Below are 45661 nucleotides of genomic sequence, written 5' to 3'. Positions count from 1 at the left end.
AGCAGAGGTCTGTTACAGGTTCTAGATCGTAAGTCTGGATCGCAGCATAGTTCACCTCTGCTTTTAAGGTTTCCTTTGTCAAATTTAATTCTTTGATAATCTTTCTCAAACCTAAGGGATGGCAGCGGTTTCGATTCTTCATCGAAGGTAGCAAAAAGCGGGAATGTAATTTCCGAAGAACCACTGCAGCACCTTTTCAAAATCAAAAAACAAAAATTAATCATTTAATAATCAATCCATTAAACAATAAATTTTATTTCTAAAAACCAAGTATCTGTAAGCCGTCGTAAATGGAATCAAATAACAGAAACTTAAAAATTAGAAATAATGAAAAATTTAATCTTAACCGTATTTGCTGTAATTACCATGGCATTTACCACACAAGTTTACGCTCAAAAAAATCCAATGGTTGGCGGTGCAGCCATGTACCCGACTAAAGACATTGTAGATAATGCCGTAAACTCAAAAGACCATACCACACTGGTAGCAGCAGTAAAAGCAGCAGGTTTAGTTGAAACTTTAAAAAGTGCTGGTCCGTTTACTGTTTTTGCACCAACAAACGCTGCATTTGATAAACTTCCTGCCGGAACGGTAGACAATCTGGTTAAACCAGAAAACAAAGCAACCTTAACTACGATTTTAACTTACCATGTTGTTGCCGGCAAAATGGACAGCAAAGCCATTGCAAAAGCAATTAAAGCTGGTGGTGGCAAAGCTGAACTTACAACCGTACAAGGCGGCAAACTTTGGGCCTGGATGGAAGGTAAAAAATTAGTTTTAAAAGATGAAAAAGGTGGAATGAGTACCGTAACCATTGCAGATGTTTATCAAAAAAATGGTGTGATCCACGTAGTGGATACCGTTTTAATGCCGAAGTAAAATTGATATATCCTTTTAATCAGTATAAAACGCCCTGGCTTTGGTCTGGGCGTTTTTGCTTTTATAAAAAATCATCTTTTAAAATCCGTCGTTATTTTTTCATCGTACATATATACACAACACTGGAAGATATCCTTATTAAAAACATACGTCACGTCCCGTGTGATTATAAAACTAACGTCCTTTCTTAAACGTAGGGGCGTTTTTTATTTATCACCAATATACTTTCTGACTTTTTTTGATGAATTGTCAGTTTTTTTTCAAGTTTTTCCATTTGTAATGTTTAGTGTTTTTTAACTATTTAATTTTGCTGTATTAATAGTTTTTTAACATGAAATTCAATTTATCTCCGATAGATGTAGTTGAAGACATATCTAAATCAGATTTCGAGCTGAACTACCTTAAACCACGTAAACCTTTGGTTATAAAAAATATGGCCAAAAAGTGGCCGGCATACCAAAAATGGACGATGGAATACATGAAAGAGGTGGTGGGCGATAAAACTGTTCCACTTTACGACAGTGCTAAAGCCGACCCTTCTAAACCTATAAATGCATCTGCTGCCGAAATGAAATTTGGCGATTATATAGACCTGATTAAAGAAACACCGACCGATCTGCGCATCTTTTTGTTCGATCCCATAAAGTTTGCGCCAAAACTACTCGAAGATTATATCGCTCCAAAAGATTTGATGGGTGGTTTTTTAGATAGCTATCCCAATATGTTCTTTGGCGGTAAAGGTTCGGTAACCTTTTTGCACTATGATATCGATTTAGCGCACATTTTTCACACACACTTTAATGGACGAAAACATGTCATCTTATTCGATTACAAATGGAAAGAACGTTTATATCAGATTCCATATGCCACTTATGCCCTGGAGGATTATGATGTAGAAAATCCCGATTTTGATAAATTCCCCGCATTAAAAGGTGTTCAGGGCGTTGAAGCGTTTTTAGAACATGGCGATACCTTATTTATGCCAACCGGTTACTGGCACTGGATGAAATACCTGGACGGATCTTTTTCAATTAGTTTAAGGGCATGGGATAAAAGCTGGGCCGTAAAAGCAAAAAGCTTGTATAACTTAACTTTACAGCGTAAATTTGACGACTTTATGAAAGCAAACTACCGCGAAAAGTACATGCAATGGAAAGAGGAACTTGCCATTAAAAGAGCGAGCAGGGCACTGGAAAAGAATTTGCCAAAATAAGCGAAAGAATAAAGACAACGATTAAATAGGATGATGAGGTTTGGACGCCAAACCCTTAACTCCCAACACAAAACTCAAACATGCATCCTAACATTATAAAAATCCAGGAAAAAATAGAGCCACTTAGGCAGGAAATTATTAACCATAAAGTTTATTCGGCCATTAGTGAAATAGAAGATCTCCGGATTTTTATGGAACACCACATTTTTGCCGTGTGGGATTTTATGTCGCTACTTAAAGCTTTACAAATTAATTTAACCTGCACTACCCTACCTTGGTTCCCGGTGGGCGATCCGGTTACCCGTCAACTGATTAATGAAATAGTTGCAGGTGAAGAATCGGATGTGGATGCCAACGGGGCGATTAAGAGCCATTTTGAACTCTACCTGGATGCCATGGAGCAATGTGGTGCCAATACAAAACCCATCAATATCTTTTTACAGGAACTAAAAAACGGAAAAAGCTTTAATGAGGCTTTCGAAATTGCTGAGGTACCTGCTACAGCAAAAGATTTTGTTAATGCGACATTCGATACCATTAACAGCGGAAAAACACATTTACAGGCAGCAAGTTTTACTTTTGGCCGCGAGGATTTAATTCCAAACATGTTTTTCAGTATGGTAAACGACCTGAACAGTACCCAGGCTGATAAAGTTTCGATCTTTAAATACTATTTAGAGCGCCATATCGAAGTAGATGGCGATCACCATAGCCATTTGGCACTCTCGATGACAGAGAAGCTTTGTGAAAAAGATGAAGCCTTTTGGGCAGAGGCAGAAGAGACCACAAAACAAGCCTTACAGAAAAGGATCGACCTGTGGGACGCTGCCTATGCTGAAATTGTTCAAAATAAAGTTGAGGCGTAATTATTAAATTGTTAAGTATTTACTAATTTTAGATTACGTGATTTTAGTCACATTTACCTGTTAACATCAATTTTGTAAAATAAAATTTACACATTTGTTGTTCGGCACAAATAACCGATTTTAAGCGCATGAGTTTCATTTTAAAACCTGTTGATATCGTTGAGAGCATCACTCCCGAAGATTTTAAGAAAAATTATCTGAAAACTAAACGTCCGTTAGTAATCAGGGGCCTAACTAAAGACTGGCCTGCCAGAGAAAAATGGACGACTGAATATTTAAAAGAAATTGGCGGTGAGCTTGAAGTTCCGCTTTACGACAACTCTAAAGCCGATCCATCAAAACCGATTAATGCGGCTACAGCACACATGAAGTTCGGCGATTACCTTGACCTGATTAAACGTGAGCCAACGGAACTGCGTATATTCTTTTTTAACCTGTTTAAAAAAGTACCTAGTTTAATTAATGATGTAAAAATCCCTAAAGATTTAATGGGTGGTTTTATCGAAAGTATGCCTGCTATGTTTTTTGGTGGTTCTAACTCGGTAACCTTTTTACATTACGACATCGATTTACCACATATTTTCCATACGCATTTTGGCGGCAGAAAACACATTGTTCTTTTCGATAATAAATGGAAAGACAGGTTGTATTGCTTACCAAATGCAACTTATGCATTAGAAGATTACGATGTGGCCAATCCTGATTTCGAAAAATTCCCGGCACTGAATGGTGTAGAAGGTTACGAGGTTTTCTTAGAACATGGTGATACTTTATTTATGCCTACCGGAATGTGGCACTGGATGAAATATCTGGATGGTTCGTTCTCGTTAAGTTTAAGGGCCTGGGATCAATCGATTACCCGAAAAGTGGCGAGCGTTTGGAGTTTATTTACCCATGGCGCCATCGACAGTTTAATCAAAATGACTTTCAAAGAAAAATATGCCCACTGGAGAGAGAAAAAAGCAGTTAAAATTGCTGAAAGAGCTTTAGCCAAAGGCAGACCATAAAAAAGTATTGAAAAAGTAAAATACAGCGGGGCATCGGTTACGATAGCCCCGTTTTTGTTATTATTGCTTTCTGAATGCTTAAGATTAGCATAATTTAAAAAGACCAGATACCAAAATGGATACGAACATACTTAGCGAAAAAGAAAAAATGCTGGCTGGCAAAGCTTATCAGGCTGGCGGCGAAGAACTATCAAAAGAAAGATTAAAAGCACGTGAAATTGTGTTTGAATTTAATAACCTGGCACCGAAATTTATCAAACAACGGAAAGAATTATTAAAAAGGTTATTCGGAAAAACAGAAAGGATGTTTTATGTAGAACCGCCATTTAGATGCGATTATGGCTACAACATCGAAATCGGCGATAACTTTTACGCAAATTTTAACCTGGTGATTCTGGATTGCGCTAAGGTACGCATCGGCAATAGTGTTTTTATTGCGCCAAACGTAGCCATTTATACTGCAGGGCATCCGATACATGCACATTTACGCGATCAGGAATATGAATGGGCGCAGGAAGTTAGCATTGGCAACAGCGTTTGGATTGGTGGAAACGTGGTGATTAATCCGGGTGTTACCATTGGCTCAAACGTAGTCATCGGATCAGGCAGTGTGGTTACCAGAGATATTCCGGATAATGTTTTCGCTGCAGGAAACCCGTGTCGGGTAATCCGCCAGTTAACAGATGCGGATAAGGATTATTATTACAAAGATTTTAAGTTGGGGGAATAAATAATCGTCCCGATTTCCAATCGGGATGTATGAGAAGGGCGATTTTATTGCCATTAAATTTATTCTAGAGGCTGTATTATAAATCTAGTTTCATTAGAATTGTCACGTTGAGCCTGTCGAAACGCCTTATACAGGTTTGGCAGATCCTTCGACAAGCTCAGGATGACAATTCTATAAGCTTATTGTACTATGATTCCCAATCAAGCTAGGAATGAGAACCCGTTTATATTAGCTGCTATGATCAGCAACTACTTTCCACTCGCCTTTAATTTTTTTAATCAGAAGTGTAAAATATCCTTTAAGCTCGTCTTTTTCGCGTTTAACATTCCAGCTGCCTAATACAAAAGCCAAATCAGGTTTTAAAAATTCGACCTTTTTAATGCCAAACACCAAAAATCCCATGGCCGATTTATCCGGATAGCCTTTTTTATAATTATCCAGCGTTTTTTGCCAGCCATAAGTTGGTCCGTTTTTACCTACAAAAAGTAAACTGTCTGATTTTTCATAACCTTGCATAAAGGCTTCAACATCGCCCTTGTTCCAATCTGTACGTTGCTTTTCGAGTAAATTAAGTATGGCCTGTTTATCTTTCGCATTTTGCGCAAAAGCACTAAAAGAAGCTAAAAACAATGCAATTACAAGTATTCTTTTCATGTTATCTGAGTTGAGGTAAAAATTAAAGATATGAAACAAATTATTTTGTTCCATGCGTAAAAATTCTTTATTTACACATCTATAAATCTTCTATGCAAAATAAAGTAATCACAATTGGCGAAATACTCTGGGATGTTTTCCCAGAGGGTAAAAAAGCTGGCGGCTCGAGCATGAATGTTGCCCTTAATTTACATAAACAAAGTATAGAGAGCAGTTTTATTAGTGCGGTTGGCGATGATGAAAATGGCAAGGAATTATTTAATTTTTTAGCCAGCAATCATTTTGCAACTGATTTGATTCAGGTAAATAGCGAATTGCCGACCAGTACGGTTGTGGTACAGCTTGACGAAAACCATCAGGCTACTTATACCATTAAACAACCCGTGGCATGGGATGATATCAAAATTACCGACGAAAATATTGCTGCTGTTAAACAGGCAGATGCTTTAGTATATTGCAGCTTAACTTGTAGATCGGAACAATCTAAAAAAGCCATTCTGAAACTTTTAGAAAATGCCAAAACTAAAATATTCGACATCAACCTCCGCGCTCCGTTTTATACCAGGGAATTAATTGCTGAGCTTCTGACTAAGGCAGATATCTTAAAAATAAATGAAGATGAAATTTTATGGGTGAAAGAATCTTTTGGCTTGAGCGGTAATACAGACGAACAACTTTTAAAGCAGCTTTCCAGTCAGTTTAATATTGAAATCATCTGCCTTACACTTGGTGATAAAGGTGCCTGTGTTTTAAAAGACGGCAAACTGTTTAAACATGCAGGTTACAAAGTACAGGTAGCCGATACAGTGGGTGCAGGCGATGCCTTTTTAGCTACGTTTATTGCTTGCTATTTGCAAGGATACCCAATGGAAACTACATTAGATAATGCCTGCAAAGTTGGCGCCTTTGTAGCCTCGCAAGCTGGCGCTAATCCTGAGTACAATAAAAAGATTTATCATATGGCGTTGGGTTAGCTTTAGTTTTTAGCCACGGAAACACGACTTTTACCTTTCTGCTTGTCTCTAAAAATGACACCGCGCTTAAATTAATGCAAAGCGAAACTTTTATCTTCGATAAATCGTTAATACAAGCACATGAGAGGTTTTCGTTTTTCTGATTATAAGCCGGGCGATGCGCCAAAGGGTGGGTTTGATGAGTTGCTGAAATTATTTAGCGAACTGCTGAATTATACAGCCGGAGATGCCGCAGAGGCTTTAAGCTGGTTGAACGAACTCGACAAGCAATATAAACTCACCAATAACGATTATGGTATTGGCAATTTTATCGACGACCTGAAAGACAAGGGTTATCTGACAGAAGACAATCAATCTGGCGAGTTTAAAATTACGGCTAAAACCGAGCAGACAATCCGCAAGTCGGCACTGGATGAAATTTTCGGGAAACTCAAAAAATCAGGCCGGGGAAATCACAACAGTAATCAATCAGGCGTTGGTGAAGAGAAAAATGCCGATAGACGCGAATATAGTTTTGGGGATAGTTTAGATCAGATTGATATGACGGCTTCTATCCACAATGCACAGATTAACCATGGCATTGGCGATTTCACTTTAACCGACCGTGATCTGGAAGTAGAGGAAAAGGATTTTAAAACTTTAACTTCTACCGTATTGATGATTGATATTTCGCACTCCATGATTTTATATGGCGAAGACAGGATTACGCCTGCCAAAAAAGTAGCCATGGCTTTGGCCGAGCTGATTAAAACGAAATACCCTAAAGATACTTTAGACATTGTGGTTTTCGGAAATGATGCCTGGCCAATTAGCGTGAAAGACCTGCCTTATTTACAGGTTGGCCCTTACCATACCAATACCTATGCAGGCTTAGAACTGGCTGCAGATTTACTCCGCCGCAGGAAAACGCATAATAAACAGATTTTCATGATTACCGACGGAAAACCAACCTGCTTAAAAGAAAATGGCAAATATTATAAAAACAGTATGGGTTTGGATAGGAAGGTAATTAATAAAACCTTAAACATGGCAGCTCAATGTAAGCGCCTGAAGATCCCGATTACGACATTTATGATTGCCAAAGACCCTTATCTGCAACAGTTTGTGCGCCAGTTTACCGAAATTAACGGCGGCAGGGCTTTTTATAGCTCCTTAAATGGTTTGGGCGAATACATTTTTGAAGATTACATTAAAAACAGACGTAAGACAGTTAAATAAGGTAGAGGGCAAAAAGGTGGAAGGTTTAAGGCAAAACCCAATGCCGTAAATACCTACCTAACGAGTCTAAGAAAACATTTTAAACAGGCGAAGATTTAATGGTTGAATGCTGTGCGCTGCAACCCTAAACCCTAAACCTTAAAACCGATTTTAAAAAGATGCAAAACACCACATTAGGCGAATTAAAAACAACAGGATATAAATCGAGATCTGTAAAAGAAGAGCTTAGGGAAAATCTGATTAAAGTGCTCCGCGATAAAAAAACCGAATTTGAAGGCATTATAGGCTATGATGAAACGGTGATTCCTGAATTGCAAACCGCCATTTTATCGCGCCATAATATTTTACTTTTAGGTTTACGTGGGCAGGCAAAAACACGTATTGCCCGTTTAATGGTAAACCTATTAGACGAATATGTACCATATGTTGCCGGAAGTGAGATTTTTGATGATCCATTGAACCCAATTTCATGGTATGCGAAAAACGAAATTGCCATAAAAGGCGATGATACCGAAATTGCCTGGTTGCACCGCAGCGAAAGATATACCGAGAAACTGGCCACACCGGATGTTACTGTTGCCGATTTAATTGGCGATGTTGACCCGATTAAAGCTGCTACATTAAAATTAACTTATAATGATGAACGTGTAATCCACTTTGGTTTAATTCCGCGTGCACACCGCAGCATTTTCGTGATTAATGAACTGCCCGATTTACAGGCGCGTATCCAGGTGGCCTTATTTAACATGCTACAGGAAAAAGATATCCAGATCCGTGGTTTCAAATTGCGTTTACCATTGGATATCCAGTTTGTGTTTACCGCAAACCCTGAAGATTATACCAACCGTGGAAGTATCGTTACCCCTTTGAAAGATAGGATTGAAAGTCAGATTTTAACCCACTACCCTAAAACCATCGAAATTTCTCGTAAAATCACTTTTCAGGAGGCAAAACTAACCGCCGATCAAAAAGCCAATATTGAAGCTGATGGTCTGGTGAAAGACCTGATTGAACAGATTGCTTTCGAGGCGCGTAAAAGCGAATATATCGATCAAAAATCGGGTGTATCGGCAAGATTAACCATTTCGGCTTATGAAAATCTAATCAGCACAGCAGAAAGAAGAATGCTGATTGCTGGTGAGAAAAATACTTTTATCCGCTTATCTGACCTGGCAGGAATTATCCCGGCAATAACCGGTAAAATTGAACTGGTTTACGAAGGTGAACTGGAGGGCCCAGCACATGTTGCCACCACCTTAATTGGCAAAGCAGTTAAAACTTTATTTGCACGTTACTTCCCTGATCCTGAAAAAGCGAAAAAAAGCAAAACGGCCAACCCTTATACCGAAGTAACTGAATGGTTTACCGAAGGTAATAATGTTGATGTTACCGATACTTTAACCAATGCACAGTATAAAAAAGCGTTGATGCTGGTGCCTGGTTTATATGATCTGGTCAAGAAATTTCATCCTAAATTAAGCGAAAACCAGACTTTATTGTTAATGGAATTCGTGTTGCATGGTTTAGCCGAGTACTCACAATTGAGCAAAAACTTTTTAAATGGCGGCTTCGGTTTCGCTGATATGTTTGGCAGTTTATTTAACGCCGAATTTGATGAAGAAGAGGACGAAGACGATTTCAGATAATATTGAATTTCTCTAATTTGATTAGCTTTGACAAATTCTTTCTCTAGGAAGAATCTGTCGAAGCTTTTTATTTACAAACCCTAAACATAATGGGAAGATTACCTTTTATCATTGCCGCCTGCATTTTTATTATTGCATTTGATATTTATTGCTATAAAGCCATTATTGCTGTTTTTAAAAAATGGAAACCGACTACTAAAAAAATATTTGGTATTGTTTACTGGACTTATAGCGCATTATTGATTATTGGTGTTTTCTGTGGCATTTACCTCAACCTTTTCCTTACGTTAAGGGCCATTATTTTGGTGGCTTTCTTTTTAACAGTGGCCTGTAAACTGGCGATGTTGCCTTTTCTGGTACTGGATGATTTACGCAGGTTATTCATTAAAATTTTTAGAAGGAACAGAAAAAGTGAAGTTTCAACTGCACAAAGTGCAGCAACTGTGGCAGAACCCATCTCACGTTCTGAATTTTTAGTTAAAGCCGGATTGGTGGCCGCGGCAGTGCCCTTAACTTCGCTAAGCTGGGGCATTATTTCCGGCGCATACGATTATCAGGTACGACGGGTAAATTTAATCCTCCCTAACTTACCGAAGGCTTTTGACGGGATCACCATGGGACAGATTTCCGACATCCACTCCGGAAGTTTTTACAATAAAACAGCCGTAAAAGGCGGTGTAGAAATGCTGTTGGGCGAGAAACCAGATTTCGTCTTTTTTACCGGCGATTTGGTGAACAACCTGACCAATGAAGTAAGAGATTATCAGGATATATTTTCGAAAGTAAAAGCACCCCTCGGTGTATATTCATCATTAGGCAACCACGACTACGGTGATTATTATTTTGGCAAAGAATCTTCTCCTGCCAAGGTAAAAAACCTGAAAGATATGGTTGACGTACATAAAGTAATGGGTTACGACCTGCTCATGAACGAAAACCGCAGGTTAAAAGTAGACGGAGAAGAAATCGGGATTTTAGGGATCGAAAACTGGGGAATGGGCCGTTTCCCAAAATATGGGAAAATGGAGCAGGCGGTTCAAAATACGGATGATTTACCCATTAAACTATTACTGAGTCACGATCCTTCACACTGGCGCGGAGAGGTTTTGAAAAAATACCCGCAAATAGATGCCATGTTCAGCGGACATACCCACGGCATGCAGTTTGGTGTTCGTTTAAAGGAAGTTCAATGGAGCCCGGTGCAATACATTTACAAAGAATGGGCAGGTTTATACCAGGAGCAAAAGCAACAGCTTTACGTTAATGTAGGCTACGGCTTTTTAGGTTATCCGGGTAGGGTTGGCATTTTACCGGAGATCACGATATTTACCTTAAAGCGGGCATAGATATTAAAATTCGTCATTTCGATTGATTGCAAAGAAATGGAGAAATCTATAAAAGATAAATAAGTGAATCATTCATTAGATTCCTCCACTGTGGTCGAAATGACGACTATTATACAAGTATATAACCGTCAGATGGTAACATCTGACGTCATAATATAATTATCCCGCGTTAAAGCGATACCCTACACCCCTTACTGTCTGTAACAACTGCGGATTATCGGGATTCAATTCTATCTTCTTGCGTAAGCGCACAATATGCATATCGAGCGTACGGGTATTTACATCAGAGTTGTAACCCCACACCACCAGCATTAATTCATCACGGTTGATTACCTTACCAGGATTACGCAGGAAATAAAGCAGGATACGGTTTTCCAATATCGTTAACTCAATTTTCTTTCCATCCCTGAACAACGTGTGGATGTTTGGATGATGTTCCATATTACCAAAACGGTGAATTTCAGCGGTATCTTTATTCACGATAAATTTCACTTTGCTCTCCAACATCGCCACTAAAACATCCATGTTAAATGGTTTGGTGATATAATCAGATGCACCAAAGTTATAAGCGTCGATTTTATCTACATCCTGTGCTTTGGCAGTCATCATAATAATAAGGTTTTCGAAACCCTGCTTGCGCACATTCTCGCAAACTTCGGCGCCCTGTTTGCCCGGCATCATCCAATCTAATAAAACAATATCAGGCTGATCGGCCAAAATCATTCTTTCACCAGCTTCGCCATCATTTGCTTCAAGCACAGTATAACCTTCAGCCTTTAAACGGTGGGCCACAAGAAAGCGAAGATTTTCATCATCTTCTACGATTAATATTTTTACTTCTTTAGACATTTGTATGTGTTTTATACGGTTGTAATGTTGAAACGTTATAATGTTTGAAGATTAAGTCCAACTTTTAACTTTCCAATTTTAACTATTATAAGGCAGTACAATTTTAAATTCGGTACCACTTCCTACTTTACTTTTTACCGAGATTTCTCCCTCCATAAAGTTAACCAGTTCTTTGCAGAATGCCAAACCCAGGCCTACACTGCCCATCTGGTTATATTCATTCTGAATCCTGAAAAACTTCTTAAATATATTGTTTAATTCTGATGCTGCGATACCGATCCCTTTATCGGCAAAGCGGAAAACCAGTACCCCTTTAATCAGCTTTGCGCTAATGTGTAATTTTTTCTGTTCTGGTTTCGAATATTTATAGGCATTCTCTGCCAGATTATCGAATAAACTCCCCAATAACACCGGATCGGTAATAAAGGTTTTAAAGCCCACCACCTCATAGGTCATCTTAAAATCGGGATGCTTCAATGTATGCGATTCGATGGTGCTCTCTATAAAGTCAACAATATTAACCTCTTCCTGGTTCAGCTTAATTGCCTTATTTTCGATCTGCGTAAAGGCCAGTAATTTGTTCATTAAACCATTCAGTTTATCGGCTTCTTCATCCAGTATCTTGCCATAAAGCTGCTGTTCCCTTTGGCTCAGTGCAGTAGCACTTTTAATATTGTTCCCTGCAATCTTGATCACACTGACGGGCGTTTTAAACTCGTGCGTAAGGTTATTCACAAAATCGTACTGCAACTTAAACATTTTACTATTGATGTTCAGGTTACGGTAAATTAAAAAAGCAACCAATAAAAGCACCCCATATACCAGCAAGAGCACCAGGGCAATTGGCATGAAGTAAATAAAAATTTCTTTCTTGATGTAAGATTTTGATGAAATGAGGTACAGCTTAAAATCAGAAAATGCACCAGGCAAGGCTATTTCAGTAGTAATATTTTCATCAGAAGTATCAATCGGATCGTAAGTTAAAGGTTCAATCCTGATGGTTTGGTACAACAAAGGTCTTGTATTAACGATCTTTATTTTATGCGCATCCAATTTAAAAACCATTACATCCTGTGGATAAACGGGAGCCGGGTTAAGCTTGCGCCTGATCATATCCTTATAAATCCTTAAATCCTCGCGACGGGGAATATTAAGGTAGGTGATTTTATTTTCGTTCGAGTTAACGATAGAAAAATTGGTAAACAGCTCTTCTTGTGTAGGTACCGATGCAGTATCAAGATCCTCAACAAAAGTGGCCAGTTTAATGGCAATTGCATTAAAATCGCTCCCTACATTAAAAGACCTGGTATCATCTTCTGAATACAATTTTACCGAATCGGGCTTTACGCCCTTACCAAACTGGAAAATAGATTTCGGCCCAATGCCCAGGTGGTTGGCATTGATCCCATCTTTTACAGGAACATTTTTCACCTCCGTATCGTAAAAAGTAACCTTCGAGATAAAAGGGTATTTTAACATCACGGTATCTACAAACTTCGCTGCTGTAGAAGAATCTAAAAAGCCACTGTAATAAGAAACTTCGGGCATTTTATTCTGAAAGAAATCGTTGTAAGGTTTAATACTTTGCTCGAGCACATTGACTTTTTCAGATACAAAATCGTTCTCAATCGATTTTTTGCTATAGTTAAACGCTAAAAAAAGCGATAGGATAAAAAGAATGGAAATGAGTACAATGAAGGTTACACCGAGGGAGAAATTTTTACGATAACCACTTTTTTTATCTAAGGCCATACCCTATTTCTTACCTAGATTTTCCTGTAAAAATTCTTCCAAAGCTTTATACAAAGCCGTTCTACTCTGCTGGCGGACAATCGGGTTTGGTCCCTCTTCCTTTTCGATATAGGTAACCTGAACATTTCGTTTTTTCAGTTCTTTAATAAACTGAACGCCTTCTGCTACATTAACACGCGGATCTTTAGGATTTTGTGCGATAAAAACAGGAGATTTAAAGCGATCGGCATGAAAAACAGGCGATGCAAACCGCATATAATCGGTATCGGTTACCGGATTGCCAACAATTTCATAATACATCTGCAGATTCGCTTTTAAAAACGGCGGAATGGTTTTCAGGTAACTAAACAAATTGATTACACCTGAATTTGATCCACCACATTTATAAAGATCGGGATTTTTATACAAACAATTTAATGCGATATAACCACCAAAACCATTGCCATAAATGGCGATTTTTTTAGGGTTGGCAATTTTTTTGGCAATTAACCATTTTACGCCATCATTAACATCTTCCTGGATTTTATCGCTCCACTGCTTGAAACCAGCCGCATAAAAAGATTTTCCATAACCGGTAGATCCACGATAGTTTACCTGCAAAACAGCATAACCGCGGTTAGCCAGGAACTGAACTTCTGCATTATAACCCCAGCTGTTTCTTCCTGCAGGGCCATTATGTGGCAAAACCACAACAGGTAAATTAACAGCCTTTTTATTTTTGGGTAAGGTTAAATAGCCGTTAATGGTTAAATGATCAGAACTTTTAAAACAGATGGGTTTCATGGCACTCATATCGCCCTGTTTAATAGATGGGCTAATATCAGTTAGTTTTTTAAGTTTATTCTCGCTAACCGTATATAGATAATAAGAGCCTGGATTTTTATCGGTAAATGTTCTTACTACAAAAACCTTGTCCATTTTATCTTTATCCATAATCTTCCATTCGGTGCCTGGCAAAAGCCGGTCTATTTTCGAATAGGTAATTTTGGTACTATCGTCAAGGTAATATTTTTCCTTTTTCCAGGTTTCGCAGGTTACAAAAAGCATTTTCTTTTGTGGTCGCGAGTATTTGGCATCAACTACGTTTAAGGTATCGTTTGCAAAAAGCACCTGTTTTTCTTTACCACTTTTTAAATCGAGTGCCACAAGTGCATTCTTATCCCTATTTACATTAGAAATAACATAGAGTATATTCGGTTGGTCTTCTGAAAAAGCAATTGGCTGTAAAGTGGTTTCGAAATTATTGGTAATTACCGGAGCAAAGGCTTGATTTTCGTTTTCGCGGTACATTAAGGTTTCATTCACCCCGTCGCTCGCTACTGCAATTTTCAATACCCCTCTGTTATCCGTCATCCATTCGGTAATGTTACCAGGGTTTTTGGCCGCAATATCCATCTTACCATTCCGAACATTTAAGCGATAAACATCGAAAACCGTCGAATCGCGTTTGTTGGATGCAACAATAATATATTTATCATCAATTAACTGATCTTCTATTACCCTCAGCCTATTTTTCTCGTTGGCACTCAGCTGAACCTGCTTACTTCCATCTTTATTGATGACGAAAATATCCGATTTACGCTCTTTAGATTCGTCTTCAGTATAATAAATCAACTCATTATTGCTGGTCCAGAAATGAAAACTGATATTCTTTCCATTCAAATGGGTTAACTGAACACTATTTCCAGTGGCCAGATCTTCCACAAAAAGATCAAGTTTTTTATCATGGAGTTTTAAATAAGAAAGACTTTTCCCGTCCGGAGAAATGCGATAATAGGCTTTATCCTGCGTTTTAAAAAAATCGTCCACAGGAATAGTATCATTGTCCGTGCCTTTACAAGCCCAAATCAATGCAACCATTAACAATAGAAAAATCTTTTTTAGCATAAATAAATCCTTTACGGGATGACAAAAATAAGTATCACAACAACTTAACCGCGATTTACACCAACAATGTTACTTATGCAATCAATAATAAGTCGTGGTTCAATTTAGTATTTATAAAATACCTACAAAATAAAATACAGGTAACATTTAAAATACGTTTAATATCAATTGGCGGTTTAGCTAAAGATGTATTAAAATGTTACATTTAAAACTTATAATTTAGGGTTTATGAACCGCTTGTTTTTCATCATATTCTTATTGCTATCGCTTGGGGCCAATGCACAGATTTTTCGTCCCAACCAACAGATTGCCCCTGATGAAAGTAGTCTGGCTATACAATACTACCAGGATGGAGATTATGAAAAGGCAGTTGTGCTACTGGAAAAACTCTATGCCATTCCCAATAACGAAGCCTATTTCGATATTTACTTTAATACATTGTTAAAACTGAAGCGTTATGATGTGGCAGAAAAAGTGGTTAAACGGGAAATCAAAAAAAATCCGCAGAACGATATTTATCCCATAGCATTAGGCAAACTTTATCAGGAGAAAGGCGATACGCAAAATTCAAATAAAATTTTCAGCGATGTGATCAGCAAACTTCCCAAAGATGAGTTTAAGATCAGAAATTTAGCCAATAGCTTTTACCGTTTTGAAAATTATGAGTTTGCGGTTCAAACCTTTAAACAGGGCCGAAAACTGTTGGGCAACGATCAGCTATTTGCCTTTGAGTTATTAAACATCTACCGTTTTAAAAAGGATAAACCCATGCTCATGCAGGAGTATCTTGATGCGCTTGGAACAATGCCGCAGCTTTTACCGCAGGCTGAAGCGGTACTGGCTTCTATTTTTGAAGATAAAAACGATTACCAAACCTTTCAGGCGGCCATTTTAAGAAAAGTGCAGAAAGAGCCCGACGCCGAAATTTATATCCAGTTACTTACCTGGAACTATATTCAGCAACAGGAATTTGACATGGCCCTGCGCCAGCTTATTGCCTACGATAAACGAACCAAAGCTGATGGCGGCACTTTATTTAATGCCATTTATACCTTTGTGGATAATGGTGCCTACGAAACCGCAATTAAAGCCTACGATTACTTGCTAACCAAAGGAAAGGATAACCAGTATTATCTTCCTTCGAAAATAGAAATGCTGAATACGAAGTATAACCTGCGTACCAACGGGAAATATACGGTAGCTGATCTTGATTTGTTAGCGAAAGATTATCAGGCCTTATTGGGCGAAAATGGCAAAAATAGGAACACCCTGTTCGCGATAAAAAAACTGGCAAATTTGCAGGCTTATTATTTAAATCAACCCGGCAATGCAGAAAAAGAACTGGAAGAAGCGATAAAAATGCCTGGCATTAGCGATCAGGACTTAGGCCAGCTAAAACTCGATTTAGGCGACATTTATATTTTAACCAACCAGCCCTGGGAAGCTTTTTTGGTATACGAACAGGTGAGCAAACAGTTTGAAGGACAACCTGTGGGAAATGAAGCACGTTTCAGGAGTGCTAAACTTTCCTTTTATCAGGGTAATTTTGACTACAGCAATGGCCAATGCCTGGTTTTAAAGGCTGCAACCTCACAACTCATTGCAAACGATGCCCTGAACCTGAGTTTACTGATTAACGATAATATTCAAACCCCTGCAGATAGTAATGCGCTAAAAATGTATGCTGATGCCGAGATGCTTTTATTCAGGAACCTGCCCGAACGCGCCGTTAAAAAAATGGATAGTATTGCGATAGCCTTTCCACAAAATAGTTTGACAGATGCGATAATGATGAGCAAAGCAAAAATTTTCATCAAAGCCAACGATTTCCAAAAAGCCGCCGATATACTGAAAAAAGTAACTGAGGACTTTAAAGATGGTATCTGGACAGACGATGCCCTTTTTACCTTAGGTGATCTTTATGAAAAGAAATTGAACGATATCGCGCAGGCCAAAATTTATTTCCAGAAGTTAATTACCGATTACCCGGGCAGCATGTTCAGTGCCGAAGCCAGAAAAAGGTTTAGGAACTTACGCGGAGATGGTGTTTGATTGGTTCAATGGTTCATTAGTCATTAGTTCATTCGTAATTGTTAATCGGTTAATTGTTTTAATCGGTTAACTGTTTAAACTGGTTAATTGTTACTCACCTAATCTTTCCATTCGTCGTTATGAAACCGATGAGCAGGATGACAAAAGTGGTCGTCATCTCGACTGGAACGCAGTGGAATGGAGAGATCTATCTTGAGATGATAAAATAAACTGCAGTATTGGTTAATCGTATTGCGCTAATTGTTTTATTGTTATGATTGCTACCGGCGAAACGTCAGCCAGCAAGCGATTTACTCCCCTCAATTATTCATTAATAAATGACTCATAAAAATCATTAAAACCTTAATTTTCTTAACTTCTTAATGGTCAATAAAAGATTAATTAACGCCGAACACTAAACCAGATTAAATATACTTCATAAACTGGTACCCAGCAGAAAGTATTAACGCTAAAATACCTATAATCAAAATCCTTTCGCCATGTGCCCGGTCTGCCGGAGCGTAATTAAATACACATTCTCCGTTAGGCAATGTTCTTTTATGCGTTCGTAAATAAGCTCCGATGATGATGGCTATTAATCCTCCAACAACAGCCAAAATATAGCCCGCTACAATCAGCACCTTCGGACTTTCTTCAGGCTCAGCTAACGCTTCTAACCTTTTTTCTTTTAGTGTTTGGATCTGACTAACATCGGCTTCTGCTAGGCCTGGCTCTTTAGATTTTTTTGCTGGCTCTAATCCATCTAAATCCACATATTGTATAGGCATATATTAAAGCCAGGCTCATCAAACTCGAAATGCTGGAAAAGTAAAAAGCCCGGCACAATCGCCAGGCTAAGATTATTTTAAAAGCACAAGTCATCTGGCCCACTAAGACTTGCGCTAGTGAGGTTTTTTATTGGTACGAGTTAAAAACTCGCACCAGCACCATTTGTCTAATTGCAATCCGCTCGGACTAGCAGGGAGGAGGATAAGCCACTATTCGATATTCTCTTTCAGCAATGCTCATTATTTTTTTTACCGAAGTCCTCTCAGAGTTATGATAAAATCCAATGCTACCAGTATGATGAAAATAAAAGAAAAAATCTTCTTCAGTATTAAAAAATAGCGGACTATATGGAGCCTGATGAGTTAAGATACAGGTTAGAACTAATGGTAAGAATTTGTTCCAATCATTACATGTACATATACCAGAATAGTCTTTCTCAATAAAGGAACTTTGCAGCATTTTTAAATAAGCTTTCGATTCATTAGACTTACCTGTTAATTCGTAATTGTAGTCATCATTTTCTATATCCCAAGTATCTAAGCAAAAGTCCCACCAAGAATAGTTATATATTTTAATATTATTGTCTACACTTTGAAATAAAGAACGGAACATCTGCAATAAATCTTCTAAAAGATTATTGTTTTTATTTAGATATATCTCATATCTACTTCCCTTGCTATCTGGGAAAAAATCAAGATTGACCCACTCAAATGGAAAATCTTGATTATTAGTTGAGTTTAGTATTGTCATTTTTATTGAACCGATTTTAATTTGCTCCACGGAATAAATTTCCCAGTCTCTCCCTTGTATTTATCTTGTATAAAATTTCCAAATCCATCAGCATCTTTATACCATTCCAGTCCTTTTGGTGTTTCTGTAAAAACTTCAAATTTACTTCCTCCATGCCCTGTTTTGTCAACAGACCACCAAAGTCCATCAAATTTACTTTTGTACATGCGTCCCCAAGTTGTACTATTTTTAATCTTCGACGACCCTTCTTTCTACTTCTACACCGCGTTCTTTTAATATTTTTTTTGCCAGTAAAAAATCCAGGCTGCCCCATTCATCCTGTTTTTCAATAATTTCTTTCAGTTCTTCGTCACTGAAATCAAAAATATAGTATCCCGGATCGATATCTGCTAAACCTTTCTCCGCCAGTTGAAGCAGCAGAGTGTCGGCCCGTTCAAAATCTGCAGGCTTCAACTTTATTCTAAAATCTTTATTGATTTCATTATTGGCAAACGAGACATCAAAATTTTCAGAAACATCTTCCAACCCGCACTCAATCCTATTTTCTCTAAATGTTTCGGCCAGTGCCAAAGCTGCTGCTTTATCATTAAATCGCTGGAAGGTTAAAAAATCAGGCATATAGCAGATTAATTAGTTCATTTGTCATTGGTTCATTGGTAACTGCAAATTGCTAACTGAGAACTGTATTCTTGGTTAATCGGTTAATGGTATACCCTTCGGCTACGCTCAGGGGGTTAATTGTACCCAACCGCCAAACGCTTGTCGCCTAACGCTCAACGCTAAGCATCCAGTGCAATAATAGTCAGCGTTAATAATAAAATGAAACAGATACCGGCTAAGATCAGAATTCTTGCTCCATGCTGCCGGTCGGTTAACGAATAAGAGAACACTTTTTCACCTGTAATCAGTGTTTTCCGCTTTTTCATTAAATCCCAACCAATAACCAGCCCTAGAATGCCGCCGAAAATTGCAGTTAGGTAACCTGTATAAATGTAATTGCGTGTCGAGTTGTCTATTTTTTGAGAGCTGTTAGTTCGTATCATGCTTAAAAACAATGGGAATTGGCAAATTTAAACGATTCACATCACTTTAAAGAATAAAATCCATCTTCATCAATTTTTTAGCATTTATATATTATCTACCTTTGTGCCATGTTTTTATATAATGTTACGCTCATCTTAGATGATGCAGCAGCTGAAGAATGGTTACAGTGGATGCAGGAAATCCATATCCCACAGGTTATGGCTACGGGAATGTTTGTTTCTAACCGTTTATTAAAGGTGGTAGATTCGCCGAATGAAGGCGTAACCTACTGTGCACAATATGTTGCTGAAACATTAGAGAACTATAATAAATACCAGGAAGTATTTGCACCTGCTTTACAGGCTGAGCTAAACGAAAGATACAAAAACCGCTTTGTGGCGTACAGAACTTTGATGGAGTTTGTACCCCCAACCCCCTAGAGGGGGCTTACAGCCTTAGAAATATAAAGTCCCCTTTAGGGGATTTAGGGGTTAAGCTTCTCGTTATTTTTATGTCTGTCTGCATCGCGGATGCTCTTTTTCTCCAGATTTTTCTCTAAAGCATCGGTAAGATTTATGCCCGTTTGATTAGCCAGACAGATTAAAACAAACATTACATCAGCCATTTCATCGGCGAGGTTTACCTCTTCATCGCTTTTTTTAAACGACTGTTCACCGTATTTACGGGCCATGATACGGGCAACTTCTCCAACTTCTTCCATCAGAATGGCGGTATTGGTCAGTTCGTTAAAATAACGGATGCCTGTAGTTTTAATCCAACGGTCTACGGTTTCCTGTGCTTCGTTAATGGTCATGTTTTTCTTCTTCTATTTCTGAATTGATTCTACTGTTAATATCGATATGGGCATCTTCGAGTAAAAAGACACTTGCGCCTTTTTCTCTGGCATATGGCGTAGTTACTTCACCAATTTTGGTAATCTTCCCAAAAAACGGCTGTTCTTTTTTACGCTGAGGATCTTCTTCACCTAGCTCTCTAATTAAAATTAAATGTTTAATCGGTTTATCCATTTTAAACCAGTACAAATAATCGGCGTTGTAAGCTACAGCGTTGATATTTTTAAACTTCGAGTAGTAATTGATGGCCCCAGCCTCTCCGTAATTATCAGCCCGAACCAGCAAAGCAGATTTATCTTTAACCTTTGCATAGGCTAGATCAGTTAAGGCAGCCATTTCTTTCCAGCCCTGCATATCGGCAAAATCCTGCGGCAAATCGTGCTGTAAACCGTCTTCCCAACGCAACATACCTATTTTACCAAACTTATCGTGTTTGGCTATAATCTGCTCCGGACTTAAAACCGGATAGGCAAACTTCATGGTAATGCTAAATAGTGCAATGGGCAAAACAATCATCAATACTTTCAGATATTTTTTCCAACCCTTATGAAGAACAAGGCTAAAATATGCACATCCTGCTGCAATAATAACAGGGTACAAACCAGCAGCATAATATCCTTTTGCCCTAAACCAGGTAAACAAACCTAGGGAAATTATAAAGCCAAAAATTACCCAACGGAAAGCTGCAAAAGGTTTATAAAACAGCAATGCGATAATCCCAGCCAAAACAATAAAAATAACATTAAAGTAGTAGAGCAACTGATCTTTCAGGAAATCGATCCGGTTAATTTTATCCAACTGTGTTGCGGCCAATTCTTTCATATGGCCAACTACCGGAAAATGATGCGTGTATTGCCAGATGAGGTTAGGCAGCATGATGAACAAGGCCAGCAAGGCCGCAAAATAAAGATGTTTATTCCTGAAAACCGCTCGTTGCTTCGAGATCAGCAAAGCTGGAATTAAACCCGCAGCCAAAAACACAATACTGTATTTGTTTAAAAACCCCAGCCCTAGTGCAATGGCTAGGAAATAAAGAAATCTATTTTCTTTCGTATCAAAAAACCTGATCAGGATGAAATAAACAGCTGTCCAGCTTAAAATATCGAATGCATTCGGTTGAAAAAGTAAGTCTAAGCGCCCAATAGCACAACAGATTAAGGCAATGGCCGACAAGGCTTTAGCGTATAAATTGCCTTTTAAGGCTTCCACAATTTTCCAGGTAAATACCAGGGTTGCCCCGCCGATGCTGGCTGATACCAAACGGACTACCGCCTCGCTACTACCCAATAATTTAATAATCAGCGCAAATATGGAAGTTACCGGTGGTACAGACTGAAAGCCCCAGGCCAAATGATTGGCCTGATCTAAGTGCAAAAACTCATCACGGTGTAAGCTATAAGCCGCATTGACCAATAAGAAAGGTAAAATCAGTTTTAAAATAACGAAAAAAACAAGAATCCCTAAATCTACCAGAGCAGACTTCGACTTTTTATGATTCATCTTATTTTCCATACCTGGGCGAATTTGGCCTATTCTTTATTCTTCGTATCAATCAATATCGTAACCGGACCGTCGTTTAATAAAGCGATTTTCATATCGGCCCCAAAAATCCCTGTTTTTACTTTTTTGTCTAACAATCCGGATAATTTCTCGATCATTTTCTCGTACAGCGGAATGGCGATGTCTGGTCGTGCAGCCCTCGTAAAACCCGGACGGTTCCCTTTCTTTGTTGAGGCGAATAATGTAAACTGACTGATCAACAGGATGTCGCCACCAACATCAGCGAGTGCTTTATTCATCAATCCGTTTTCATCTCCAAAAACACGCATACCGATAATTTTCTGCGCCAGCCAATCCAAATCCTCTAAAGTATCGGCATCTTCTATACCCAACAACACTAAAAATCCGGTTTCAATTGCTCCTGTTACCACTTCATCAACCGTGCAACTTGCCTGTGTAACTCTTTGTAAAACTGCTCGCATTTTATACTACTTTTGCTCAATAAAATTGATATGCGCAAGATAAGTATTTTAGTGGTTTCTGTATTTCTCTTCTTTGGTTGCAGGCAAAAATCAATTGTTCATCCAACTTTTTATTATTGGAAAACTGATTATAAAAACAAAAAAGCAGAAACCGGTTATCTCGATCAATTTAAGTCGAAATCTTTATACGTACGGATTATGGATGTAGATTTTAATCCTGATCTGCAACTCCCAGTGCCTGTTTCGCCGATTAAATTTTCAGATCCTTTACCTAAACAGGTTCATATTATTCCTGTTGTATTTATCGTAAACCAGGTTTTTGACAAGATTGACACCATGCAAACAGCGGTGATGGCCAATCGCATTGCTAAATTTGTGGAGGCTAAGGTAAAACAGTCTGGACAACAAAACTACCAAGAGCTTCAGATAGATTGCGATTGGACCAAAGGCACCAGAAACAGGTATTTTAAATTTTTAGCGCAATTAATGGATAACCCACTTTTAAAGGGCAAAACCATTTCGGTAACCTTGCGATTGCACCAAATCAAAAATATGGTGTCGAGCGGGGTTCCCCCGGTAGAGAAAGGCATGTTAATGTGTTACAACATGGGTAACCTGCGTAAATACGGCGAACAGAATTCGATATTGGATCAGCACGAAATGGATGTTTACCTTAAGGATTATCTGGAGCAATATCCCTTAGCACTTGATGTTGCCTTACCCATTTTCGAATGGGCAGTGGTATTCAGGAACGAACAATACGGAGGTATTTCAAAGCGGATTGGCAAAGTCCAGATCGAGGATAAAAAACTTTTTAAGCAGAGGGGAAATTCCATTCTCTACGACTTGCTGGCTGATTATCCCGCAGCTGGATTAAAACAGGGCGATGTGGTAAGATGGGAACAGATTTCTCCTGAAGATTTACTACATACCTCTAAATTTTTATCACGATATTTAGCCCCCAGAGACCGGAATCTTGTTTTCTACCATTTAGACACCGACCTATTAAAACATTTTACCCATGAAGACCTTCAAAAAGTTATCGCTAATTTTTAGTGTATTCCTGATTACTTTTTTCGGCGAAATTGCCGTAAATCTTGCCTGTGGCGGTGAGATAGATCCCTACGATTATTACATTTCTTATTTCCACAACAATATTGAAGGAGATGAATATTCTCCCTTCGCCTATAACCAGATGGTGTACCTGAACAGTGAAACGGATATAGAAAGCGAGCCTGATATCAACAGCCGTGAATGGGCAAAATACCTCAACGTAAAAAAGGAGGATGTGCTAAAAGTAATGTACAAAACCGACAGTGCCACTGATGTAAAACTGGTGAATTTTGATGGAAATCTTTCTCAATTACCGGATAGCTTACAACAGAACAGTTTTATCCAGGCCTTAAGCAAACGCAAAGAACCTTTAAAGTATTATCAATTCGCCAAAAGCTGCGAACCGCTGGCCAATGTAGATTTTAGTCTTTGGGACCCAAAACCACGCGATACCACAACGATGGGCTCAAAAGCCAAAGAAGCTTTGAAATTAACAGAAGCTGAAAAAGACGATTTCCTGAAACTACGTTATGCTTACCAATCGCAACGTATGTTCCATTTTGCCGGTTATCACAGCGAAAGTAAATCAACTTACGAGAAATATATTAAAACAAGCAAGCTCAACAGTTCGGTTAAGGGCTGGGCATTGGCATTGTATGCCGGATCGACGCGCAGGTTGGGCAATCCTGAAGAATCGGCCTTTTTATTCTCGAAGGTTTTTGCGAGTAATCCCGAACGACGAGTCCAGGCCTATAAAAATTATTATTATACCAGTTCGCCCGTTAATGGGGCATTGAAATATGCCAAAACCAATAACGAGAAAGCCAATATTTGGGCAATAAATGGATTTGGTGATGCTGATTCGGGTATAGAAAGCCTGAATAAAGTTTATCAGTACGAACCGAAAAGCCAGCTTAACGGCACGCTGCTGGTGCGCGAAGTAAACAAATTAGAGCAAGATCTTATCGAGGCAAACGATATTGCCAAAATTGGCTATAATTATTATTTTTCTGATAATGGCAATCCGAAATATAAAGACAGTTTAAAAAATATTAACCTAAAACACCTGAATGAAATCAGGAATTTTGCTGTAAAACTGGCCACGGAGAAGAAATATCCTCAGCCTGAACTGGGTACCTTAACCGCCGCTTATTTATCATGGATGGAGAATAAAGATTTCTTAGCCTCAAATTACCTGGCCATATTAAAACCAGATAAATTACCGGAAAGATTACGCGATCAATATCGAATCACCGATTTATTGATCAAGGCCAAAAACATCAAAAAAGGAAATCCTTTTAATGAGAACGATTTATTGCCGACCTTAAAATGGCTTGATGAAAAACGTTTTGCAGAAAACAGTGAGCAACCAAAAGGGCCATATTATTATGATACTGATCGCGCCAGCAAACGCTTTAGCAGAACGACCAGAAACTTTTATCAGCAGTTATTGGCTCCAGCTTATTTGAGTATGGGCGATACCGCAAAAGCAGCATTAGCCATGGTTAAAGGCGACCTGGAATACAAAACCTTAAAAGAGAATTCGCTTTTCCAGAATATGAGTTATCAAAGCATTGCTTTTTGGCAGAAAAATTTGAGCCCGAAAAGTATGCAGGGGCTGGCCGTTTACAAAACAAAAGCAGCTGGTAATGATGTTACTGCTTTATTGGCCTCAGCCTTAAACCAACTTAAAAATGATGACTTTTATGAATTGTACGGTACTACTTATTTACGTACACATCAATACGATAAGGCTGTTCAAATGTTTGCAAAGGTTTCTCCAAACTATAAATATTTTAATCCAGAAAACTGGTATGGAGATGAATCTAATGCAAAACTTTATGCTAATCCTTTCATCGAAACGATAAACGATTATCCGAAAAAGTATGTAACGGCGAAAGCATCCATTACCAAAAAAGCTTTTGCGGCCGAAATGCTCCGCTTACAGAAATTAAGCATTAGCGATAAAAAGAACGCTGCGCTTTATTATTACAAAATGGCGAATGCTGTTTATCAAACTGGTTATTATGGCAACAGCTGGTTTTTAATCAGCTACGACTGGTCATCATATGACAACAGCAACCCGGCAAAATATGTATATGATGGCGATTATAAAAAAGCGCAAACAGCAAAAGCCTGGTATTTAAAAGCCAGGGCATTAAGTACCAATGCCGATTTTAAGGCAAAATGTACTTTTATGTTGGCTAAATGTTTGCAAAAGCAGATTATCATGAATGCCAATCCGCTATCATTTTATTATTACGATAAAAAAGATGTGAAATGGAGAAATTTTATCAAGGCAAATTATAACAACCCTTATCTTAAAGAATTAAGGTTTAGTTATGCAAAAACGCCTTTTTATGCTGTCGCAGCTGGCGAATGCAGTTATCTGGGAGATTTTATCAGGCCAAAAACGCAATAGTCACGTTTGACCATTAAGAAGTTAAGTTAGTTAATAAAAATGCAGTCGTCATCTCGACCGAAGCAACGCGGAGTGGAGAGATCTTTAGCTATAGATTTAGCTTCGCTGAGCACTACGTGGTTCTCGACTTCGTTGCACTCCGCTCGAAATGACGAATTTATATTGATGAGACAATTACTTATTTTATCCTAACTTGCCTGACTATTTTACCTAAACCCTAAACCCTAAACCCTAAACCCTAAACCCTAAACCCTAAACCCTAAACCCTAAACCCTAAACCTTAAAACTACCACCTAATCAGCGCACTGGCCCAGGTAAAGCCTGAACCGAATGCCGCGAGGCAAACCAGATCGCCATCTTTAATTTTGCCAGCTTCCCAGGCTTCACATAAAGCTATCGGAACAGAAGCAGCCGTGGTATTGCCATATTTTTGAATATTATTAAAAACCTGATCATCATTTAGGCCTAACAACTGTTGCACATACTGACTGATACGCAAATTGGCCTGATGTGGCACCAACATATCAATATCTTTCTCCGTTAGGTTATTTGCCGCAAGGGCCTCTTTAATTACTTCAGGAAATTTCACCACTGCTTTTTTGAAAACCGACGGACCATCCATATATGGCAAAGCTGCGCCACTGTCTAAAATTTCCTGCGTCATAAATAACCCACCTAATTCTTGCTCAGGATAGGCAGGTTTATCTTTCAACCATTTATTGGCATGAGCGCCTGGATAATACATGGCCAGGATTTCGGCATCGGCACCATCGCTGTGTAAATGTGTACTTAAAATTCCTTTCCCCGGCTCGTCTGTAGGTTGCAGTACCACAGCACCAGCACCATCACCAAAAATAACCGATACATTACGGCTTCGTGTTTCAAAATCCATGGCAAACGAATGTTTCTCGCTCCCCACTACCAGCACATTTTTATACATGCCTGTTTTTACAAACTGATCGGCCACCGAAAGTGCATATACAAAACCAGAACATTGATTTCTGATGTCCAAAGCACCGATCTCGCCCATGCCCATTTCTCGCTGCAGCAGCACACCACATCCCGGAAAATAATAATCGGGGCTCAAGGTAGCAAAAACAATAAAATCGACATCTTTAGCGGTAATCCCGGCTCTTTCTATAGCAATTTTGGCCGCCTCGATGCCCATGGTGGTAGTGGTTTCCTCATTGCGATCGGCAAAACGACGTTCTTTAATACCCGTACGTTCCTGAATCCAGGCGTCGTTGGTATCCATAAAACGGCTTAGATCATCGTTGGTATATACATTTTTCGGAACGTAGTAACCTATTCCGGCTATTTTAGACTGGTGCATACTCGTATATTATTTGGTTAACAAATGTATTAAAAGGGACGGAAGAATATGTAAAATGTACGATGTAAGATGTTGTATGGACTTATGTTACTGCACCTCATCCATTTTACCTATTCCATCTTACATTAAAACTATTACATCTTCCATAAAAATAGTTATTTTTGCACCATGTCTACAGAAACCAAAGAAGAGACCTTTACGCTCGAAGAAATTTTAACTTCCCTAAAAACCGTACATCGCCTTATTTTGTGGAATGATGATATCAATACTTTCGATCATGTGATTTATTGTATGATGAAATACCTGGATTATAACGAATCGCAGGCCGAAAAAATTGCATGGAAAGTGCATAATGATGGAAAATGCCCGGTTTTGGAAGGCTCATTTACCGAAATGGAAGTTTACCGTAAAATTTTACAGCAAGAAGGATTAACGGTTTCTGTTGATTAAGGCTATTTTCCGGCGAATCGTCATGCTGAACTTGGTTCAGCATCTTTCCTGCAAAATAGACCCTGAAATAAATTACCTGCGGTGAGCTCGCCAAGGCTCGGTTCAGGGTGACGAGCTACAAAAAACGCAGCCAGGTATTACCCTTCCAAGCCCTTCAAAAGTTCATTTAATCCAGCCTGTGTAGTCTGCGTTTTATCTTTAGCGTACCAGCCATGAAGTTTTTCGGCTAAAATTGGCATATCAGTACTTTCTTTTTTCCACTCTTTTAAAAGCTCCTGCAAAATTTGTGGTCTTGGACCCCAGGTTCCTAAAACTTGGTCTGTTGATTCATTTAACACAATTAAAACCGGAATAGCTCTTCCTCCATTGGTTAAATGCGCATCAATTAATGGCAGATTTTTATCTCTAAGCACAAATTTCAGGTCAATTTTACCTAATGAGGCCGTCGCGATTTTATTAAATACCGGAACAATCTGAGCAGCATCGCCACACCACCCTTCAGTAATCACCAAAAATTTATAATTCCCCTTAAGGTGATCAATGGTTGAAATCAACTCATCAGTTAAGCTGATCGTTTTATCCACACGACTCATCCTTTGCACATTCATTTTAGTATAGTGCAAATCGTAAGTTACATCACCAGTAGCCTTTCCCTCTAACAGAAGTTGGTCAATCAATGCGCGGTAGGTTAAATAGTCTATGCCTTGTTCCTCAAAAATTTCGCGATAATTTATCATAAGATTTCCTAAAATTACAGCGCAAAGGAAAGGAGAAATTCAATGAAAATAATCACGGATTTGCAAGAAAACGCAGGCGATTAATTGCACAGATTTTGGGATTACACAGCTGTTTCAGCTGGCAAGAAAAAGAATTCTATGATCGTATAAATGCTGATTTTTGTAGTGTCCCATTTTTGATTAAACCCGATAGGAGCGAAAAACACGAAGGTGAGGAACGAACCAAGGCTTTGAAGCGGATAGCGGGACCGCTGCAACCGAAATGAACAGAAACCTGCTTTTCGTATTTATAACATTCGCGTTTAAAAAAGATCTCGAAATAAATTACCTTCGGTGAGCCCGCTTAAAGCTCGGTTTACTGCGTGGCTTTTCGCAGCGCTACAGGTCAGGGTGACGATTGCATCACTAAGCTTCCATCAACTTAGTTACATGTTGTGTTAAGGCTACAAAATCTGCAACGGTTAACTGCTCTGCACGTTTCTCAAAATAAATATGATCGTCCATTTTATCTTTAGGCATTACCGCAGAAACCGCATTACGCAAAGTTTTTCTCCGCTGGTTAAAACCAGCCTTAACCACCCGCCAGAATAATTTTTCATCGCAGTCTAAAGTCTCCACTTCATTTCTGGTCAAGCGGATCACTGCCGAGTGCACTTTTGGCGGTGGATTAAATGTACCCGGTTTAACCGTAAACAGATACTCAATCTTATAATAAGCCTGAAGAAACACACTTAAAATCCCGTACTCTTTGTTACCCGCAGGCGCCGCACAACGTTGGGCAACTTCTTTCTGGAACATGCCAACCATTTCTACAACCTTGTTGCGGTTATCTAAAATCTTAAATAAAATCTGAGAAGAGATGTTGTATGGAAAATTGCCGATAATGGCAAACTGACCTGGGAAAATAGCATCGAAATCGAGTTTCAGAAAATCGCCATTAATCAACCGGTCGCCAAGCTGAGGGTATTTTTCATTCAAAAAATGGAAAGATTCGGTATCGATATCAATCAGATAAGTTTCTAAGTCTGTACGTTGCAACAAAAAATCAGATAAGATCCCCATTCCAGGCCCTACCTCTAAAACCTGTTTATATTTATCGGTATTCACCAAAGCCTCCACAATGCGGTTGGCAATGCCTTTATCGGTTAAAAAATGTTGACCTAAATGTTTTTTCGCTTTTACTAAACTCATACCCCAAACCCCTGAAGGGGCTTTAAAAATTAAAATTCTTTGCAAAGATAGGCTTATTATTTCTTTGCAAATCACTTTGCGTACTTTGCGGTTTCATTTTTTTTAAAGGGTTTAAACGAAAATCAGTAATTTGCGCTAAAATTTTCCAGTAATTATGAGCAATAAACTTAAAATTGGCATCAGTATAGGCGACGTGAACGGTATAGGTTTAGAGGTAATCATTAAAACATTATCCAATCCTGCCATTTTAAATTATTGTACTCCAATTGTTTATGGCCACACCAAGGTTTCATCTTTTCATAGAAAGGCAAATAACCTGGGCGATTTTAGTTTTAATGTTGTTAGCCATGCCAACCAGGCACAGCCAAAAAAGGCAAACATGATTAATTGCTGGGAAGAAGATGTAAAAATCGAATTGGGTCAGGTTACGGCAACCGGCGGAAAATATGCCCTCTTATCATTAGAGCGTGCCACAGCCGATCTGGTAAATGGCGATATTGATGCGCTGGTTACGGCCCCGATCAATAAACATAACATTCAGTCAGAAACTTTTGCTTTTCCCGGCCATACCGAATACCTGCAGGAAAAAAGCGGCAGTAAAGATGTGCTGATGTTTTTGATCAGCGAAAATTTACGCGTGGGTGTGGTAACTGGTCACATCCCGGTGAAAGATGTTCCGACCTCAATCACAAAAGAAAAAATTATCAGCAAATTAAAGCTGATTAACGAAAGTTTAAAAAAAGACTTCTGGATCGAAAAACCAAAAATTGCGGTTCTGGGCTTAAATCCTCATGCCAGCGATAATGGCTTGTTAGGCACCGAAGAAGCAGAAATTATTACACCAGCTATTCAGGAAGCTTACGATAAAGGTATCGTTTGTTTTGGTCCATACCCGGCTGATGGCTTTTTTGGCAATGGCAGCTACAAACAGTTTGATGCAGTTTTGGCCATGTACCACGATCAGGGTTTAATTCCTTTTAAAACACTGGCTTTCCATAATGGTGTAAACTATACCGCTGGTTTAAATTTCGTTCGTACTTCTCCCGATCACGGAACAGGTTACGATATTGCAGGTAAAGATTTAGCGGATTCGACTTCATTTACCGAAGCTTTATTCTCAGCTATCCACATTGTAAAAAACCGTAGAGAACAAGAAGAAATGTTGGGCAATCAATTACGCACAGGCGGTAAAGTGGTTGAAACACAGTTTGACATTAAGGATGATGCTTCTTAAGGTAGAAGGCTGAGGGTAGAAAGGTGGAAGGTTTGCAAATCGCGCACCTGTCTTCCGAATTCGGACACCCGACACCTGACTTATTGAAAACTTAGGTGTATTAAGGTGTCTTAGGTGGTCAATTTTTTTTGCAAAGCAAGGCCTGTTTTTCATCGGTTCCGAAAGCCCTGCTATGCGTTACAATCTTTTTTGTAATTGCCAGGCTGTGCTGTTAAATTACTGCAACAAAAAAGGATTTCCACTTCTATCAGGTTTATTTTAGTTAAAATTGTGCATCAAATTTAAAATGAGCGGCACTAAAAAACCTAGTTACATTCTCCCCACAATTGTTATTGCGCAGTTTCTATGTACTTCTTTGTGGTTTGCAGGCAATGCGGTATTACCCGATATTGTTAAAAACTTCCCTACCGAAACCAATCTGCTGGCCAATCTGACCAGCATGGTGCAGTTTGGCTTCATCAGTGGAACATTAGTTTTCGCTTTTTTTGCCATTTCCGATATTTTTTCACCTTCAAAAGTGTTCTTTATCTGCGGCATAGCAGCTGCGTTATTTAACCTGGGCATCTGTGTGGAATTACCCAATGTTCACTTATTATTGCTTTTTCGCTTTTTAACTGGTTTTATGTTGGCTGGAATCTACCCCGTTGGTATGAAAATAGCATCCGACTACTTTAAAGATGGACTGGGAAAATCCTTAGGTTTTTTAGTTGGTGCATTGGTACTTGGCACTGCATTTCCGCATTTGTTAAAAACATTTACAGCAAATTTTGCCTGGCAATATGTAATCTTTGCTACATCTGCTTTATCTGCAACTGGCGCTTTGGCGATCTTGTTGTTTGTACCCAATGGTCCGTTTAGAACTGTCGGGCAAAAATTTAATTTCCATTCTTGTTTTAATGGCTTCAAAAATCCGCATTTTCGATCTGCTGCTTTCGGTTATTTCGGGCACATGTGGGAACTTTATACCTTTTGGGCATTTTTACCCGGCATGTTGCTGCTTTTCAATACTACACATCCTCATGTTACGCTAAATATCCCACTGTTTTCCTTCTTAATTATCGCATCAGGAGGCCTATCCTGCATGATTGGCGGTTTGCTCTCCCAAAAATTTGGGGCAAAACGGATTGCCACCATTGCCTTAAGCCTATCTGGCCTATGCTGCTTGCTCTCTCCTGTTTTTCTATTCAGCGGTTCGGTTTATCCTTTTATGATATTTTTATTTTGCTGGGGTCTGTCTGGCACGGCAGATTCGCCATTGTTCTCTTCTTTAATTGCCAAACATGCACCCGAAAACCTTCGGGGAACTTCGTTAACCCTGGTAAATTGTATCGGTTTTGCCATCACAATTGTCAGTATCCAGGCGATTAATCTGTTAGCTAAAGAAATAAATTCCCATTATCTTTATATGGTTTTGGCTATTGGTCCAGTTTTGGGTATTGTGGCACTATTAAAAAAGCATAATGATGTAAAATGAAGAAATTCCAACTCATAATTGCTTTGTTATGCCTAATCAATATACAGGCATTTGCTTGTACATGCTATGAAATCACAACAAAGCAGGCTATTAACGGTGCGCAGATTGTAATGAAGGGGAAAGTTATTTCAAAAATTTTAACACATAACCTTTCTGATATAAGCACAATAAAAACCAGCGATACCACAAATATTCATTATGTAATGGCTCATAGGATTTTAATGGCAGTGGTGAAAATCAAAATAAACAAGCTTTACAAAGGAAAAATTTCCTCAGACACTATCACAATGATCACTCCGAAAATGAGCGCAAGTTGTGACTTTAACTTTCAAATCGGCGACGAATATATTGTATATGCAACCAACCACGACACGACATTTATGTCAAGCAAATTTGAGCGAAAATCAAAAGACATCAATACCTATTGGACGGATCAGTGTAGCAGAACCATGCTGTCTAACCAATCAGAAGAAGATCAGATAAAAAAGATATTAAAAGGAAAAAAATCAAAATGAATTCACAATCACCTATCATAAAACCAGCAGAATTAACCTGGTTAAACCAAGACGATGAAATCGTAATTATCGATGCAAGTGCCGGGTCAAAAGCCAGATACGACGAACAACACCTGGCCGGCGCCCTCTTTGCCGATGTAAATAACGATTTAGCTAACATCGTAGATTTTGCGGTGGGCGGAAGACATCCTTTACCTACTTTCGGGCAATTTTCAGCTGTTTTACAGCGGCTCGGCATTACCAAAAACAGCCATGTGATTGTTTACGATGATAAAAACGGTGGTAACGCAGCTGCAAGGCTCTGGTGGATGCTTAAAGCTATCGGCCATAAAAAGGTACAGGTAATTGACGGAGGCTTTCAGGCAGCCGTTAAAGCGGGCTTCCCAACAACTGATAAAATAGAAATCCCAAAATCTGTTGAGCAATATGAAATCACAGCCTGGAACCTGCCACTATCAGATATCAACGAAGTTGAAAAAGTAGCCAAAACCGACGATCACATCGTGATTGATGTGCGCGATGCCAACCGTTTTGCAGGCCTTACTGAACCGATCGATTTAATTGCAGGCCATATCCCAGGTGCGGCAAATATTCCCTATACCGAAAATTTAGATGCTTCAGGTGCTTTCCTCGCTCCCGAAATATTGAAAGAAAAATATGCTGAAGCCCTGGCACATGTTAAACCCGAAAATGTAATTGTACACTGCGGCTCGGGCATTACCGCCTGCCACACGCTATTAGCAATGGATTATGCAGGCTTACCAATTCCTAAACTTTATGTTGGCTCGTGGAGCGAATGGAGCAGGAATAACAAAGAAATGATTTTGGCAGATTAGCCTTCTTACAGACCTTACAGGTTTCTGAAACCTGTAAGGTCTTACAGTATTTCAATTAACATTCTGAAAACCTGTTCGATTAACATCAACAATTTTTAAAAAACATTTTTAATCTAATTATTTTATCCCTACATTTGCAGGCTAAAATTTTACAGTACTTTGAACCCACTAAAACAATTTTCATTACCGTTTACCGGATTAAAATTGGGAACTCATCAGTTTGATTATGAGCTTGATGACCGCTTTTTTAATGCATTTGAGTATTCGTTAATTAAAAGCGGAAATTTAAAAGTAGACCTGGAACTTGAGAAACAAGAGACCATGTTGCTTCTAAAATTCAAAGTTATTGGTACCGTAAATTTAGATTGCGATAAATGTTTATCTGAGTTTTCGTTACCGGTAAATCTTTATGAAAGGCAGATTGTAAAGTTTGCTGAAGATGAACTGGAGAGTGACGACGAAGAAATTATTTCGCTAAGCCGTAAAGATACCGAGATTGATATATCTGGTCCTTTATACGAGATGATTAACGTAGCGGTACCTTATATCAAAAACTGCGAGCAGGCAGATAAAGATTGTGATCAGGAAATGATTGATCGTTTAAATCAATTATCGATCGAGAAGCAGGCTGAAGAAAATGAACAAACAAGCGACCCACGTTGGGAAGCCCTTAATAAGTTAAAAAAATAATTAGATTATACACCAATGGCACATCCAAAACGGAAAATCTCGAAACAGAGAAAAAATAAAAGAAGAACACACTATAAAGCTGTTACTCCTTCTTTAGCAACATGCTCGGCAACAGGTGCTATTCACGTACCTCACCGTGCTTACAACGTTGATGGTAACTTATACTACAACGGCAAACTGGTTATCGAAAATACTCAGATAGGGTAATTTTCTTAAAAAATTGTTTGTGTTTTCAGCGGCTTTAGTCATACCTTAGTCAACTGAAAAATTCAGGATTACACCTGACTTAACACAAACAGATTTTTTCTATGAAAATAGGCCTCGACATAATGGGCGGAGACTATGCTCCCAAAGCAATTGTTTTGGGAGCAATAGCTGCTCATCAATCGCTTAACGCTGGAGAGCATTTAGTTCTTATTGGCGATACCGAACAGATTAAACCCATTCTTGCAGAAGAAGGTTTTAATCCAGATCATTTTGAATACGTTCATACTGATGAAGTAATTGGTATGGGCGAACATCCCACCAAAGCAATCGTTCAGAAACCAAATTCGAGCATAGCAGTTGGTTTTAACCTTTTAAAAGAAGGTAAAATCGATTCTTTCGCAAGTGCTGGTAACTCTGGAGCCATGTTGGTTGGCGCAGTTTTTAGCGTTAAAACCATCCCGGGCATTATCCGCCCTTGTTTATGTACCATTCTTCCGAAAATTAAAGGCGGCACGGGCTTACTGTTAGATGTAGGTGCAAATGCCGACTGCAAACCCGATATTTTATTACAATTTGGCGTTTTAGGCAGTTTATATGCAGAAAATCTTTTGCAGATAAACGATCCGAAAGTAGCCCTGATGAATATTGGCGAAGAAGATGAGAAAGGAAACATGTTAAGCATGGCTACTTTTCCGTTAATGAAAGACACCAACCTCTTCAACTTTGTTGGTAATGTGGAAGGAAGAGATTTATTTAACGATAAAGCCGATGTAATTGTATGTGATGGTTTTACCGGAAATGTAATGCTAAAATTAGCAGAATCGTTTTATGTACTGACCATTAAAAAGGGACTTAAAGATGAATTCTTCGATCGTTTTAATTATGAACAATACGGTGGAAGTCCGGTTTTAGGTGTTAACGCTCCCGTTGTTATCGGACATGGAATTTCTAGTCCGTTAGCTGTTAAAAATATGGTTCTGCAATCCAGGGAAATGATCACCACAGGATTAGTAGAAAAAATTAGAATGGCATTTAAATAATTTATTAAAATTCTTAAAATGAGTAAAATTCACGCTGCTATTACAGCAGTAAATGGTTACGTTCCCGACTATGTGCTTACAAACGCAGAGTTAGAAACCATTGTTGACACTTCGGATGAATGGATTACCAGCAGAACGGGAATTAAAGAACGTAGAATTTTAAAGGGAGAAGGTTTAGGTACTTCCGATATGGCTGTTCACGCTGTAAACGGTTTACTTAAAAAGAGAGGAATTGATGCAAAAGAAATTGAACTGATTATCTTTTGCACCACTACTCCTGATTTTACTTTCCCTGCAACAGCAAACGTTTTAGCTGATAAAATCGGTGCTACCAATGCCTGGGGTTACGATTTACAGGCCGCTTGTTCTGGCTTTATTTTCGGGCTTTCTACAGGTGCATCGTTCATCGAATCGGGAAGACATAAGAAAGTTTTAGTGGTTGGTGGCGATAAAATGTCGTCAATCATCAACTACGAAGACCGTACAACCTGTATCATTTTTGGTGATGGTTGTGGTTGTGCTTTATTAGAGCCAAATGAAGAGGGTTTTGGTATTCAGGATTCTATCCTGAGAACAGATGGTGCAGGAAGAGATTTCTTAGGCATGAAAGCAGGTGGTTCGGTTATGCCGGCAACACACGAAACTGTTGATGCCAGATTACATTTTGCACACCAGGAAGGCCCAACAGTATTTAAATTTGCGGTAACCAATATGGCCGATGTTGCTGCCGAAATTATGGAACGCAACAGCTTAACTGCTGATGATGTGGCATGGTTAGTACCTCACCAGGCGAACAAACGCATTATCGATGCTACTGCCAACCGCATGGGCGTTACTACCGATAAAGTAATGATCAACATCGAACGTTACGGAAATACAACCAACGGCACAATTCCTTTATGTTTATGGGAATGGGAAAGCAGACTGAAAAAAGGCGATAACATCGTTTTGGCTGCATTCGGTGGTGGTTTTACCTGGGGTTCGGTATACCTTAAATGGGCTTACGACACTAACTAGTCAGAAGTCCTTAGTCCGGAGTCCGATTAATGGCCTTCAGCAATAAAAAAATAAAACAAAAAAAGTATAACTTAGTTAATTCAATAAACACTATTTTTTACATAACTAGCCTAAAAAATGGATATCAAACAAATACAGGAACTGATTAAATTTGTTTCTCGTTCTGGAGTAAATGAAGTTGCTATTGAGCAGGAAAACTTCAAAATCACGATCAAAACAAACCAAGCACCAACAGTTGTGCATGCTACCGTACCACAGGCTCCGCTTGTACAGGCTGCTGCCCCTGTTGCTACAGCTCCTACTGCTCCGGTTGCAGCTACACCTGCTGTACCAGCTGCAGAAGACACTTCAAAATACTTAACCATCAAATCTCCGATGATCGGTACTTTCTACCGTTCGGCTAGCCCAGACAAACCAATGTTTGTTAATGTTGGCGACGAAATTAGCACAGGTAAAGTAGTTTGTATTATCGAGGCAATGAAACTTTTTAACGAAATCGAAAGTGAAATTTCTGGTCGTATCGTTAAAATCTTGGTTGATAATGCTTCACCAGTAGAATACGATCAACCGTTATTTTTAGTAGAACCTATTTAAAGATTGACGTCACCCTGAATTTATTTCAGGGTCTTCTTTTTAAATGGATGCTGAAATAAATTCAGCATGACGATTATTTTAAAACAGAGACGAAACGTAAAAAATTATGTTTAAAAAAATACTAATTGCCAACAGGGGTGAAATCGCTTTGCGTATTATCCGTACCTGTAAGGAAATGGGCATCAAAACGGTTGCTGTTTACTCTACCGCAGATCGCGAAAGTTTACACGTACGTTTTGCTGATGAGGCTGTTTGTATTGGCCCCCCTCCTAGTAAAGATTCTTATTTAAATATTCCAAATATTATCTCGGCTGCAGAATTAACTAACGCCGATGCCATACACCCAGGTTATGGTTTCTTATCAGAAAATGCTAAATTTTCTAACATTTGCCGCGAGTACAACATCAAATTTATTGGTGCAACACCAGAGCAGATCAATGGCATGGGCGATAAAGCCTCTGCAAAAGAAACCATGAAAATTGCCGGTGTACCAACCATTCCAGGATCAGAAGGTTTGCTTACCAGCGTTAAAGAAGGTATTGCAATTGCAAATGAAATGGGCTATCCGGTGATCCTAAAAGCAACTGCCGGTGGTGGTGGCCGTGGGATGCGTGTGGTTTGGAAAGACGAAGATTTCGAAAATGCATGGGATAGTGCCCGTCAGGAATCTGGTGCCGCCTTTGGTAACGATGGTTTATATTTAGAGAAATACATTGAAGATCCACGCCACATCGAAATCCAGATTATCGGAGATCAGTTTGGTAAAGCCTGTCACTTATCAGAACGCGATTGTTCAATCCAACGCCGTCACCAGAAATTGGTAGAAGAATCTCCTTCTCCTTTCATGACCGATGAACTTCGCGTAAGAATGGGCGAAGCCGCTATTAAAGGTGCAATGGCCGTAAATTACGAAGGTGCTGGTACAATCGAGTTTTTGGTTGATAAACACCGTAACTTCTACTTCATGGAAATGAATACCCGTATTCAGGTAGAGCACCCGGTTACTGAAGAAGTGATTAACTTCGATTTAATTAAAGAACAGATTAAAGTTGCTGCCGGAATTCCGATTTCGGGTAAAAACTACTTCCCTGATATGCACGCGATTGAGTGCCGTATCAACGCCGAAGATCCAGCAAACAACTTCCGTCCTTCACCAGGTAAAATCACCAATTTCCACTCTCCGGGTGGCCATGGTGTTCGTGTTGATACACACGTTTATGCTGGCTATTCAATTCCTTCTAACTACGATTCGATGATTGCTAAATTAATCTGCGTTGCACAAACGCGCGAAGAGGCAATCTGTACAATGGAGCGTGCTTTAGGCGAATTTGTAATTGAAGGGGTGAAAACAACCATTCCTTTCCACCTGCAGTTGATGAAAGATCCAAACTTCAGAGCAGGAAATTTCACTACGAAATTCATGGAAACGTTCGAATTTTCAGAATAATAAAAGTATTTCTATACTTAATCATACAAGGAGGCTATTCAAATCATTTGGATAGCCTTTTTTATTGCTTTAGATTTCAACTATTGCCGGATAAACGCCTGATAATTAATATTTAACGCCAATGCTGTAGCGTTTAATTAATTCGCTACGTTTAATAACAAAACACTCCAAATATGAAAAAAAATCTAATTAACGCGTTACTCCTCCTACTTGTTTTCGCTGTATTTACAGGATGCAAAAAAGACGAGTATGAAATGATACAGATCGCAAAAATGATTTCTGTTCAGCAAATGAGGGCATTGCCTGTAGGGATGACCAAAGCTATTCCTGCCAAAAGAACCGGAAAAATATACATTTACAACGATTATCTTTTCATTAATGAGCCCAACGAAGGTATTCATATCTACAACAATGCTAATCCGAGTGCTCCTGTAAATATGGGCTTTCTAAAAATTCCAGGAAATGTAGATTTAGCAATCCGTAACAATATCCTTTATGCCGACAATTTTATTGATTTGCTCGCTTTTGATCTCTCCAACATGGGCAATATCAAACAAGTTAAGCGAGTAACTGATGTTTTCAATCAATTGGGTACCACCGGCGCTCAAAAGTATATTTACATCTATAAAGACACGTTGGTAAAGAAAGAGACAAGTAAAGTATATTATAATGACGTGGTCGCTAACAGCAGTAGCTCTTCCGGTCAAGGGGGATCGATGGCCAGGTTTACCTTGATGGATGATTATTTATATACTGTTGGTATCAATAATTTAAGTTTATTTGACGTTAAAACAGCATCAAATCCAACTTTTCTGAAGGTAATTAATTTAGGTTGGGGTGTCGAAACCATTTTTCCTTACGAAAATAAATTATTTATAGGCACCAATAGAGGTATGCATATTTTTAGTGCTACCGATCCGGCCAATCCTGTTCAACTCTCTACCTATAGCCATGTTTTTGCCTGCGATCCCGTGGTTGTTCAAGGAAAATATGCTTACGTTACTTTACGTACAGGCAATACGTGCAGGCAGGCCAGCAATCAATTGGAAGTGGTAGATATAGAAGATCCCACCAAGCCTAAACAGATTGCGGTTTACCCTATGCAAAATCCTCATGGCCTAAGCACCAGTGGTAATTATTTATTTCTATGCGAAGGTAACTATGGAATAAAGAGCTTTAATATTACCGATAAAACCAAAATTGGCGACAACATGTTGCAGCATTTAAGTACTATTAAAAGTTTTGATGTGATTGCTGGTCCTAAATCCTTAATCGTTACAGGAGAAGATGGCGTATATCAATTTAATTATAACGATGCGGCAAAATTAAGGCAACTCAGCTTAATTAAAGACCAACTTTAAAACTACTGCCATAGCTGGGTTCAATTTTTGCAGTCATTTCTCATAATAATATAAACTATTTCTATATTTAACACGTAAATACCATTCTATTCAAATAGAATGGTATTTTTGTTTTCAACATGAGCGACACTAAAAAAACTTCACTTACAAAAGCTATCGGGCAAAAGAGCACCACCTTAGAGGCAGAAATGTCTTTTTTCGATCACCTGGATGTTCTCCGTAAACATTTAATCAGAGCCGTAATTGCCATTGCCGTTTTTACGGGTATCGCTTTTTACTTCAATGAAGAAATTCTGGATAAAATAATCTTCGGACCTAAAAAACCAGATTTCTGGACCTACCGCATGATGTGTAAACTGGTGGAGCATTTTCCATCATTGGGTAAGGATATGTGTATCACCAAAATTAATGGTGAAATTATTAATACCGAGATGGCTGGACAATTTAACCTCCAGCTTAATGTTTGTGTAATGTGCGGTATTGTGGTTGGTTTTCCTTATTTATTATGGGAAATCTGGCGTTTTATTAAACCAGCCTTACACGAAAATGAACGCAAATCGGCCAGTGGTTTTGTATTCTTCGCATCGGTACTTTTCATTGTTGGTATCTTTTTCGGATACTTTGTGGTATGCCCATTGTCAGTTAACTTTTTAACGGGTTATACGGTAAGTGCCGAAATCAAAAATACATTCACAGTAGATTCCTATCTATCATCTGTTGCCACTTTAACTTTAGGTACAGGGATTATCTTCGAACTTCCGGTTATTATTTTCGTTTTGTCGAAACTTGGGTTGATGACACCAAAGCTGATGAGATCAAGCAGAAGATATGCCGCGGTAATTATTCTGATTATTGCTGCTATCGTTACGCCAACACCTGATATTATGACGATGCTGATTGTAGCTACGCCATTGTTCTTACTTTATGAGCTGAGTATTTTTGTTTCGGCCTATATAGAAAAAAAGAAGAAAAAGGCTGATGCTGCTTTCTATGCTAACTAACAAAAACATTACGAATAGATTTTATAATTCTCTATAAATTTGACAATGTCTGATACAAAAATTAAAATTGCTATTGGAGCGGATCACGCCGGGTTTGAATACAAAGAAATATTAAAAGATTTTTTACAGGATTACGAAGTAAAAGATTTTGGTACATACTCAGAGAATTCTGTTGATTATCCGGATTTTGCCCATCCGGTGGCCTCTGCAGTAGAAAACGGAGAATTTACTTACGGAATTTTACTTTGTGGATCAGCCAACGGTGTAGCCATTACGGCTAACAAACATCAGCAGATCAGGGCAGGTTTATGCTGGGAAAATGAAGTTGCTTCATTAGTGCGTAAGCACAATAACGCAAACATTTTATGTATCCCGGCAAGATTTGTTTCAGCAGAACAAGCCAAAGAGATTACCACAACTTTTTTAAGCACTGAATTTGAGGGCGGCCGTCACCAGAACAGGGTTGAAAAAATTTCGTGTTAACCAGAAACTTAACTAACTATTATCATAATGAACAAAAAATTTTTAACCCTTGGCCTGGTATCGCTTGTTACCGCAAGTTGCTTTAGCCAGGTAAAGCCCCTTATACCGAATAAGGATGCTATAAAATTCAGTAAGGCCATTAGTCCTGAAAATGCATACAAACATCTTTCAGTACTGGCTTCAGATGAATACGAAGGCCGTGAAACGGGAACAAAAGGCGCCTGGATGGCTGCTGATTATATCCGCGATTATTTCAAATCTTTGGGTTTAAAAGCACCAGTAAATGGCAGTTATTTCCAAAAAATTGATTTGGTTAACGTTACATTGAAAGAAAGTCAGGTAACAGTAAATGGTCAGCCTAAAGAATACCAGAAAGATTATTTAGTATCACCCAGCTTAATCAGCGATCAAGGTTTTACTTTCTCGGCCAACGAACTTGTATTTATTGGTTATGGTTTAAAAAAAGACAACTATAACGATTTTTCAGGCACCGATATTAAAGGGAAAGTGGTTATCATGTTCAATGGTGGAGACCCAACCATAAAACCGGGTACAAGAATTGATAGAGCAGCTTACCGTGCAACACTTGAGGCAAGGGCAAAATATTTTGCAGAAAACAATGTTAAAGCCATTATTCTGATCGATCCGGCAGTGGATAGAATAACCGAAAACACGAAACAAACCCTTAAAAATGGTAAGGTAATGGTGAAAACCAATGCCGCTATCGAAGCGCAAAAGCAAAACGACATTCCACGAATCTCGATATCGGTTGCTTTAGCCAACGAATTGTTAAAGGCATCGAATACTACCGTTGCAGACCTACAAAAGAAAATAGTAGATAGCCAGGCTCCTGCCTCACAGGTATTGAATGTACCTTTCTCTGCTAGTGCAGCCAAAACAGAAACACCAGTTAGATGTGAAAACGTACTGGGTTATTTAGAAGGTTCTGATCCGGTACTTAAAAAAGAAGTATTGATCTTAACCGGCCATTACGACCACATTGGACTAGAAACAGATCCGAATGCTAAAGATAAAGTAAACAACGGAGCGGATGATGATGGATCAGGAACTACCGGCGTTTTATTAATGGCAAAAGCATTTACAGATGCTAAAAAAGCTGGAAAAGGTTCTAAACGCAGCATCCTTTTCATGACGGTTGTTGGTGAAGAAAAAGGTCTTTGGGGCTCTGAATGGTATTCGGAGCATCCGGTTTTCCCTGTCGAAAATACTATTGCTGATTTAAATACCGATATGATTGGCCGTACAGGTGAAGAATATTTAGGCAAAGCAGATTCAGCAAACTACATTTATTCGGTAGGTTCGAAAATGTTGAGCAGCGATTTAGCCAACATCAGCGAGCAGGTTAACGCAACCTATACCAAAATGAAACTGGATTATAAATACGATGATCCAAAAGATCCTGAGCAAATTTATTACCGTTCAGATCATTACAACTTCGCGAAATTAGGCATTCCGATCATCTTCTATTACGATGGAATGTTGCAACAAGATTACCACAAACCTGGTGATGAAGTAAGTAAAATCAACTTCCCGCTTCTGGCGAAAAGAGCAAAATTAACTTACTTTACCGCATGGGAATTAGCCAACAGAGCTAAACGTCCCGCAGTAGATATGGATGGAAAAGGTAATCCAAAGAAATAATAATTCTAAATTTAAGTCCCGATCTAACATCGGGACTTTTTTATGCTTAATGATGTAGCTTTCTATTTCAAGATTAAAATGTTATTTTTGATAAAACCGAGTTATGGATCAGTTGCATATTTTAGAAAAAATTAAAATGATCCCTGTTGCCTATCAGCAAGAGGTAGAAGACTTCATTGATTTTATTTTACAAAAGAAAGTAAAGAAAAAAGATGAAGAAAAAACCAAAAGGAAACTTGGCCTACTGAAAGGAAAAATGAAAATGAGTGATGATTTCAATGCACCATTGGATGATTTCAAAGATTATATGTAGTGAAAAAGTATTTGCTTGATACCCATGTTTTGCTTTGGATGTTGGATGACAATATTGCATTATCTAAAACGGCAAGGAAAATCTTAGAAGATTCAACTACCCAAATCTATTTAAGCATAGTTAGTTTATGGGAAATCACAATAAAACAGTCTCTGGGCAAGCTACAATTAGAATATTCATTAGACGAACTTATCAATTCTTGCTACGCAAGTAATATTACCATTCTTCCTATAGATTACGGAACATTAAAGATACTTAAGGCTTTGCCGTTCCTACATCGCGATCCATTTGACAGGATTATTATCGCGACGAGTATGGAATTAGGTTTAGACCTTATTTCCAGTGATGAAATAGCTAAAAAATATACCACCAGAATTATCTGGGAATAGTCTATTCAAAAAATAACAATTTTCGTTGTATTACTTTTCTAAAATAAAATCGACATGGTTTCCTATCTTTGATGTGATAACGAAATGGTTAAAAACTAAAATCAGTTAATATTCGTTACCCTATTACAAAATAACTATTGATGAATATTGCCGAGGAATTTTTAGAGAAATCTGACGAGAAAGCTTTCGATCTACCGCATCGTAAAACCATAAATTATAATATTGGTAAATATAATGCAGCTGTTGAACGCGGTTTATCAAAATTCGAAAATTTAGAGGCATCTAAAAAAAAGGCACACGTAATTAAATGGCGTGTAATGGAAAACCTCGATAAATTCCTGCCAGAGTTCGAATCAAATTTCCAACGGCGTGGCGGTAAGGTAATCTGGGCAAATGATGCCGAAGAAGCTCAGCAGGAAATCCTCAATATCATCAAAAGAAACAACGGTAAAACGGTTATCAAATCAAAATCGATGACTACCGAGGAAATCCACTTAAACGATTTTCTGGAAAAGAACAACATCGAATCTTTAGAAAGTGATCTGGGCGAGTACATTGTTCAATTGCTTGGTCAGGCGCCATATCATATTGTTACCCCGGCCATGCACCTGAGTGCAACAGATATCGCCCAATTGTTTCACGATAAATTTGGCACACCTATCGATGCTACGCCTCCGCAGCTGGTACAAAAAGCAAGAGAATTACTCCGCGATAAATACCTGAATGCCGATATCGGTATTAGCGGCGGGAATTTTTTAATTGCTGATACGGGAAGTATTGCCTTAACCGAAAATGAAGGCAATGCACGTTTAAGCACCACATTTCCTAAAATCCATATTGCGATAGTAGGCATCGAAAAGGTAATTCCTTCTATTGCCGACCTGGATCTGTTCTGGCCTTTACTGGCATCGCACGGCACCGGGCAAAACTTAACGGTTTACAACACCATTTTAAGTGGTCCTCGCCAGCCCAATGAAACCGATGGGCCGGAAGAAATGTATGTGATTTTACTGGATAATGGGCGTACCAATTTATTAGCCCAAAAAGACCAGCGCCAAGGCTTATACTGTATTCGTTGTGGTGCATGTTTAAATGCTTGTCCGGTTTATAAAAATATTGGTGGCCATACTTATAATACAACCTATAGTGGGCCAATCGGTTCGGTTATCACCCCGCATTTAAAGGGTATGGAGGAGTTTAAACATTTAAGCTATGCATCCAGCCTTTGTGGCAAATGCTCGGAAGTATGCCCGGTAAAAATCGATATTCATAAAATGCTCTTACTTAACCGTAGAGATGCTGCTGCAGGGCACGAAAATGGCAAAAAGGAGGAAATTGGCTGGAGCATGTTCAGCAGAATGATGCAAAAACGCAAATGGATGGATTTCTTTGGTGGGAAGTTTAAAAACTTTATGCTCAAAAGGTTCTTCAAGAAGAGCTGGGGTAAATACCGGGAGATGCCTAAAGTTGCCGATAAATCTTTTGCTAAACAATGGGAAGAAATGAAAAAAAGTAAGGAATCTTAAGTTAAGGCTCATTAGTCAAAATAACCAGATATGCAATTTAAAAGAGGTGATAAAGACGACAAGTTCTTACTGAACTTATACAGAAGATTACTTTACCCTCGGATGGTTGAAGATAAAATGCTCAAGCTTTTGCGTCAGGGCAGAATTGGTAAATGGTTTTCGGGCATTGGCCAGGAAGCCATTGCAGTGGGCAGCACTTTAGCCATGCAAAGTGATGAGTACATTTTACCCATGCA

Annotated in this window: 47 protein-coding genes (1 of these 47 only partly in view); 32 read left to right on the top strand and 15 right to left on the bottom strand. The window is 38.7% G+C overall.

Translation table 11 applies throughout. The features are described from left to right. Window positions 1-327 precede the first annotated feature (327 nt). From AC07YT_RS11845 to AC07YT_RS11825, 5 genes are all read left to right on the top strand, one after another. Complete coding sequence (locus AC07YT_RS11845; protein ID WP_086547954.1) at window positions 328-879, top strand: fasciclin domain-containing protein; 552 nt, start codon at window positions 328-330, stop codon at window positions 877-879. A gap of 331 nt (window positions 880-1210) precedes the next feature. After that, window positions 1211-2092: a cupin-like domain-containing protein gene (locus tag AC07YT_RS11840; RefSeq protein WP_086547955.1), complete on the top strand. Its 882-nt coding sequence runs from the start codon at window positions 1211-1213 to the stop codon at window positions 2090-2092. 80 nt (window positions 2093-2172) lie between these two features. Continuing rightward, entirely contained in the window at window positions 2173-2958 is a 786-nt protein-coding gene (locus tag AC07YT_RS11835; protein WP_086547956.1) for a DUF3050 domain-containing protein, read from the top strand. A gap of 128 nt (window positions 2959-3086) precedes the next feature. Continuing rightward, entirely contained in the window at window positions 3087-3965 is an 879-nt protein-coding gene (locus AC07YT_RS11830; RefSeq protein ID WP_029274179.1) for a cupin-like domain-containing protein, read from the top strand. Between the two features lie 115 nt (window positions 3966-4080). Continuing rightward, window positions 4081-4695: a sugar O-acetyltransferase gene (locus tag AC07YT_RS11825; RefSeq protein ID WP_494945325.1), complete on the top strand. Its 615-nt coding sequence runs from the start codon at window positions 4081-4083 to the stop codon at window positions 4693-4695. A 228-nt stretch (window positions 4696-4923) separates the two neighbouring features. Here AC07YT_RS11825 and AC07YT_RS11820 read toward each other — a convergent pair whose 3' ends face one another. Next, entirely contained in the window at window positions 4924-5349 is a 426-nt protein-coding gene (locus AC07YT_RS11820) for a YybH family protein (RefSeq protein WP_086549433.1), read from the bottom strand. Window positions 5350-5441: 92 nt separating this feature from the next. Between AC07YT_RS11820 and AC07YT_RS11815 the strand changes: the two genes are divergently transcribed. The 4 genes from AC07YT_RS11815 to AC07YT_RS11800 all read left to right on the top strand — a co-directional run bounded on the left by AC07YT_RS11815 (window position 5442) and on the right by AC07YT_RS11800 (window position 10533). Further along, window positions 5442-6323, top strand: coding sequence for a carbohydrate kinase family protein (locus AC07YT_RS11815; protein WP_086547957.1), 882 nt, complete (start codon window positions 5442-5444; stop codon window positions 6321-6323). A 120-nt stretch (window positions 6324-6443) separates the two neighbouring features. Continuing rightward, entirely contained in the window at window positions 6444-7541 is a 1098-nt protein-coding gene (locus AC07YT_RS11810; RefSeq protein WP_029274175.1) for a vWA domain-containing protein, read from the top strand. 158 nt (window positions 7542-7699) lie between these two features. After that, window positions 7700-9187: a P-loop NTPase family protein gene (locus AC07YT_RS11805; RefSeq protein ID WP_086547958.1), complete on the top strand. Its 1488-nt coding sequence runs from the start codon at window positions 7700-7702 to the stop codon at window positions 9185-9187. 89 nt (window positions 9188-9276) lie between these two features. After that, on the top strand, window positions 9277-10533 hold the full coding sequence (locus AC07YT_RS11800; RefSeq protein WP_086547959.1) for a metallophosphoesterase: 1257 nt from the start codon (window positions 9277-9279) through the stop codon (window positions 10531-10533). A gap of 159 nt (window positions 10534-10692) precedes the next feature. Here the strand turns inward: AC07YT_RS11800 and AC07YT_RS11795 are convergent, their stop codons facing one another. The 3 genes from AC07YT_RS11795 to AC07YT_RS11785 form a co-directional block, all read right to left on the bottom strand. After that, window positions 10693-11382, bottom strand: a complete 690-nt coding sequence (locus tag AC07YT_RS11795) for a response regulator transcription factor (RefSeq protein ID WP_086547960.1) — start codon at window positions 11380-11382, stop codon at window positions 10693-10695. 78 nt (window positions 11383-11460) lie between these two features. Next, window positions 11461-13134 carry a sensor histidine kinase gene (locus AC07YT_RS11790; protein WP_086547961.1) on the bottom strand — a complete coding sequence of 558 codons (1674 nt, stop codon included), beginning with the start codon at window positions 13132-13134 and terminating at the stop codon, window positions 11461-11463. A gap of 3 nt (window positions 13135-13137) precedes the next feature. Further along, the gene (locus AC07YT_RS11785; RefSeq protein ID WP_086547962.1) at window positions 13138-15021 is read right to left on the bottom strand and encodes a S9 family peptidase; all 1884 of its coding nucleotides are present in this window, start codon (window positions 15019-15021) and stop codon (window positions 13138-13140) included. A gap of 228 nt (window positions 15022-15249) precedes the next feature. Between AC07YT_RS11785 and AC07YT_RS11780 the strand changes: the two genes are divergently transcribed. After that, window positions 15250-17073, top strand: a complete 1824-nt coding sequence (locus AC07YT_RS11780) for a tetratricopeptide repeat protein (RefSeq protein ID WP_086547963.1) — start codon at window positions 15250-15252, stop codon at window positions 17071-17073. A 404-nt stretch (window positions 17074-17477) separates the two neighbouring features. Here the strand turns inward: AC07YT_RS11780 and AC07YT_RS11775 are convergent, their stop codons facing one another. From AC07YT_RS11775 to AC07YT_RS11755, 5 genes are all read right to left on the bottom strand, one after another. Next, window positions 17478-17840: a hypothetical protein gene (locus tag AC07YT_RS11775; protein WP_086547964.1), complete on the bottom strand. Its 363-nt coding sequence runs from the start codon at window positions 17838-17840 to the stop codon at window positions 17478-17480. Window positions 17841-18027: 187 nt separating this feature from the next. After that, window positions 18028-18591 (bottom strand): hypothetical protein, encoded by a 564-nt coding sequence (locus AC07YT_RS11770; protein WP_086547965.1) that lies wholly within the window; start codon window positions 18589-18591, stop codon window positions 18028-18030. A 2-nt stretch (window positions 18592-18593) separates the two neighbouring features. Next, window positions 18594-18797: a hypothetical protein gene (locus AC07YT_RS11765; RefSeq protein ID WP_086547966.1), complete on the bottom strand. Its 204-nt coding sequence runs from the start codon at window positions 18795-18797 to the stop codon at window positions 18594-18596. A gap of 22 nt (window positions 18798-18819) precedes the next feature. Beyond that, entirely contained in the window at window positions 18820-19209 is a 390-nt protein-coding gene (locus AC07YT_RS11760) for a hypothetical protein (protein WP_086547967.1), read from the bottom strand. A gap of 161 nt (window positions 19210-19370) precedes the next feature. Continuing rightward, entirely contained in the window at window positions 19371-19634 is a 264-nt protein-coding gene (locus AC07YT_RS11755; protein WP_086547968.1) for a hypothetical protein, read from the bottom strand. 108 nt (window positions 19635-19742) lie between these two features. Here AC07YT_RS11755 and AC07YT_RS11750 point away from each other — a divergent pair, with 108 nt between their 5' ends. After that, entirely contained in the window at window positions 19743-20054 is a 312-nt protein-coding gene (locus AC07YT_RS11750; protein WP_086547969.1) for a DUF4286 family protein, read from the top strand. A gap of 44 nt (window positions 20055-20098) precedes the next feature. Here the strand turns inward: AC07YT_RS11750 and AC07YT_RS11745 are convergent, their stop codons facing one another. The 3 genes from AC07YT_RS11745 to dtd are packed head-to-tail and all read right to left on the bottom strand — an operon-like array spanning window position 20099 to window position 22450. Then, window positions 20099-20428, bottom strand: a complete 330-nt coding sequence (locus AC07YT_RS11745) for a nucleotide pyrophosphohydrolase (RefSeq protein WP_025143974.1) — start codon at window positions 20426-20428, stop codon at window positions 20099-20101. After that, window positions 20418-21968 (bottom strand): glycosyltransferase family 39 protein, encoded by a 1551-nt coding sequence (locus AC07YT_RS11740; protein WP_494945324.1) that lies wholly within the window; start codon window positions 21966-21968, stop codon window positions 20418-20420. Before AC07YT_RS11740 ends, AC07YT_RS11745 begins: the two co-directional genes overlap by 11 nt. Window positions 21969-21997: 29 nt before the next feature. Beyond that, window positions 21998-22450, bottom strand: coding sequence for a D-aminoacyl-tRNA deacylase (dtd, locus tag AC07YT_RS11735; protein ID WP_086547971.1), 453 nt, complete (start codon window positions 22448-22450; stop codon window positions 21998-22000). A 30-nt stretch (window positions 22451-22480) separates the two neighbouring features. On the opposite strand from dtd, the gene AC07YT_RS11730 reads away from it, so the two are divergent. Both AC07YT_RS11730 and AC07YT_RS11725 read left to right on the top strand, forming a co-directional pair. After that, window positions 22481-23506 carry a hypothetical protein gene (locus tag AC07YT_RS11730; RefSeq protein WP_494945323.1) on the top strand — a complete coding sequence of 342 codons (1026 nt, stop codon included), beginning with the start codon at window positions 22481-22483 and terminating at the stop codon, window positions 23504-23506. Then, window positions 23472-25925 (top strand): hypothetical protein, encoded by a 2454-nt coding sequence (locus AC07YT_RS11725; protein ID WP_086547973.1) that lies wholly within the window; start codon window positions 23472-23474, stop codon window positions 25923-25925. Before AC07YT_RS11730 ends, AC07YT_RS11725 begins: the two co-directional genes overlap by 35 nt. Before the next feature lie 286 nt (window positions 25926-26211). Here the strand turns inward: AC07YT_RS11725 and AC07YT_RS11720 are convergent, their stop codons facing one another. Next, complete coding sequence (locus AC07YT_RS11720; protein ID WP_086547974.1) at window positions 26212-27258, bottom strand: 3-oxoacyl-ACP synthase III family protein; 1047 nt, start codon at window positions 27256-27258, stop codon at window positions 26212-26214. 168 nt (window positions 27259-27426) lie between these two features. Between AC07YT_RS11720 and AC07YT_RS11715 the strand changes: the two genes are divergently transcribed. Then, on the top strand, window positions 27427-27708 hold the full coding sequence (locus AC07YT_RS11715; protein WP_029274160.1) for an ATP-dependent Clp protease adaptor ClpS: 282 nt from the start codon (window positions 27427-27429) through the stop codon (window positions 27706-27708). A 137-nt stretch (window positions 27709-27845) separates the two neighbouring features. Here AC07YT_RS11715 and AC07YT_RS11710 read toward each other — a convergent pair whose 3' ends face one another. Next, window positions 27846-28445, bottom strand: coding sequence for a thioredoxin family protein (locus AC07YT_RS11710; RefSeq protein WP_086547975.1), 600 nt, complete (start codon window positions 28443-28445; stop codon window positions 27846-27848). A gap of 405 nt (window positions 28446-28850) precedes the next feature. Then, entirely contained in the window at window positions 28851-29636 is a 786-nt protein-coding gene (gene rsmA / locus AC07YT_RS11705) for a 16S rRNA (adenine(1518)-N(6)/adenine(1519)-N(6))-dimethyltransferase RsmA (RefSeq protein WP_086549434.1), read from the bottom strand. A 154-nt stretch (window positions 29637-29790) separates the two neighbouring features. Between rsmA and pdxA the strand changes: the two genes are divergently transcribed. The 18 genes from pdxA to AC07YT_RS11615 all read left to right on the top strand — a co-directional run. Continuing rightward, window positions 29791-30870, top strand: coding sequence for a 4-hydroxythreonine-4-phosphate dehydrogenase PdxA (gene pdxA, locus AC07YT_RS11700; RefSeq protein WP_086547976.1), 1080 nt, complete (start codon window positions 29791-29793; stop codon window positions 30868-30870). Between the two features lie 286 nt (window positions 30871-31156). Further along, entirely contained in the window at window positions 31157-32344 is a 1188-nt protein-coding gene (locus tag AC07YT_RS11695; RefSeq protein ID WP_086547977.1) for an MFS transporter, read from the top strand. Beyond that, the gene (locus AC07YT_RS11690) at window positions 32341-32859 is read left to right on the top strand and encodes a hypothetical protein (protein ID WP_086547978.1); all 519 of its coding nucleotides are present in this window, start codon (window positions 32341-32343) and stop codon (window positions 32857-32859) included. Before AC07YT_RS11695 ends, AC07YT_RS11690 begins: the two co-directional genes overlap by 4 nt. After that, window positions 32856-33695, top strand: a complete 840-nt coding sequence (locus AC07YT_RS11685) for a sulfurtransferase (protein ID WP_086547979.1) — start codon at window positions 32856-32858, stop codon at window positions 33693-33695. Before AC07YT_RS11690 ends, AC07YT_RS11685 begins: the two co-directional genes overlap by 4 nt. A gap of 159 nt (window positions 33696-33854) precedes the next feature. Further along, the gene (locus tag AC07YT_RS11680; RefSeq protein ID WP_086547980.1) at window positions 33855-34385 is read left to right on the top strand and encodes a YceD family protein; all 531 of its coding nucleotides are present in this window, start codon (window positions 33855-33857) and stop codon (window positions 34383-34385) included. 15 nt (window positions 34386-34400) lie between these two features. Next, on the top strand, window positions 34401-34592 hold the full coding sequence (gene rpmF / locus AC07YT_RS11675) for a 50S ribosomal protein L32 (RefSeq protein WP_025143959.1): 192 nt from the start codon (window positions 34401-34403) through the stop codon (window positions 34590-34592). Between the two features lie 101 nt (window positions 34593-34693). Beyond that, the gene (gene plsX, locus AC07YT_RS11670) at window positions 34694-35632 is read left to right on the top strand and encodes a phosphate acyltransferase PlsX (RefSeq protein ID WP_086547981.1); all 939 of its coding nucleotides are present in this window, start codon (window positions 34694-34696) and stop codon (window positions 35630-35632) included. Window positions 35633-35650: 18 nt separating this feature from the next. Beyond that, a complete protein-coding gene (locus AC07YT_RS11665; RefSeq protein WP_086547982.1) occupies window positions 35651-36649 on the top strand; it encodes a beta-ketoacyl-ACP synthase III in 999 nt (332 codons plus the stop codon). 117 nt (window positions 36650-36766) lie between these two features. Then, the gene (gene accB / locus AC07YT_RS11660) at window positions 36767-37243 is read left to right on the top strand and encodes an acetyl-CoA carboxylase biotin carboxyl carrier protein (protein WP_086547983.1); all 477 of its coding nucleotides are present in this window, start codon (window positions 36767-36769) and stop codon (window positions 37241-37243) included. 106 nt (window positions 37244-37349) lie between these two features. Next, window positions 37350-38690: an acetyl-CoA carboxylase biotin carboxylase subunit gene (gene accC, locus AC07YT_RS11655; protein WP_057931790.1), complete on the top strand. Its 1341-nt coding sequence runs from the start codon at window positions 37350-37352 to the stop codon at window positions 38688-38690. A 173-nt stretch (window positions 38691-38863) separates the two neighbouring features. Next, entirely contained in the window at window positions 38864-40051 is a 1188-nt protein-coding gene (locus AC07YT_RS11650) for an LVIVD repeat-containing protein (protein WP_086547984.1), read from the top strand. 119 nt (window positions 40052-40170) lie between these two features. Next, window positions 40171-41052, top strand: coding sequence for a twin-arginine translocase subunit TatC (gene tatC / locus AC07YT_RS11645; RefSeq protein ID WP_086547985.1), 882 nt, complete (start codon window positions 40171-40173; stop codon window positions 41050-41052). 45 nt (window positions 41053-41097) lie between these two features. Further along, complete coding sequence (gene rpiB / locus AC07YT_RS11640; protein WP_086547986.1) at window positions 41098-41535, top strand: ribose 5-phosphate isomerase B; 438 nt, start codon at window positions 41098-41100, stop codon at window positions 41533-41535. 27 nt (window positions 41536-41562) lie between these two features. Continuing rightward, window positions 41563-43197 carry a M28 family peptidase gene (locus tag AC07YT_RS11635; RefSeq protein ID WP_086547987.1) on the top strand — a complete coding sequence of 545 codons (1635 nt, stop codon included), beginning with the start codon at window positions 41563-41565 and terminating at the stop codon, window positions 43195-43197. A 103-nt stretch (window positions 43198-43300) separates the two neighbouring features. Further along, window positions 43301-43510, top strand: a complete 210-nt coding sequence (vapB, locus tag AC07YT_RS11630; protein WP_086547988.1) for a type II toxin-antitoxin system VapB family antitoxin — start codon at window positions 43301-43303, stop codon at window positions 43508-43510. Next, window positions 43510-43899: a type II toxin-antitoxin system VapC family toxin gene (locus AC07YT_RS11625; protein ID WP_478359466.1), complete on the top strand. Its 390-nt coding sequence runs from the start codon at window positions 43510-43512 to the stop codon at window positions 43897-43899. Before vapB ends, AC07YT_RS11625 begins: the two co-directional genes overlap by 1 nt. 140 nt (window positions 43900-44039) lie before the next feature. After that, complete coding sequence (locus AC07YT_RS11620; protein ID WP_086547990.1) at window positions 44040-45425, top strand: LutB/LldF family L-lactate oxidation iron-sulfur protein; 1386 nt, start codon at window positions 44040-44042, stop codon at window positions 45423-45425. Window positions 45426-45455: 30 nt separating this feature from the next. Next, on the top strand, window positions 45456-45661 hold the start of the coding sequence (locus tag AC07YT_RS11615; RefSeq protein ID WP_086547991.1) for an alpha-ketoacid dehydrogenase subunit alpha/beta. It continues 1771 nt past the right edge of the window; only the first 206 of its 1977 coding nucleotides appear in the window; its start codon is at window positions 45456-45458; its stop codon lies beyond the right edge, outside the window.

Source organism: Pedobacter sp. GW460-11-11-14-TSB4, from assembly GCF_059423705.1.
This window is presented reverse-complemented; position numbering and strand designations above follow the sequence as displayed.

Excerpts from the sequence above, each read along its gene's own strand:
- AC07YT_RS11835 (WP_086547956.1), top strand. The coding sequence starts at position 2,173 with ATGCATCCTAACATTATAAAAATCCAGGAAAAAATAGAGCCACTTAGG.
- AC07YT_RS11775 (WP_086547964.1), bottom strand. The coding sequence starts at position 17,840 with ATGCCTATACAATATGTGGATTTAGATGGATTAGAGCCAGCAAAAAAA.
- pdxA (WP_086547976.1), top strand. The coding sequence starts at position 29,791 with ATGAGCAATAAACTTAAAATTGGCATCAGTATAGGCGACGTGAACGGT.
- accB (WP_086547983.1), top strand. The coding sequence starts at position 36,767 with ATGGATATCAAACAAATACAGGAACTGATTAAATTTGTTTCTCGTTCT.
- dtd (WP_086547971.1), bottom strand. The coding sequence starts at position 22,450 with ATGCGAGCAGTTTTACAAAGAGTTACACAGGCAAGTTGCACGGTTGAT.
- tatC (WP_086547985.1), top strand. The coding sequence starts at position 40,171 with ATGAGCGACACTAAAAAAACTTCACTTACAAAAGCTATCGGGCAAAAG.
- AC07YT_RS11740 (WP_494945324.1), bottom strand. The coding sequence starts at position 21,968 with ATGAATCATAAAAAGTCGAAGTCTGCTCTGGTAGATTTAGGGATTCTT.
- accC (WP_057931790.1), top strand. The coding sequence starts at position 37,350 with ATGTTTAAAAAAATACTAATTGCCAACAGGGGTGAAATCGCTTTGCGT.
- AC07YT_RS11710 (WP_086547975.1), bottom strand. The coding sequence starts at position 28,445 with ATGATAAATTATCGCGAAATTTTTGAGGAACAAGGCATAGACTATTTA.
- AC07YT_RS11720 (WP_086547974.1), bottom strand. The coding sequence starts at position 27,258 with ATGCACCAGTCTAAAATAGCCGGAATAGGTTACTACGTTCCGAAAAAT.
- AC07YT_RS11750 (WP_086547969.1), top strand. The coding sequence starts at position 19,743 with ATGTTTTTATATAATGTTACGCTCATCTTAGATGATGCAGCAGCTGAA.
- rpmF (WP_025143959.1), top strand. The coding sequence starts at position 34,401 with ATGGCACATCCAAAACGGAAAATCTCGAAACAGAGAAAAAATAAAAGA.
- AC07YT_RS11840 (WP_086547955.1), top strand. The coding sequence starts at position 1,211 with ATGAAATTCAATTTATCTCCGATAGATGTAGTTGAAGACATATCTAAA.
- AC07YT_RS11765 (WP_086547966.1), bottom strand. The coding sequence starts at position 18,797 with ATGTACAAAAGTAAATTTGATGGACTTTGGTGGTCTGTTGACAAAACA.
- AC07YT_RS11830 (WP_029274179.1), top strand. The coding sequence starts at position 3,087 with ATGAGTTTCATTTTAAAACCTGTTGATATCGTTGAGAGCATCACTCCC.
- AC07YT_RS11695 (WP_086547977.1), top strand. The coding sequence starts at position 31,157 with ATGAGCGGCACTAAAAAACCTAGTTACATTCTCCCCACAATTGTTATT.
- AC07YT_RS11730 (WP_494945323.1), top strand. The coding sequence starts at position 22,481 with ATGCGCAAGATAAGTATTTTAGTGGTTTCTGTATTTCTCTTCTTTGGT.
- AC07YT_RS11800 (WP_086547959.1), top strand. The coding sequence starts at position 9,277 with ATGGGAAGATTACCTTTTATCATTGCCGCCTGCATTTTTATTATTGCA.
- AC07YT_RS11685 (WP_086547979.1), top strand. The coding sequence starts at position 32,856 with ATGAATTCACAATCACCTATCATAAAACCAGCAGAATTAACCTGGTTA.
- AC07YT_RS11715 (WP_029274160.1), top strand. The coding sequence starts at position 27,427 with ATGTCTACAGAAACCAAAGAAGAGACCTTTACGCTCGAAGAAATTTTA.
- AC07YT_RS11650 (WP_086547984.1), top strand. The coding sequence starts at position 38,864 with ATGAAAAAAAATCTAATTAACGCGTTACTCCTCCTACTTGTTTTCGCT.
- AC07YT_RS11620 (WP_086547990.1), top strand. The coding sequence starts at position 44,040 with ATGAATATTGCCGAGGAATTTTTAGAGAAATCTGACGAGAAAGCTTTC.
- AC07YT_RS11820 (WP_086549433.1), bottom strand. The coding sequence starts at position 5,349 with ATGAAAAGAATACTTGTAATTGCATTGTTTTTAGCTTCTTTTAGTGCT.
- AC07YT_RS11665 (WP_086547982.1), top strand. The coding sequence starts at position 35,651 with ATGAGTAAAATTCACGCTGCTATTACAGCAGTAAATGGTTACGTTCCC.
- AC07YT_RS11805 (WP_086547958.1), top strand. The coding sequence starts at position 7,700 with ATGCAAAACACCACATTAGGCGAATTAAAAACAACAGGATATAAATCG.
- AC07YT_RS11795 (WP_086547960.1), bottom strand. The coding sequence starts at position 11,382 with ATGTCTAAAGAAGTAAAAATATTAATCGTAGAAGATGATGAAAATCTT.
- AC07YT_RS11845 (WP_086547954.1), top strand. The coding sequence starts at position 328 with ATGAAAAATTTAATCTTAACCGTATTTGCTGTAATTACCATGGCATTT.
- AC07YT_RS11760 (WP_086547967.1), bottom strand. The coding sequence starts at position 19,209 with ATGCCTGATTTTTTAACCTTCCAGCGATTTAATGATAAAGCAGCAGCT.
- AC07YT_RS11725 (WP_086547973.1), top strand. The coding sequence starts at position 23,472 with ATGAAGACCTTCAAAAAGTTATCGCTAATTTTTAGTGTATTCCTGATT.
- AC07YT_RS11745 (WP_025143974.1), bottom strand. The coding sequence starts at position 20,428 with ATGACCATTAACGAAGCACAGGAAACCGTAGACCGTTGGATTAAAACT.
- AC07YT_RS11790 (WP_086547961.1), bottom strand. The coding sequence starts at position 13,134 with ATGGCCTTAGATAAAAAAAGTGGTTATCGTAAAAATTTCTCCCTCGGT.
- AC07YT_RS11690 (WP_086547978.1), top strand. The coding sequence starts at position 32,341 with ATGAAGAAATTCCAACTCATAATTGCTTTGTTATGCCTAATCAATATA.
- AC07YT_RS11635 (WP_086547987.1), top strand. The coding sequence starts at position 41,563 with ATGAACAAAAAATTTTTAACCCTTGGCCTGGTATCGCTTGTTACCGCA.
- AC07YT_RS11785 (WP_086547962.1), bottom strand. The coding sequence starts at position 15,021 with ATGCTAAAAAAGATTTTTCTATTGTTAATGGTTGCATTGATTTGGGCT.
- AC07YT_RS11825 (WP_494945325.1), top strand. The coding sequence starts at position 4,081 with ATGGATACGAACATACTTAGCGAAAAAGAAAAAATGCTGGCTGGCAAA.
- rpiB (WP_086547986.1), top strand. The coding sequence starts at position 41,098 with ATGTCTGATACAAAAATTAAAATTGCTATTGGAGCGGATCACGCCGGG.
- vapB (WP_086547988.1), top strand. The coding sequence starts at position 43,301 with ATGGATCAGTTGCATATTTTAGAAAAAATTAAAATGATCCCTGTTGCC.
- AC07YT_RS11780 (WP_086547963.1), top strand. The coding sequence starts at position 15,250 with ATGAACCGCTTGTTTTTCATCATATTCTTATTGCTATCGCTTGGGGCC.
- plsX (WP_086547981.1), top strand. The coding sequence starts at position 34,694 with ATGAAAATAGGCCTCGACATAATGGGCGGAGACTATGCTCCCAAAGCA.
- AC07YT_RS11815 (WP_086547957.1), top strand. The coding sequence starts at position 5,442 with ATGCAAAATAAAGTAATCACAATTGGCGAAATACTCTGGGATGTTTTC.
- AC07YT_RS11810 (WP_029274175.1), top strand. The coding sequence starts at position 6,444 with ATGAGAGGTTTTCGTTTTTCTGATTATAAGCCGGGCGATGCGCCAAAG.
- rsmA (WP_086549434.1), bottom strand. The coding sequence starts at position 29,636 with ATGAGTTTAGTAAAAGCGAAAAAACATTTAGGTCAACATTTTTTAACC.
- AC07YT_RS11755 (WP_086547968.1), bottom strand. The coding sequence starts at position 19,634 with ATGATACGAACTAACAGCTCTCAAAAAATAGACAACTCGACACGCAAT.
- AC07YT_RS11770 (WP_086547965.1), bottom strand. The coding sequence starts at position 18,591 with ATGACAATACTAAACTCAACTAATAATCAAGATTTTCCATTTGAGTGG.